Source organism: Rhodovulum viride, assembly GCF_003265965.1.
GTDB classification, from domain to species: domain Bacteria; phylum Pseudomonadota; class Alphaproteobacteria; order Rhodobacterales; family Rhodobacteraceae; genus Rhodovulum; species Rhodovulum kholense.
In genome coordinates this window covers 1-57671 of the sequence record NZ_MUAV01000019.1, presented here as the reverse complement: position 1 = coordinate 57671, position 57671 = coordinate 1, and the positions used below count along the sequence as shown (strand labels likewise).

49 protein-coding genes (1 of these 49 running past the window's edge) are annotated in these 57671 nt (G+C 63.1%); 22 read left to right on the top strand and 27 right to left on the bottom strand.

What is annotated here, in order from left to right; translation table 11 throughout:
• The 6 genes from BYZ73_RS15325 to trxB all read right to left on the bottom strand — a co-directional run.
• Nucleotides 1-329: the start of an O-acetylhomoserine aminocarboxypropyltransferase/cysteine synthase family protein gene (locus BYZ73_RS15325; protein ID WP_112316612.1), read on the bottom strand. Its footprint begins 958 nt before the window's first position; 329 of the gene's 1287 nt are visible here — the first part of the coding sequence; the start codon lies at nt 327-329; its stop codon lies beyond the left edge, outside the window.
• Nucleotides 330-515: 186 nt separating this feature from the next.
• Nucleotides 516-1274, bottom strand: a complete 759-nt coding sequence (locus BYZ73_RS15320; RefSeq protein WP_245943177.1) for a dihydrodipicolinate synthase family protein — start codon at nt 1272-1274, stop codon at nt 516-518.
• Nucleotides 1275-1409: 135 nt separating this feature from the next.
• Nucleotides 1410-2408, bottom strand: coding sequence for a hypothetical protein (locus tag BYZ73_RS15315; protein WP_112316611.1), 999 nt, complete (start codon nt 2406-2408; stop codon nt 1410-1412).
• Between the two features lie 104 nt (nt 2409-2512).
• Nucleotides 2513-4222, bottom strand: a complete 1710-nt coding sequence (locus tag BYZ73_RS15310) for a bifunctional sulfate adenylyltransferase/adenylylsulfate kinase (protein ID WP_108028498.1) — start codon at nt 4220-4222, stop codon at nt 2513-2515.
• A gap of 243 nt (nt 4223-4465) precedes the next feature.
• Nucleotides 4466-4951, bottom strand: coding sequence for an RES family NAD+ phosphorylase (locus BYZ73_RS15305; RefSeq protein WP_108028497.1), 486 nt, complete (start codon nt 4949-4951; stop codon nt 4466-4468).
• Complete coding sequence (trxB, locus tag BYZ73_RS15300; protein ID WP_245943176.1) at nt 4948-5952, bottom strand: thioredoxin-disulfide reductase; 1005 nt, start codon at nt 5950-5952, stop codon at nt 4948-4950. The genes BYZ73_RS15305 and trxB overlap by 4 nt, the downstream gene beginning before the upstream one ends.
• Before the next feature lie 103 nt (nt 5953-6055).
• Here trxB and BYZ73_RS15295 point away from each other — a divergent pair, with 103 nt between their 5' ends.
• Nucleotides 6056-6436 (top strand): hypothetical protein, encoded by a 381-nt coding sequence (locus BYZ73_RS15295; protein ID WP_146746313.1) that lies wholly within the window; start codon nt 6056-6058, stop codon nt 6434-6436.
• Between the two features lie 117 nt (nt 6437-6553).
• Here the strand turns inward: BYZ73_RS15295 and BYZ73_RS15290 are convergent, their stop codons facing one another.
• Nucleotides 6554-7369: a VPLPA-CTERM sorting domain-containing protein gene (locus tag BYZ73_RS15290; RefSeq protein ID WP_108028494.1), complete on the bottom strand. Its 816-nt coding sequence runs from the start codon at nt 7367-7369 to the stop codon at nt 6554-6556.
• Nucleotides 7370-7708: 339 nt separating this feature from the next.
• Between BYZ73_RS15290 and BYZ73_RS15285 the strand changes: the two genes are divergently transcribed.
• Complete coding sequence (locus BYZ73_RS15285) at nt 7709-8209, top strand: Lrp/AsnC family transcriptional regulator (RefSeq protein ID WP_108028493.1); 501 nt, start codon at nt 7709-7711, stop codon at nt 8207-8209.
• A gap of 53 nt (nt 8210-8262) precedes the next feature.
• On the opposite strand, the gene BYZ73_RS15280 is transcribed toward BYZ73_RS15285, so the two are convergent.
• On the bottom strand, nt 8263-9027 hold the full coding sequence (locus BYZ73_RS15280; RefSeq protein WP_112316608.1) for a Hint domain-containing protein: 765 nt from the start codon (nt 9025-9027) through the stop codon (nt 8263-8265).
• A 165-nt stretch (nt 9028-9192) separates the two neighbouring features.
• Complete coding sequence (locus tag BYZ73_RS15275) at nt 9193-9909, bottom strand: hypothetical protein (RefSeq protein WP_108028491.1); 717 nt, start codon at nt 9907-9909, stop codon at nt 9193-9195.
• Between the two features lie 252 nt (nt 9910-10161).
• Here BYZ73_RS15275 and parA point away from each other — a divergent pair, with 252 nt between their 5' ends.
• Entirely contained in the window at nt 10162-10797 is a 636-nt protein-coding gene (parA, locus tag BYZ73_RS15270; protein ID WP_108028490.1) for a ParA family partition ATPase, read from the top strand.
• Nucleotides 10798-10800: 3 nt separating this feature from the next.
• Here parA and BYZ73_RS15265 read toward each other — a convergent pair whose 3' ends face one another.
• Nucleotides 10801-11274 carry a DUF427 domain-containing protein gene (locus tag BYZ73_RS15265; RefSeq protein WP_108028524.1) on the bottom strand — a complete coding sequence of 158 codons (474 nt, stop codon included), beginning with the start codon at nt 11272-11274 and terminating at the stop codon, nt 10801-10803.
• 102 nt (nt 11275-11376) lie between these two features.
• Between BYZ73_RS15265 and BYZ73_RS15260 the strand changes: the two genes are divergently transcribed.
• Complete coding sequence (locus BYZ73_RS15260) at nt 11377-11847, top strand: YdcF family protein (RefSeq protein ID WP_112316607.1); 471 nt, start codon at nt 11377-11379, stop codon at nt 11845-11847.
• Here BYZ73_RS15260 and BYZ73_RS15255 read toward each other — a convergent pair.
• The 4 genes from BYZ73_RS15255 to BYZ73_RS15240 all read right to left on the bottom strand — a co-directional run bounded on the left by BYZ73_RS15255 (nt 11825) and on the right by BYZ73_RS15240 (nt 14138).
• A complete protein-coding gene (locus BYZ73_RS15255) occupies nt 11825-12217 on the bottom strand; it encodes a hypothetical protein (RefSeq protein WP_112316606.1) in 393 nt (130 codons plus the stop codon). The genes BYZ73_RS15260 and BYZ73_RS15255 overlap by 23 nt on opposite strands.
• A gap of 102 nt (nt 12218-12319) precedes the next feature.
• Nucleotides 12320-12640: an antibiotic biosynthesis monooxygenase family protein gene (locus tag BYZ73_RS15250; protein WP_108028487.1), complete on the bottom strand. Its 321-nt coding sequence runs from the start codon at nt 12638-12640 to the stop codon at nt 12320-12322.
• Nucleotides 12641-12675: 35 nt separating this feature from the next.
• Nucleotides 12676-13083 (bottom strand): universal stress protein, encoded by a 408-nt coding sequence (locus BYZ73_RS15245; RefSeq protein WP_108028523.1) that lies wholly within the window; start codon nt 13081-13083, stop codon nt 12676-12678.
• A 143-nt stretch (nt 13084-13226) separates the two neighbouring features.
• Nucleotides 13227-14138: a LysR family transcriptional regulator gene (locus BYZ73_RS15240; protein WP_245943175.1), complete on the bottom strand. Its 912-nt coding sequence runs from the start codon at nt 14136-14138 to the stop codon at nt 13227-13229.
• 130 nt (nt 14139-14268) lie between these two features.
• Here BYZ73_RS15240 and BYZ73_RS15235 point away from each other — a divergent pair, with 130 nt between their 5' ends.
• Genes BYZ73_RS15235 through BYZ73_RS15200 form a run of 8 tightly spaced genes read left to right on the top strand, consistent with a single transcriptional unit; the run spans nt 14269 to nt 23309 of the window.
• On the top strand, nt 14269-15819 hold the full coding sequence (locus BYZ73_RS15235; RefSeq protein WP_112316604.1) for an ABC transporter substrate-binding protein: 1551 nt from the start codon (nt 14269-14271) through the stop codon (nt 15817-15819).
• Nucleotides 15816-16715, top strand: a complete 900-nt coding sequence (locus BYZ73_RS15230; RefSeq protein WP_112316603.1) for a dihydrodipicolinate synthase family protein — start codon at nt 15816-15818, stop codon at nt 16713-16715. The genes BYZ73_RS15235 and BYZ73_RS15230 overlap by 4 nt, the downstream gene beginning before the upstream one ends.
• A gap of 41 nt (nt 16716-16756) precedes the next feature.
• On the top strand, nt 16757-17722 hold the full coding sequence (locus BYZ73_RS15225; protein WP_112316602.1) for a nucleoside hydrolase: 966 nt from the start codon (nt 16757-16759) through the stop codon (nt 17720-17722).
• Nucleotides 17719-18702, top strand: coding sequence for a nucleoside hydrolase (locus BYZ73_RS15220; RefSeq protein ID WP_112316601.1), 984 nt, complete (start codon nt 17719-17721; stop codon nt 18700-18702). Before BYZ73_RS15225 ends, BYZ73_RS15220 begins: the two co-directional genes overlap by 4 nt.
• Complete coding sequence (locus BYZ73_RS15215) at nt 18699-19670, top strand: ABC transporter permease (RefSeq protein ID WP_112316600.1); 972 nt, start codon at nt 18699-18701, stop codon at nt 19668-19670. The genes BYZ73_RS15220 and BYZ73_RS15215 overlap by 4 nt, the downstream gene beginning before the upstream one ends.
• A 1-nt stretch (nt 19671) precedes the next feature.
• Nucleotides 19672-20604: an ABC transporter permease gene (locus BYZ73_RS15210; protein WP_108028480.1), complete on the top strand. Its 933-nt coding sequence runs from the start codon at nt 19672-19674 to the stop codon at nt 20602-20604.
• A gap of 3 nt (nt 20605-20607) precedes the next feature.
• Nucleotides 20608-22431, top strand: a complete 1824-nt coding sequence (locus BYZ73_RS15205; RefSeq protein ID WP_112316599.1) for an ABC transporter ATP-binding protein — start codon at nt 20608-20610, stop codon at nt 22429-22431.
• On the top strand, nt 22428-23309 hold the full coding sequence (locus tag BYZ73_RS15200; protein ID WP_112316598.1) for a ribokinase: 882 nt from the start codon (nt 22428-22430) through the stop codon (nt 23307-23309). The genes BYZ73_RS15205 and BYZ73_RS15200 overlap by 4 nt, the downstream gene beginning before the upstream one ends.
• 22 nt (nt 23310-23331) lie before the next feature.
• Here BYZ73_RS15200 and BYZ73_RS15195 read toward each other — a convergent pair whose 3' ends face one another.
• Entirely contained in the window at nt 23332-23766 is a 435-nt protein-coding gene (locus BYZ73_RS15195; protein WP_108028477.1) for a DUF1489 family protein, read from the bottom strand.
• A gap of 157 nt (nt 23767-23923) precedes the next feature.
• Here BYZ73_RS15195 and BYZ73_RS15190 point away from each other — a divergent pair, with 157 nt between their 5' ends.
• Nucleotides 23924-26188: an adenosylcobalamin-dependent ribonucleoside-diphosphate reductase gene (locus BYZ73_RS15190; RefSeq protein WP_112316597.1), complete on the top strand. Its 2265-nt coding sequence runs from the start codon at nt 23924-23926 to the stop codon at nt 26186-26188.
• Between the two features lie 587 nt (nt 26189-26775).
• Nucleotides 26776-28890: an AIPR family protein gene (locus BYZ73_RS15185; RefSeq protein WP_112316596.1), complete on the top strand. Its 2115-nt coding sequence runs from the start codon at nt 26776-26778 to the stop codon at nt 28888-28890.
• An 82-nt stretch (nt 28891-28972) separates the two neighbouring features.
• Here BYZ73_RS15185 and BYZ73_RS15180 read toward each other — a convergent pair whose 3' ends face one another.
• The 10 genes from BYZ73_RS15180 to BYZ73_RS15135 all read right to left on the bottom strand — a co-directional run bounded on the left by BYZ73_RS15180 (nt 28973) and on the right by BYZ73_RS15135 (nt 41592).
• Complete coding sequence (locus BYZ73_RS15180; protein ID WP_112316595.1) at nt 28973-29416, bottom strand: EcoRII N-terminal effector-binding domain-containing protein; 444 nt, start codon at nt 29414-29416, stop codon at nt 28973-28975.
• Complete coding sequence (locus BYZ73_RS15175; RefSeq protein ID WP_112316594.1) at nt 29413-31233, bottom strand: DEAD/DEAH box helicase; 1821 nt, start codon at nt 31231-31233, stop codon at nt 29413-29415. Before BYZ73_RS15175 ends, BYZ73_RS15180 begins: the two co-directional genes overlap by 4 nt.
• Nucleotides 31230-32063, bottom strand: a complete 834-nt coding sequence (locus BYZ73_RS15170) for an HNH endonuclease (RefSeq protein ID WP_112316593.1) — start codon at nt 32061-32063, stop codon at nt 31230-31232. Before BYZ73_RS15170 ends, BYZ73_RS15175 begins: the two co-directional genes overlap by 4 nt.
• A gap of 1 nt (nt 32064) precedes the next feature.
• On the bottom strand, nt 32065-33693 hold the full coding sequence (locus BYZ73_RS15165) for an ATP-binding protein (RefSeq protein WP_112316592.1): 1629 nt from the start codon (nt 33691-33693) through the stop codon (nt 32065-32067).
• Nucleotides 33690-34169 carry a very short patch repair endonuclease gene (locus BYZ73_RS15160; protein ID WP_245943173.1) on the bottom strand — a complete coding sequence of 160 codons (480 nt, stop codon included), beginning with the start codon at nt 34167-34169 and terminating at the stop codon, nt 33690-33692. Before BYZ73_RS15160 ends, BYZ73_RS15165 begins: the two co-directional genes overlap by 4 nt.
• On the bottom strand, nt 34162-35232 hold the full coding sequence (gene dcm / locus BYZ73_RS15155) for a DNA (cytosine-5-)-methyltransferase (RefSeq protein WP_281269487.1): 1071 nt from the start codon (nt 35230-35232) through the stop codon (nt 34162-34164). The genes BYZ73_RS15160 and dcm overlap by 8 nt, the downstream gene beginning before the upstream one ends.
• 321 nt (nt 35233-35553) lie before the next feature.
• Complete coding sequence (locus BYZ73_RS22425; protein WP_146746312.1) at nt 35554-37464, bottom strand: coiled-coil domain-containing protein; 1911 nt, start codon at nt 37462-37464, stop codon at nt 35554-35556.
• Complete coding sequence (locus BYZ73_RS15145; RefSeq protein ID WP_146746311.1) at nt 37461-38018, bottom strand: hypothetical protein; 558 nt, start codon at nt 38016-38018, stop codon at nt 37461-37463. The genes BYZ73_RS22425 and BYZ73_RS15145 overlap by 4 nt, the downstream gene beginning before the upstream one ends.
• The gene (locus BYZ73_RS15140) at nt 38015-39259 is read right to left on the bottom strand and encodes a dsDNA nuclease domain-containing protein (RefSeq protein ID WP_181498073.1); all 1245 of its coding nucleotides are present in this window, start codon (nt 39257-39259) and stop codon (nt 38015-38017) included. Before BYZ73_RS15140 ends, BYZ73_RS15145 begins: the two co-directional genes overlap by 4 nt.
• A 188-nt stretch (nt 39260-39447) precedes the next feature.
• Nucleotides 39448-41592 (bottom strand): AAA family ATPase, encoded by a 2145-nt coding sequence (locus BYZ73_RS15135; RefSeq protein WP_181498072.1) that lies wholly within the window; start codon nt 41590-41592, stop codon nt 39448-39450.
• Between the two features lie 742 nt (nt 41593-42334).
• On the opposite strand from BYZ73_RS15135, the gene BYZ73_RS22420 reads away from it, so the two are divergent.
• The 7 genes from BYZ73_RS22420 (at nt 42335) to BYZ73_RS15100 (ending at nt 52615) form a co-directional block, all read left to right on the top strand.
• Nucleotides 42335-43588: an AAA family ATPase gene (locus BYZ73_RS22420; protein WP_146746310.1), complete on the top strand. Its 1254-nt coding sequence runs from the start codon at nt 42335-42337 to the stop codon at nt 43586-43588.
• Nucleotides 43589-44083: 495 nt separating this feature from the next.
• Nucleotides 44084-45418 carry a hypothetical protein gene (locus BYZ73_RS22415; protein WP_146746309.1) on the top strand — a complete coding sequence of 445 codons (1335 nt, stop codon included), beginning with the start codon at nt 44084-44086 and terminating at the stop codon, nt 45416-45418.
• 215 nt (nt 45419-45633) lie between these two features.
• Nucleotides 45634-46403 (top strand): IS5 family transposase gene (locus BYZ73_RS15120; RefSeq protein ID WP_281269486.1). Its coding sequence is split into 2 segments (ribosomal slippage): nt 45634-45973 and nt 45973-46403, totalling 771 coding nucleotides; the frame shifts between segments, so codons are not numbered across the junction.
• Between the two features lie 406 nt (nt 46404-46809).
• A complete protein-coding gene (locus BYZ73_RS15115; protein WP_112316583.1) occupies nt 46810-47532 on the top strand; it encodes a hypothetical protein in 723 nt (240 codons plus the stop codon).
• Nucleotides 47533-47554: 22 nt separating this feature from the next.
• Nucleotides 47555-49762, top strand: a complete 2208-nt coding sequence (locus BYZ73_RS15110) for a Mu transposase C-terminal domain-containing protein (RefSeq protein WP_181498071.1) — start codon at nt 47555-47557, stop codon at nt 49760-49762.
• A gap of 4 nt (nt 49763-49766) precedes the next feature.
• Nucleotides 49767-50750 (top strand): TniB family NTP-binding protein, encoded by a 984-nt coding sequence (locus BYZ73_RS15105; RefSeq protein ID WP_245943171.1) that lies wholly within the window; start codon nt 49767-49769, stop codon nt 50748-50750.
• Nucleotides 50747-52615 (top strand): TniQ family protein, encoded by a 1869-nt coding sequence (locus BYZ73_RS15100; protein ID WP_112316581.1) that lies wholly within the window; start codon nt 50747-50749, stop codon nt 52613-52615. The genes BYZ73_RS15105 and BYZ73_RS15100 overlap by 4 nt, the downstream gene beginning before the upstream one ends.
• Nucleotides 52616-52653: 38 nt before the next feature.
• Here BYZ73_RS15100 and BYZ73_RS22410 read toward each other — a convergent pair whose 3' ends face one another.
• Nucleotides 52654-54540 carry a putative Ig domain-containing protein gene (locus tag BYZ73_RS22410; RefSeq protein WP_146746308.1) on the bottom strand — a complete coding sequence of 629 codons (1887 nt, stop codon included), beginning with the start codon at nt 54538-54540 and terminating at the stop codon, nt 52654-52656.
• Nucleotides 54541-55639: 1099 nt separating this feature from the next.
• Between BYZ73_RS22410 and putP the strand changes: the two genes are divergently transcribed.
• Entirely contained in the window at nt 55640-57109 is a 1470-nt protein-coding gene (gene putP / locus BYZ73_RS15075; protein ID WP_112316579.1) for a sodium/proline symporter PutP, read from the top strand.
• A gap of 274 nt (nt 57110-57383) precedes the next feature.
• On the opposite strand, the gene BYZ73_RS23585 is transcribed toward putP, so the two are convergent.
• Nucleotides 57384-57671, bottom strand: a 288-nt coding sequence (locus BYZ73_RS23585) for a hypothetical protein (protein ID WP_220086846.1), incomplete at its 5' end; no start/stop codon positions are given.

The window sequence follows — 57671 nt, the reverse complement described above, 5'->3', positions numbered from 1 at the left end:
GTCGAGGCGACCACGTTCCGCCCCGGCCCCATCAGCGGGAAGATCGCCATGATCTGCGCCGCATGGCCCGAGGAACAGCAGACCGCGCCGGCGCCGCCTTCCAGCGCCGCCACCCGTTCGGCCAGCACCTGCACCGTGGGGTTGGTCAGCCGCGAATAGATGAAGCCGACCTCTTTCAGCCCGAACAGCGCCGCCGCATGGGCGGCATCGCGAAAGACATAGGAGGTGGTCTGATAGATCGGCACCTGGCGCGCGCCGGTGGCCGGGTCGGGCCTGGCCCCGGCATGGATCTGCAACGTATCGAACCCGTACGGACGCTCTTGGCTCATCGGATCGGAACTCCCCTGTTCCCGGTTTTTCGAAGCATTAGGCCATCGCCTTGCACCGGGCAACACGAGCCGCCTGAAAAGAACACCCGTCCCGCGCGTACCCGCGCCCGGCGAACGCCCGCCTGACGGACCGTATTCCCGCGCACCCCTGTCCTTCTTCTTGGCTTAAATACCCCGACACCGTCCTTAAAACGCGCCCAGATGCCGAAGCAGTGCGCCCAACTCGTCGCTTTCGGCCGGACCGAGCGCGGCCTGTGGCGCAACCGGCGCGCCGACCTCGAACCCCTGCAAGGTCAGCCCCGCCTTGATCGCCGCGGCAAGATTGAAGCGCGCGAAAGCCTCGTTCACCGCCCAGAGCCGCCGTTGCAGCGCCATCGCCGCCTCCCAGTCCTTCGCGCGGCACAGCCGGTACAGTTCGGCGCTTTGCCGGGGCACGATGCAGGACGGTCCCGCCATCCAGCCAAGCCCGCCGATCATCATCGCCGCGACCGTGACATGCGACGAGGCCGCGAAGATCCCCAGCCGGTCCTCGACCCGGTTCAGCACCGACAGAAGCCGCCCGGTATTGGTCGAGGCATCCTTCAGATAGGCGATGCGGGGATGGTGGCTGAGCGTCTCGATGGCCGAAAGGCTGAGGTCGGAGCGCTGGAAATTCGGGTTGGTGTAGATCGTCACCGGCAGGTCGGTGGCCTCGGCCAACGCGGTGAAATAGGCGACGACCCCGGCATCGGATACCGGGAAATAGGCCTCCATCACGCCCAGGATGCCATCCGCGCCCAGCGCCGCCCAGTCCCGCGCCTGCGAGACCGCGTCGGCCGTGGCGGTCGAGGCGACGCCCGCGATCACCGGCACCCGTCCGGCCGCGGCCTCGACCACGGTTTCGACCACCGCGGCTTTCTGCGCACGCGTCAGATAGGCAAACTCGCCGGTCGACCCCAGGGGCAAAACCCGTGCACCCCAGCGTCGATCAGATGATCGCAAAGCCGCGCCAGCACCGGCCGGTTGACCTCGCCGGTCTCGGTCAACGGCGTCGGCAGATAGGGGATCACCCCGTGAAGGTCCTGTCTAATCGGGTCCTCGTCAGTCGGTCCAGAGCTTTTTTCTTTTCAGCTGGTTGCGGATCGCCTGTTCCTTTCGTGGCAGATCGGCGCGGTCGAAAAGCGCCCGCGCCTCGGCGCCCTTGCCGCGATACAGGAACCGCCGCATCGGCGGATGCGCCTTCAGCACCCGCTTGATCCGGTTGGGGGCCGCCGCCGCCTCCATCGCCGCGATCGCCCGGTCGCTTTCGCGCGCATAGAACAGCGGCAGCCGCCGCCAGTGGCAGGTGATGTCGCCGTCGAGTCCGTCAAGCTCCGGTCCGGGCCGCCCGCCGCCCTCGGCATGGATCGTCAGCGGCAGGGCGACCTGATCGAGCCAGGGATCGAGCGGCTGGCACACCAGTTCGGGCGGCGGGTCGTCGCGGATCGCGGTGGCGTAGTCCAGAAACCGCCGTCCGAAGCGGTGCGGGCAGGCGGCGAAGAACCAGCCCGCGTTGAAATAGAGATAGCGCCGCCAGTGATCGACCGGCGAACCGGGATCGAGCGAGCTGTCGAACTCGAGCCCGAAGCGCGCGTAAAGCGCCCGCCAGATCGCATCGGGGCCGGGGCCGTAAAGGGTGGGCACGGGCCAGGTGCCCTCGCGCCGCATCGAAGCCGAGGGCCGGGCAAAATCGATCTTCAGCGCCGAGAGCGCGCCCATGACCAGCGTGTCGCTGTCGAAGAACAGGAAGGGTTCACCCTGCGGAAGCGCCAGCAACGCCTCGATCTTGTTGCCGTAGGGATAGGCGGCCCCGAAGACCCGGGACTCGAAGGGCAGGATCTCGGCCCCGAGATCGGTCAGCAGGTCCCGGGCCGCCGGATCGGCGATTCCGGGATCGTCGGGCCAAAGCGGGCCGGGCTGCGGCTCGGCCACGAAAAGCCGCCCGGAGAAGTCGGGATCGGCGGCGCGCAGCGAGGCCGCGAACAGCACAGCCTCGTAGGTCAGGCGCCCGGCCTGGCCCACCACCACGATATTGACTGCGGGCGTCCTCGCCTCGGTCATGTCATCCCCGTCCTGGCGCCAGTATAGGGCGCGGCGGGGCGGGCCGAAACGCAAACGCGCCGCCCGTGACGGGGCGGCGCGCCGTTCCGGTGGGCTGTCGGGCCTCAGCGACCGGCGATCAGGCCCATCTGTTCGAGCTTGAGGATCACCTGCTGGGCGCAATTGTCGACGTCGATCCCGGTGGTGTCGACCCGGAGCTCGGGCGTCTCGGGCGCCTCATAGGGGTCCGAGATGCCGGTGAATTCCTTGATCTTGCCTTCGCGGGCCAGCTTGTAGAGCCCCTTGCGGTCGCGCGCCTCGCATTCTTCCAGGGGCGTGGCCACATGCACCTCGCAGAAGGCGCCATAGGCCTCGATCATCTCGCGCACGCCGCGCCGCGTCGCCGAATAGGGCGCGATCGGGGCGCAGATGGCGATGCCGCCGTTCTTGGTGATCTCGGAGGCGACATAGCCGATGCGGCGGATGTTGATGTCGCGATGCTCCTTCGAGAAGCCCAGTTCCGAGGACAGATGCTTGCGCACCACGTCGCCATCCAGAAGCGTCACCGGACGGCCGCCCATCTCCATCAGCTTGACCATGACCGCATTGGCGATGGTCGACTTGCCCGAGCCCGAAAGCCCGGTGAAGAAGACGGTAAAGCCCTGCTTCGACCGCGCGGGACGGGTCTTGCGCAGCTCGGCCACCACTTCGGGGAAGGAGAACCATTCCGGGATCTCCAGCCCTTCGGCCAGACGGCGGCGGAGTTCCGTGCCCGAGATGTTCAGGACGGTCACGCCCTCTTCGATCTCGTCGGCGGGCTCGTACTGGGCGCGTTCCTGCACATAGACCATGTGGCGGAAATCGACCATCTCGATGCCGATCTCGTCCTGGTACTGGCGGAACAGCTCCTGCGCGTCATAGGGGCCGTAGAAATCCTCGCCGGCCGAGTTCTTGCCGGGGCCGGCATGGTCGCGGCCGACGATGAAATGGGTGCAGCCGTGGTTCTTGCGGATCAGCCCGTGCCAGACCGCCTCGCGCGGACCGGCCATCCGCATCGCGAGGTTCAGCAGGCTCATCGTGGTGGTGGCCTGCGGGTACTTGTCCAGCACCGCCTCGTAGCAGCGGACGCGGGTGAAGTGATCGACATCGCCCGGTTTGGTCATGCCGACGACCGGATGGATCAGCAGGTTGGCCTGCGCTTCCTTGGCGGCGCGGAAGGTCAGTTCCTGGTGGGCGCGGTGCAGCGGGTTCCGGGTCTGGAACGCCACGATCCGGCGCCAGCCGAGCTTGCGGAAATAGGCGCGCAGCTCGTTCGGGGTGTCGCGGCGGGCGCGGAAATCGTAATGCACGGGCGGCTGAATGCCGGTCACCGGGCCGCCCAGATAGATCCGGCCCGCGGTGTGGTGCAGGTAATAGACCGCCGGATGCGCCAGATCGTCGGCGCCGAAGACCTTTTCGGCCTCGCGATGCTTGTCGGGCTCCCAGCGCGAGGTCACGGTCATGGTGGCGAGGATCACGCCTTCCTGGTCGCGCAGCGCGATGTCCTGCCCGATCTCGATCTTGTCGGCGAACTCGGTCGAGACGTCGAGCGTGACTGGCATCGGCCAGAGCGTGCCGTCCTCAAGCCGCATCCGCTCGACCACGCTGTCGTAATCGGCCTGATCGAGAAAGCCCTTCAGCGGGTTGAACCCGCCATTCATCAGAAGTTCCAGATCGCAGATCTGGCGCGGCGTCAGGTCCCAGCTGGGCAGGTCGCCGGCTTCGACCTTCAGTTTCTGGGCGCTTTCGTGGGAGACATAAAGTTCGGGGATCGGAGCGAGGTTTGAAATCGACATAACTGGACCTGGTGAATCATGCGGAATGCGCGGCAGGGCGGGCCGTGGGCCCGGGTCGGGTGCGGCTTATCCCGCAACCCGCGCGCGTTGCAAGCCATTGCCCCGGGAATCTCTCAAAAAGGTTAGGCGCGCCTGATTTTCGACAATATATGCGCGTTTCTTCGCAGATTGGCAGTGCCCGCGAAACAGGGTCGTGTCGGCTCCGCCCATCGTGGAACAGTCGTGCCGGGACGGTGCGGCGGTTCAGGGCTCGGTCGACAGTTCGGGCATCAGCTCGGGCCAGGGGCGGGCCTCTCCGGCGGGCGCGACCAGAGGCGGGGCCGGGTCGAACAGCACCAGATGGGTCAGCTCGGGTCGGCTGCGCGACGGGTACAGCATGCCCTGGGCGTTGCGGGCGCGCGCGGCGTCGGAAAAGGCCCAGGTGGGCGAGGGGCTGCCAAGGGCGCGGATATCCTGCCAGACGACCGAGGCCCGGGTTGGATCGGGCAGGGCGCGCAGATCGACCAGCCGCTCGGCCGAGACCGAAAGCGGCTGGATCATCCGCGCGGCGGCGCCGGGTCCAAGATAGCGGGCGATGGCCACGCCCGCGCCTTCGGGCGTGAGCGAGGCGTAAAGCACGGCCTGGCCCGAATGGTGGAACCGGCCCTCGGGGCTCTGGACCGGGGCGCAGGGCGCGGCGGCCCGCTCGGCGGGCAGGATCCGCCAGACGATACCCTTGAACGCGATCACGCCTCCTGCGGAACCTCCGCGCCATGGCCAAGCGGCAGGGTCATGTCCTTGCCCTCGTCGAGCCCGGCTTCGGCAAGGAAGCGTTCGGCCTCCAGCGCCGCCATGCAGCCCATGCCCGCCGAGGTCACGGCCTGGCGGTACTTGTGGTCGGTCAGGTCGCCCGCGGCGAAGACGCCCGGGATCGAGGTGGCGGTCGAGTCGGGCCGGGTCACCACATAGCCGCCCATATGGGTTTCAAGCTGGTCCTTCACCAGCTCGGAGGCCGGGGCGTGGCCGATGGCGATAAAGACGCCTTTGCAGGCGATCTCGCGGGTCTCGCCGGTTTCCACATGCTTGACCCGGATGCCCTCGACGCCCAGCGGCGTCTCGCTACCCAGCACCTCGTCGAGATTGTGGTCCCAGAGGACCTCGACCTTGGGATTGTTGAACAGCCGTTTCTGCAGAACCTTTTCGGCGCGCAGCGAGTCGCGACGGTGGATCAGCGTGACCTTCGAGGCGAAATTGGTCAGGAACAGCGCTTCCTCCACGGCGGCGTTGCCGCCGCCGATCACCGCGACCTCCTGGCCGCGATAGAAGAAGCCGTCGCAGGTGGCGCAGGCGGAAACGCCGAAGCCCTTGAATTTCTCTTCGGAGGGCAGGCCCAGCCATTTCGCCTGGGCGCCGGTCGCGAGGATCACCGCGTCGCAGGTATAGGTGGTGCCGCTGTCGGCAAAGGCGGTGAAGGGCCGCTTCGACAGATCGAGCCGCGAGATGTAGTCGGACACGATCTCGGCGCCCATGGCACGGGCATGGGCCTCCATCTTGACCATCAGGTCGGGGCCCTGGATCTCGGTCTCGCCGGGCCAGTTCTCGACCTCGGTGGTAATGGTCAGCTGGCCGCCGGGCTGGATGCCCTGGATCAGCACCGGGTCCAGCATCGCGCGCGAGGCATAGACGGCGGCGGTATAGCCCGCCGGGCCCGACCCGATGATCAGCACGCGGACATGTCTTTGCTTGGTCACTTGCAGATACCTTTCTGATGCCCGGACGTTTATAAATGGGGCCATGGGGGATGGCAAACGTGGCTTCGGGCCGGGCTTTGCACAAGTGGGGGAAGTATTTTCGATGGATCGAGTCATTCTGGCGGTCGCCCTGGCATTGGCCGCGGCACCTGCGGCACGGGCTCAGGACGCCGCGGGCGGGGATACCGCACAACAGACCGTTTCCGTGACGATGCCCGAGCATTGCGCGGTTCTGGACAGCTCCCGGATCATCTCGGTGGTGGTCTGCGACGGTCCGCGGGACGAGGCCACCTTTGCCGAGGCGGGCCGGGCGGCCTGCGGCGCGCGGCGGCCCTGCGGGGCCTGGATCTGGCCCTCGCGCGATGTGGCTCCGGCACAGGCACCGGCCAACCATGACGGGCTGACCCAGGCCGAGGTGGTGACGTCCTACGGCGTCTGGGTTGCCGAGCGCGAGCTTTTCGTCCGGATCGAGCGGGCCGAGTGACGGTCGCCTGCGGACCGGACCGAAGACAGGAAAGGCCCGCGCGGTGACGCGGGCCTTCCCATGTCGCGTTCAGGCCGTTCGGCCGCGCCCCGATTGCGGGACAGGCCGGCGGCTGGGTCAGGCCGCGGCGCCGCGGCGGCGGAGGAAGCCGAAGGCGCCGAGCCCGGCCAGCAGCATCGGCATCGCCGCTGGCAGCGGAACCACGCCGGTATTGCCGCCGGTATCGTCGATCACCTGACCGATCTTCGCCTCGATCGCCGCGCCATAGGCGGTGAAATTGGCGACCGGGATCACGAAGCCCGTCGTCGTCGCGTTCGGCAGGTTGTCGAGATCGGTCGCGATCACCCCGGCATCCGCATCACCGCTGGTGCCCAGCCCCGCGATCCGTGCCATGTAGCCTTGCGCGGAAGAACTGCTGACGCCGCTGCCGACCGCCTCGAAGCTGATCCCGTCGATACCCGAGGTATGCGCGGCCAGCGCGGCGGCTTCGGTAGCGGACTGCGAGTTCGGAGACCCGTCCGTGGTGATGTTGATCAGGCTGGTGGCGCCGAGCCCGCCGTCGTTGACGAAAAGATTGGTGATGTAGGTAATGGCCCCGGCGGTGTCGGTTCCGCCGTTGTCCTTGTAGGCGCTCAGCACCTGGGTCTGGATCGAGGCGATATTCGCCGCGGTCACGATCGTCGGCGGGACGGCCGTGTAGGACCCGTAGCCGTAAGAGGTCACCGCCACGCGGTACTGGTTTTCGCCGCTGGTCGGGATTTGCGACAGAGCGGCCGACAGGGCCGATGCCGCGCTGCTGAAGTCCGATGAACTCACGCTGCCCGACCCGTCCAGCACGAAGCCGAGGTCGATGACGGCAGCGCTGGAGGCCCCTGCGCCAAACAGAATGCAGACTGCCGTGGTTGCCCCCTTGAGGGCACTTTTCGTATTCATAATGATGTTCCTTCCTACAATAATGGAAGGGGCAGCAAAGATAACAATTTTCCCGAAACGGGATGTACCCCCCTAGCATACCCCTACGGCAAGCCTCGCCGAATGTTCTCGTTGCGGCAAGCGATTCGAGCCTATTCGGCCGGTTTTCGGTATTGCCGCCCGGTCCGGCTGGCGCTACGGGTGCCGATGCGCTCCCGTTGGCCCTGCCGGTCTGCAGATCGCGATCTGCGTTGCGGGCCGGGCCCGGGAAATTTATATATCTTGCGCGGCCGGGAAATATTATTGCGCGGAGGGGCGCGCAAGCATATGATCCGCGAAAAAAGAACCGAAGGAGCAGCCATGCCCGGCAGCCGACTTGACGCCATCGACCGCAAGATTCTTGCCGAACTGCAGGCGGACGGGCGGATGACCAATGTCGAACTGGCCCGACGCGTCGGGATTTCGGCTCCGCCCTGCCTGCGCCGGGTGCGCACCCTGGAAGAGGCCGGGTTCATCCGTGGCTATCACGCCGATATCAACACCCGCGAACTGGGCTTCGAGGTTCAGGTCTTCGCCATGGTCGGTCTGCAAAGCCAGGCCGAGGCCGATCTGTCCCGGTTCGAGGCGCGCTGTCGCGCCTGGCCGCTGGTCCGCGAATGTCATATGCTGAACGGCGAGGTCGATTTCATCCTGAAATGCGTGGCGCCCGACCTCTCGACCTTCCAGAGCTTCCTGACTGAGGAACTGACCGCCGCCGAGAACGTGGCCAGCGTCAAGACCTCGCTGGTGATCCGCTGCGCCAAGGATGAACCGGGCGTGCCCTTCGACGTGCTCGAGGCACGGCTGAGCAAAAGCGCCTGACCAAGGGTGCCCGGGTCGGGTCGTCGGTCGGCCCGTTCCGGTGACGGCAGGGATCAGGCGGCGTTCAGCCCGTCCAGTTCGAAGGCGGTCAGGCGCGCGACCGACATCGCGCCGAATCCGGAAAATCCGCTGACATGGGGAAAGAGCGACAGAAACCGCATCCGGTTGGCATTGTCGATCAGGATGCTGGCGTTCTCGCCGGGGTGATAGCTTTCCACCTCGACGCCATTGGCCAGCAGCACCTGCTGGCCGCTCAGCGCCAGATGGAAGACGCGGGTCGGCCGCACGACGCGCAGCGCGATCAGCGCCATGCCGTCGACGAAGCCGGTGGCCGGGGCGAAGGCGGCATCCGTTCCCGTCAGGGCGCGGCAGCCCGGATGGCGGACCAGCATCCGCGCCCGGGGCCCCAGCACGAGATCGGGCATCGGCCGCCCCAGCCCCAGGCTGTCGGCGGTGATCCGGGTCAGAACCGGGATCTCGCCGCGCCGGTCGGTCGGCGGAGTCAGAACGGTCGATCCGATCCAAAGCAGCGGCTGCCGCCCGGCTCCGGCGGTCTCGACGGTCATGCCGGGCGCCAGATCCTCGACCGCGACCGGGCCTTGCGGGGTGGCGATCAGGGTGCCGTGCGCAAAGGCGCAGAACGCCTCGTCGACATGCGGGTCGGCGGGCATGGCGCGGGCAAAATCCTGGGGTGTGCCGTCCGGGGTCATCCCGCGGACTTCGTAGCGGCGCATCGCCGGTTGCGGCGCGGCGGCAAAAGACGCGGCCAGGGCCTGCGGCGGGACAAAGCTGGAGCTGCCACCGTAGTGGGTTCCCATGCGATCGTTCCTTTCGGTCCGGTCACATCTGCCATGGCCCCCACCAAGACGCAGATAGACGATGTCAGTTTGCCAGAGCGCCGGAGGGGCGTCAAAGCCCTCGCGCAATTGCCCTTGGAGCAGGAGACAGCGACCGCCAAGGGCGCGCACTGTTGCCAGAAGCGGTCAGAATTCGATCCGGCTGCCGACCACCAGGCCGATCGACGGGTCGTTATGGACCCCGACGATTCCCCCCAGCCGCAGCCAGGTGCCCTTTCCGATCCGGCGCGAGACGGCGGGCGACAGCTTGACCGTCCGCGGTTCGGTGGCGGTGTCCTCGCCCCACAGCTCCAGCGTCAGCTGGGTCCGTGGGTTGGGCATGACGCCCAGCGTGATGTCGAGCTTGTAATCGACCAGCGCGCTTTGCGGGCGGGTATCGGTGCGGGCGTCCAGATTGATCCAGCCGCTGCCGTCGGGGGTGGTGAAACCGGTGCCCCAGCTCAGGCCCGTCCGGATCACCGGCTCGGTCAGCCCGCCCGGCGCGCCCGTCGCCCCGGCCCCGAATTCGGTCGCAAGCCGCCCCGGCAGCCAGCCGATCCCGGACCCGAACCGCAGGAACAGGATCGCCTTCCAGTCGTCGGCGTCATCGCCCTGGCCCGCGTCGAGCCCCAGCGTCAGCTTGGGCGTCAGCCCGTATTCGCCGTAAAGCGAGCCGTAGCCCCACTGGCTGCCATAGGTCCGGTCGCGATCCGCCTCGTAGGAAAAGGACAGAAGGCCTGCACCCTTTTCCTTCAGCCAAGCCCCGGCCGAGACCGGTTGCGCAAGGGCAAGAGCCGCCAGGGCCGCCGGAGCGATCCGGGCGCCGTGCGACGGACGGGACGCAGGGGGACCGCCGGGGTGCATCGCGGGCTCCTTTCGCCGAGAGCTTCGGTCAAACATGGTTAACCTAGGGTTAAGCACAAGCCTGACGCGAGCCTAGCACGGGGCGGCCGACCCCGCGCCCGGCCTGATGCCAGGGCATGCGGCGCGTCCCCCGTTGTGGCCGGGGCGGCACAGAAAGGCCCTTTCGGGCGGATCGAGCCCGCGCGGATTGGGGCTGTGCATCCTCGCGCGCTGCGGTATTCTGCGGCGCGGCATGGCAGACGGGGGGAGCACATGGCTGGCACGATCATCACCATCGCCCAGCAGAAGGGCGGGTCGGGCAAGACCACGCTTGCGGCCAATCTCGCCGTGGCCTTCCGGCGCCGGGGCATGGCCGTCGCGCTGATCGACACCGATCCTCAGGGCAGCCTCGGCCGCTGGTTCATGGCCCGGCTGGAAGGGCGCGAGGCGCCCGACATGGAATTCTCGACCGCGTCGGCCTGGGGCGTCGGCTACGAGACCGCCAAGCTGGCCCGCGCCCATGACGTGGTGCTGATCGATACGCCGCCCAAGGCCGACAGCGATCTGCGCCCGGCACTCCGTGCCGCCGATCTGGTGCTGGTGCCGGTCGCGGCCTCGCATGTCGATCTTTGGGCGACCGAGGGCGTGCTGGATCTGGCCCGGCGCGAGGACAAGCCCGCGATCGTGGTTCTGAACCGGCTGAAAGCCAATACCCGGCTTGCTGCCGAGGTGGCCGAGACGGCGGGCGGCATGGATGCGGCGCTGGCGGCTGTGCGGCTGGCCAATCGCGTGACCTATGCCGAAACGCTGGGCCGCGGCCTAGGCGTGCAGGAGGCGGGTCGCAAGGGCCCCGCCTCGGACGAGATCGACGCGCTGGCCGAAGAGGTTCTGGCCGCGCTGGCCGACTGAATCCTACCAGCCCTCGGTGCCGGGGCCGCCCTTGACGATGCCCAAAAGGTTGGGCGTGACCCAGCCGCCATAGAACCCGCCCGGCTGCGGTGTCGCGGCGACGCCGCCGACGCGGCAGGCCTCGACCTTCCCGGCATAGAAGGCGACATGGTCCCTCAGCGCCGCGAAGGCGGGGGTCGGGTCCGGATAGCTCCAGCCCGCGCCCGGCGCGGTGCGCCCGCCCGCGGTCAGGTCGAAATAGGCCGCCCGGCCCTTCCATTCGCAGAAGCTTCGCCCCGCGCCCGGCCGCAGCACCCCGGGCGCCACGTCCTCGGGCGGAAAGTAATAGGTCGGGGCGTGGTGGGTTTCGAGCACGCGCAGACCGCGCCGGGTCCGCGCGACAAGCGCGCCGCCGAACACGACCTCAAGCGTCTCGCCAACGGGTTCGAGCGCGGGCGGACGGGGATAGGCGCGGACATCTTCGGGCAGCAGGACCATGGTCGGCAAATAGCCCGGCGCGCCGGGGCCGCAAGCCGTCTGGCCCGGCCCGGGGCCGGCGCGCGAATTGACGGCGCCGCCCGGGCGCGGCAGGCTCGGGGCATGACCAGAGCCTTTCTCGTTCTCGGGGCGGCGATGCGGGCGCCCGGCCAGCCGGGTCCGGCGCTGATCCGCCGGGCCGAGCATGCGGCGGCCCTGTGGCGCGCGGCCCCCGAGGCGTTGATCCTGGCCTCGGGCGCGGGCGGCGAGGCCGAGGCGATCGTGGCGATCTGCCGGGCTGCGGGCGTGCCGCCCGACCGGCTGATCTGCGAGAGCCGGGCGCGGAGCACCGCCGAGAACCTGGCTTTCTGCCGCCCGATCCTCGCGGCGCGGGGCATCGCGCGGGTGACGCTGGTCACCGATGGCTATCACGCGCCCCGGGCGCTGTTTCTGGCGCGGCGGGCCGGGATCGAGGCCGATGCCGACAGCCCCGCGCGCCCGGCGGGGCCACCCGGCCGTCACGCCATGCGATTGCTGCGCGAGGCAGCGGCGGTCGCCAAGGCGCTGGCGCTCAGCGCGACACGCCGACCGTGACGCGGTCGCCGCGCCCGTTCTGACCCCAGATCCGGACCACCACGGTGGCGCCTCCGGCCATCAGGTCGCGCGCGGCGGCCGGGTCGATGCTGCCGCGCATCACCATCTGTTCCATGGCACCGCGGTTCTCGGCGCTGGCGAAGAAGCGGTCGCCCCGGTCGCCGGGGTCGCGCCGCCCGAAGCGGTGGAAATTGGCGCGGTCCTGACGCAGCACCTGCCAGGGCGCGGTCAGCCGCGCCCCCTTGGAATTGTAGAGATCCTTAGGGCCGATAGTGGCCACGTATTCTTCCAGAAGATCATCAGCCTTGGCCGCGCCCGATGACAGGCACAGCGCCAGAGCCGCCGCAGCGGCGGGAAGGACGGGTGTCATGGCAACATCCCCCTTTTGCCTCATTCGTTGATGCACGCTTCCGGCCTCAGGCTTGGCTCCAAGGCGTTAGCGAAAGGTTGACCGCCCGGTGACGCCGCCGCGTCAGTCGAAGCTGGCGGCGACCTCGTACATCACCGGCTCGAAGCTCTTGCACAGGTCGGCAAAGCGCCGGGTGCGCACCCGCATCTCGTCGCTGCGCAGCATCGCCTGGAAATCCTCGCGCCGCCGCCATTGCGAATAGTTTGCGATCCGGGTCTGGGCGTCGTTCACATGCAGCGCCGCGCCGATGAAGCCGGGTTGCTTCGAGATGAACTCGGCCAGCGCCGTCTGCAACTCGTCCAGCAGGTCCTGGCAGGTGCCGGGCGTCACCTCGAAGGTGGTGATGATGGTCTGCAGGTCTGCCTGGGGGGTGATCTGGGGCATGGTGGTCTCCGATCTGTCCTGGGTCGGGTTGGTGCTCAGCGCACGACGTGAACGGCGCAAGGGGCGTGGCGCACCACGCGGGCGGCGGTCGAGCCGAGGAAATAGTCCTTCAGTTCGGGCCGGTGCGAATGCATGACGATGCAGTCGACGCCATGGCGTTCGGCATAGTCGACGATGGTCATCCCGGCATGGCCGGTCACCACCCGGATCTCGACATCGCCGACACCCGCCAGCGCGCCGGTCAGTTCCGCCCTGATCGTCGCGCGGGTCTCTGCTTCCTGCCCTTCGGGAAGATATTGCGCCATGTAGGGCGGGATCGCCTCGGCCACGGTCAAGACCGTGATCGTCCCGTCCGCGGCACGCAGCCGCCGCGCGATCTCCAGCACATCGGCCAGATCGGGCGCATGGTCCACCGCCACGGGAACAAGAATATTGGCATACATCGCTTCGGCACCTCCCCGCCTGACGCCGAGCATCGCAGCGCTTCGGCCCGCGATCCTTGACGCAAATCATGTGCTTGCAGCCTAGAGATGTCGGAAGGCGGTGGGAACCGGTTTCGCGCGACCCCGCCCCCCAGTCTGTGCCGTCAGTCTTTGGCGGGTACGGCCAGCTGGCCCTGCACATGCTGCACGATGGCGTCGAGAATGGCGATGCGATGCGCCCCGGGCGGACGGATCGCGTAATAGCCGACGCCGATTCCCGGCAGGAAAGGAATGCCGACCAGGGCGACTCCGGCCGCGCGGATCGAGATTTCGTCGACGATCGCGATCCCCATCCCGTCAGCCGCGAAATGGCAGCAGTTCAGCATCGAGCTTTCGACGAGGCTGGCGGGCGCGGCGGTGGCCTGCGCCAGCGCGGTGTCGAGCGCGAGCCGGACCGGCGAGTTCCGTCCCGGGATCAGCAGCCTCTCGCCTGCGAGATCGTCGGGGGTACAGACCGCGCGTCCGGCCAGCGGATGGCCGGGCGGCACTGCGGCGACCGCCGTCATCTGGCGCAGGCGCTGGGCGCGGGCATCCATGCGCTGGCGGCGATAGACGAAGCCGATGTCGTATTGCGCATTCTCGACCATGTCCCAGATGTGGCGGCTGTTTTCGACATCGATCACCAGCGGCACGTCGCGGCGGTCGCCGATCACCTCTCGGATGGCGCGTTGCAGATAGGGGCGCACCAGGGAGGTGACGGTGCCGATCCGGATCACGACGTTCTTGTGATCGCGGATGTCCTCGGCGGCCTGGGCGATCTGGTCGAGCCCGAGATAAAGCCGTTCGACCTCGCGATAAAGCAGCGTCGCCTCGGGCGTCGGATCGAGCCGGGCGCCGCGCCGCTGAAACAGCGACAGCCCGATGGTGTCCTCGAGGTCGCGGATCAGACGACTCACCGCGGGCTGGGTGACGTGCATGGCAGCAGCGGCCGAGGTGATGCCGCCGGTCATCATCACGCTTCGAAACGCCTCGATCTGCCGGTGGCGCAACCGCATGATCTTATTCCTGTATAACATTCAGGCATGATGCAGACACTAAATACAATTTCATGCCGATTCCCGAAATGGCTAATTTTTGATCGGCCCTGCGCGGAAGACACGGGTCGCCCTTGTGAGCCGCGCCCCTGTGATACGGAGGACTATCCGGATGAAACACGTTGCCTCGGCGGCCATCCTCGCGGCCTTCGCCGCCCTTGCGCCCAGCCTCGTGTCGGCGCAGGCGCTGACCATCGGTCTGGCGGCCTCGACCACCTCGATGGACCCGCAATTCTATGTCGTCGGCCCGAACAGCGCGATGGCGCGCAACATCTTCGACGGGCTGGTCAACCAGGACGACAAGCAGCAGATCCAGCCGGCGCTGGCCGTCTCCTGGAGCGTGATCGACGACACCACCTGGGAATTCAAACTGCGCGAGGGCGTCAAGTTCCACGACGGCAGCGATTTCACCGCCGAGGATGTGGTGGCCAGCCTCAACCGGGTTCCGCTGGCCTCGAAGAACAGCCCCAGTTCCTTCATGCCCTATGTCAAGGCGATCACCTCGGTCGAGGCGGTGGATCCGCTGACCGTGCGGATCACCACGGCCGAGCCGACGCCGCTTTTGCCGAACGATCTCAGCCGGATCGCGATCCTGCCCGCCGAGGATGCCGAGGTCACGACCGAAGAGATGAACGCGGGCAAGGGTGTGATCGGCACCGGGCCGTTCAGGTTCGTGTCCTGGGTGCCGGACAGCGAGGTCAAGGTCGCCCGCAACGACGCGTACTGGGCCGGTCCCGCCGCCTGGGAAGACGTGACCTTCAAGATCTTCAAGAACAACAGCGCCCGGGTCGCGGCGATGCTGTCGGGCGATGTCGACATGATCGAGAGCATCCCGACCGCCGATACCCGCCGCCTGAAATCTTCCGACGATCTCAAGGTGGTCTCGGTCGCGGGCAACCGGGTGATGTATCTGCACATGGATCAGGGCCGCGAGGTGTCGCCCTTCGCCACCGGGCCTGACGGCAAGAACCCGCTGCGCGACGCACGGGTCCGCCGGGCGCTGTCGCTGTCGCTGAACCGCGAGGCCATCGTCGACCGGATCATGGACGGCCAGGGCGTGCCCGCGGGCCAGCTCGTGCCCGAAGGCTATTTCGGCTACGACCCGTCGATCAAGGTCGATCCCTACGATCCGGCGAAGGCCAAGGAACTGCTGGCCGAGGCGGGCTATCCGGACGGGTTCAAGCTGACCTTCCACGCCTCGAACGACCGCTATCCCAATGACAGTCGCGTGGCCCAGGCCATCGGCCAGTTCTTCAGCCGGATCGGCATCGACACCTCGGTCGAGACCCTGCCCGCCAGCGTCTATTTCTCGCGCGCCTCGAACCTCGAATTCAGCTTCATCATGGGTGGGGCCGCGGTCGAGACCGGCGAGGCCTCGGGCGTGCTGGGGCCGCTTCTGGAAACCTATGGCGACAGCGCCGGGCGCGGCAACCGCGGGCGCTATTCCAACCCCGAGTTCGACGCGACCCTGCAGCAGGCGCGCCAGACCCTCGACGATGCGACCCGCCGCGAGCTGCTGCAAAAGGCCACCCGCATCGCGATGACCGACCTTGGCGTGATCCCGGTCTTTTACCTCGCCAATACCTGGGCGCTCGAGGACGGGATCGACTATCCGGGCCGGTCCGACGGCTACACGCTGGCCTATGAGGTCCGCCCGGAATGAGCGCGGATGCGGGCCCGGCCTTTCGCGGCGTCTTTCCCTATCTGGTCTCCCCGCTCGACGCGTCGGGCGGGGTCCGGGAGGACGTTCTGGCCGCGCTTGTCGAGCGGCTGATCGCGGCGGGGGTTCACGGGCTCGCGCCGCTCGGCAGCACCGGCGAATTCGCCTATCTCTCGAACGATCAGCGGCTTGCCGTCGCGACGGCCACGATCCGCGCGGCGAAGGGACGGGTGCCGGTGGTGCCGGGCGTCGCCTCCACCTCGACGGCAGATGCGGTGGCGCAGACGCGCGCCATGGTCGCCGCCGGGGCCGACGGCATCCTCGCGATCCTCGAGGCCTATTTCCCGGTCGGCGAGGCGGGCGTCGAGGCCTATTTCACCGCCATCGCCGAGGCCGCCGAGGGCCTGCCGGTGGTGCTTTACACCAATCCGAACTTCCAGCGCTCGGACCTGACGCTGCCGGTGATCGACCGGCTGAGCCGGGTGCCGAACATCCGCTACATCAAGGATGCCTCGTCCAATACCGGGCGGCTTCTGTCGATCCTGAACCGCTGCGGCGACCGGATCGAGGTCTTCGCCGCTTCGGCCCATATCCCGGCCTGCGTGATGCTGATCGGCGGCGTCGGCTGGATGGCGGGTCCGGCCTGCATCGTCCCCGAGCAGAGCATCGCGCTGTACGACGCGGCCCGCGCGGGCGACTGGGCGCGGGCGATGGAGGTGCAGCGTTCGCTCTGGCGCATCAACGAGCTTTTCGCCCGCCATTCGCTGGCGGCCTGCATCAAGGCCGCGCTCGAGTTGCAGGGCTTCGACGTGGGCGACCCGGTCGCCCCGCAGGTCCCGCTCGACGCGGCGGCCCGCGACGAACTTGCCGAGGCGCTTGGCGCCATCGGCGCCCTGTGACCGGCCCCGCCGGGTTCACCTCTTCGATGGACGGCACTCCCATGACGGCTTCTCTTCCTGTCATCTTCGACTGCGATCCCGGAATCGACGACAGCATTGCGCTTTTGGGCGCCTTCGTCGCGCCCGAGCTCGATATCCGGGCGATCCTGCCGGTCTGCGGCAACCAGCCGCTGGACCGGACGCTGCGCAATGCGCTGCAGATCTGCGAACTGGGCGGCCGGAACGACATTCCGGTGCATCCGGGCGCCGCAAGGCCGCTCTGCCGCGATCCAATCCACGGGCTTTTCCATGGCGAGACCGGGCTTGGCGCGGCGCGGCTTCCCGAGCCGCAGAAGCGGCCCGAGCCGACCGGCGCGGTCGAGGCGCTGATCGATCATCTGGGCCGCGCGGTGCGGGAGGAGGGGCCCAAGATCACGCTGTGCTGTCTGGGGCCGCTGACCAATCTGGCACTGGCGCTTCGGATCGCGCCCGACATCGCCGGGGGCATCGAGCGGGTCGTGATGATGGGCGGGGCGTTCCATGCGCCCGGCAACCGGTCGCTGACCTCCGAATTCAACATGCTGGCCGATCCGCATGCGGCCGCGGTCGTGTTTGCCGCCGGGCTGCCGATGACCGTGCTTGGGCTGGATGCCACCCATCAGGTGATCCTGCGCCCCGAACATGTGGCCCGGTTCGTGGGGGCCAGCGGACGGATTTCGGCGGCGATGGCCGGGCTGATGGCGTCCTGGGACCGCAACGACCCGAAGCGTTACGGCACGCGCGGGGGGCCGCTGCACGACCCTCTGGTCACCGCCTTCCTGCTGCGTCCCGACCTGTTCGAGACGCGGCCTGCCCGGATCTTCGTCGAAACCGAAAGCCCGCTTTGCCTCGGCCAGACCGTGGCCGACTGGTACGGCCAGTCGGGCGCGCCCGCCAATGCCGATATCGTCCTCAAGGTCGATGCCGAGGGCGTCATCGATCTCTATCTCGGGCTTCTGACACAGTACGAGATGCGTGGCGCCGCATGAGCCCCACCCGGATCATCATCGACTGCGATCCGGGCGTCGATGACGCGGCGGCGATCCTGATGGCGCTGGGCTCGCCCGAACTCGATGTTCTTGGGGTCACGACGGTTGCGGGGAATGTCACGCTGTCGGCGACGCTGACCAATGCCTGCCGGATCGTCGGGCTGGCGAGGCGCCCGGATGTGCCGGTGATGGCCGGGGCGCGGGCGCCGCTTCTGCGCGATCAGATCTTCGGCAAATATGCCGAGATAGGCGCCTTTCCGGCGCAGCTGGTCGGGATGGGCCGGGTCGAGCCCGCGGCCGAGAATGCCGTGCGCTTCATTGCGCGCATGGCCCGGGCGGCGGCGCGGATCCAGTCCCCGCTGACGATCTGTGCCATCGGGCCGCTGACCAATATCGCGCTGGCGCTGCGGCTGCATCCGGAAGTGGCGCGCGGCATCCGCCGGATCGTCTGCATGGGGGGAACCTTTCACGCGTCCGGCCATCGCAGCCCCTGGGCCGAGTTCAACATGCTTGCCGACCCCCATGCGGCCGCCATCGTCTTCGGGTCGGGCGTGCCTCTGGTGCTGTTCCCCCTGGACGTGACCACGAAGGCGCTTTTTACCGAAAGCCATGTCGCGGCCTTCCGCGCCAGCGGCTGCGAGGGGGGGCGGGCGCTGGCCAACCTCTTGACCGAATACGACCGCAGCGACCCGGCCCGATACGGCCGTCTGGGCGGGCCGCTGCACGACGCGATGACCGTGGCCTGGCTGCTGCGGCCGGGGCTGTTCACCGGGCGTCCGGCCCGGGTCGAGGTTCAGCTGACCGGTCCGACGATCGGTCAGACCTTTGCCGATTTCGCCGCGCCGTCGCCGCGCGCGGCGGTCATGACCGGGGTGGACGAGCCGGGCTATATCGCGCTGGTATCCGAGAGGATCGCCGCGTCGGGCCGGGCTGGACATCGCGGGCCGGGCGCGGGGACGCAGAAAGGGAAGGCGGAATGAGCGGATATCTCTTCAGCCGGTTGGTGCAGACGCTGGTGACGCTGTTCGTCATGTCGGTGCTGGTCTTCGGCGGGCTGCACATGGTCGGCAACCCGGTCGACGTGCTGCTGAGCCCGACCGCGACCCCGGCCGAGCGGCTGGAGGTGATCCGGTCCTTCGGGCTCGATCAGCCGGTCTGGGTGCAATACGGGATTTTCCTCAAGAACGCGCTGTCGGGCGATCTGGGTAATTCCTTCGTCTACAACCAGCCCGCGCTGCACCTGATCCTGCAGCGCATGCCCGCGACGCTGGAACTGGCGGCAGCGGCCCTTGTCATGGCGCTGGCGCTTGGGCTGCCACTGGGGGTCTATGCCGGGCTCAGGCCGAACGGCATATTGGCGAAGTCGATCATGGCCTTCTCGATCCTGGGCTTCTCGCTGCCGACCTTCTGGATCGGGCTTGTGATGATCATGGTCTTCGCGGTCCAGCTGGGCTGGCTGCCCTCGTCGGGACGCGGCGACACTGTCGATGTGTTCGGCGTGTCGCTGAGCCTGTTCACCCTCGACGGGCTCGCGCATATCGCGCTGCCGGCCTTCAACCTGGCGCTGTTCAAGATCTCGCTGGTGATCCGCATCACCCGGGCGGGCGTGCTCGAGACGATGCAGCTCGACTTCGTGCGCTTCGCCCGCGCCAAGGGTCTGCCCGAGGGGCGCATCGTGGTCGTCCATGTGCTGAAGAACACGCTCATTCCGCTGATCACCGTGATCGGGCTGGAACTCGGCTCGCTGATCGCCTTCGCTGTGGTGACCGAGACGATCTTCGCCTGGCCCGGCATGGGCAAGCTGATCATCGATTCCATCGCCGTGCTCGACCGGCCGGTGATCCTGGCCTACCTGATGATCACGGTCGTGATGTTCAGCCTCATCAACCTTACCGTCGACATCCTGTATTCCATCGTCGATCCGCGCGTCCGGCTGGAGGGCAACTGAGATGGCCGCCCCGTCCGAAACCGCCCGTTCCGTCCATGCGGATGCCGCCGCGGCGTCCGCTTCGGTCTCGCCCTTCCGCCAGACGCTGGGCAAGCTTCTGCGCGACCCGCTGGCGCTGATCGGCCTTCTGGTCGTCACGCTGCTGGTGATCGGCGCGGTCTTCGCGCCGCTGATCGCGCCGCAGGACCCCTACGATCTTGCCCAGCTTGACATCATGGATGGCCGTCTGGCCCCCGGATCGCAAAGCATGACCGGCATGATCTACCTGCTGGGGACCGACGATCAGGGCCGCGACCTGTTCAGCGCGATCCTGTTCGGGCTGAGGACCAGCCTTCTGGTGGGGATCGCCAGTGCCGCCATCGCGCTGGCCATCGGTGCCTCGGTGGGGCTGTTCAGCGCCTATGCCGGCGGGCGGACCGACGCCTTCCTGATGCGGATCGTCGATATCCAGCTGAGCTTTCCGGCGATCCTGATCGCGCTGATCTTCCTCGCGATCCTCGGGCAGGGGGTCGACAAGATCATCCTCGCGCTGGTGGTCACCCAATGGGCCTATTACGCGCGCACCGTCCGGGGCTCGGCGCTGGTCGAACGCAAGCGCGCCTATGTCGATGCCGCGCGCTCGATGGCGCTGCCCGACCGGCGCATCCTCTTCCGTCACATCCTGCCGAACTGCCTGCCGCCGCTGATCGTCGTCGCCACCATGCGCGTGGCCTATGCGATCATGCTGGAAGCCACGCTGAGCTTTCTCGGGATCGGCCTGCCGGTGACCGAGCCCTCGCTGGGGCTGCTGGTCTCGAACGGCTACGAATACCTGCTGTCGGGCGATTACTGGATCAGCTTTTACCCGGGCCTCGCGCTTCTTGTGCTGATCGTCTCGATCAACCTCATCGGCGACTCGCTGCGCGACATCCTCAATCCCCGCAGGGAGGGCTGACTCATGGCGGACCCCGTTCTTTCGGTTCAGGACCTGACCACCTCCTTCCGCGTCGATGGCCAGTGGCGGAGCGTCGTTCGCGATGTCAGCTTCGATATCGGCCCGCAGGAGACCGTCGCCGTGGTGGGCGAGTCCGGCTCTGGCAAAAGCGTGACCGCGATGTCGATCATGCGCCTGCTGCCGCCCGGCAATGCGCGCAGCAGCGGCCGGATCGAGTTCGAGGGCGAGGACCTGCTGGCCCGGCCGCTCGACCGGATGCAGGCGATCCGGGGCAACCGGATCGGCATGATCTTCCAGGAGCCGATGACCTCGCTGAACCCGGTGCTCAAGATCGGCAACCAGATCACCGAGGTGCTGCGCCAGCATCGCGGGCTTGACGGCGCCGAGGCCGAGGCCGAGGCGGTGCGGCTTCTGGACCGGGTGCGCATCCCCTCGGCGGCGGCGCGGCTGGGCGAGTATCCGATGAACTTCTCGGGTGGGATGCGTCAGCGCGTGGTGATCGCTATCGCGCTGGCCTGCGCCCCCCGTCTGTTGATCGCCGACGAGCCGACCACCGCGCTCGACGTCACGATCCAGGCGCAGATCCTCGAGCTGATCAAGACCTTGCAGGAGGAAGAGGGCATGTCGGTCCTCTTCATCACCCATGACATGGGGGTGGTGGCCGAGATCTCGGACCGGACCGTCGTGATGTATCGCGGCGAGGTGGTCGAGAGGGCCACGACCGAGGCGATCTTCCGCGAGGCGAGACACCCCTATTCCCGGGCGCTGCTGTCGGCGGTGCCGCAGCTTGGCGCCATGGCGGGGCAGGACCGGCCGCTGCGCTTTCCGCGGGTCGACATGGCGACGGGCGAGATCGCGCCGCCGCCGCCCACCGCCGATACCGTGCGCGTGAATGACCCCCCGGTGCTGAAGGTCGACAATCTCGTCACCCGCTTTCCGGTCCGCAAGGGCATCCTGCGCCGGGTCGTGGGCCGGATCCATGCGGTCGAGGACATCTCGTTCGAGCTGCGCCAGGGCGAGACGCTGTCGCTGGTCGGCGAAAGCGGCTGCGGCAAGTCGACCACCGGCCGGTCGCTGATCCGGCTGGAAGAGCCGTCAGGCGGCACTGTCGGGATGGACGGGCATGACGTGCGCGGGGCCGGGCATTCGGAGCTGACGAAGATCCGCCGCGACGTGCAGATGATCTTTCAGGACCCGTTCGAAAGCCTAAATCCGCGCATCCGCATCGGCGAGGCCATCGCCGAACCGATGATCGTGCACGGGCTCGTGTCCCGTCGCGAGGCGCCCGCGCGGGTGGCCGGCCTGCTGGAGCGGGTCGGGCTGTCGGGCGAGATGATGCAGCGTTTCCCGCATGAATTCTCGGGCGGGCAGCGTCAGCGGATCTGCATCGCCCGGGCGCTGGCGCTGGAGCCCAAGCTGATCGTCGCCGACGAATCCGTCTCGGCGCTGGACGTGTCGGTGAAGGCGCAGGTCATCAACCTGATGCTGGATCTGCAGGAACGCTACGGGCTTGGTTATCTCTTCATCAGCCATGACATGGCTGTGGTCGAACGCATCAGCCACCGGGTCGCGGTGATGTATCTGGGCGAGATCGTCGAGATCGGGCCGCGCGCCGCCGTCTTCGAGACCCCTCAGCACCCCTATACCCGCAAGCTGATCGCCGCGGTGCCGGTCGCCGACCCGTCGCGCCGCAGCCGCCGGGTGGTGGCGGGCGACGAGATCCGCAGCCCCTATCGCCCGGCCGGTTACGTGGCGCCGAAACGGCTTTACCGCGAGGTCGGAGAGGGGCATTTCGTTCAGATTCATGAAAGCGAGGCCGTCGCATGATCGTCACCTTCGGTTCTCTGAATGCCGACCTGATCTTTGCGGTCGAGACGCTGCCGCAGCCCGGCCAGACCCTGATGGCGCAGGGCTTCACCACCGAGGCGGGCGGCAAGGGCGCCAATCAGGCGCTGGCCGCCGCGCTTGACGGCGCCGAGGTGGCGATGGCTGGGGCTGTCGGACAGGACGCGTTGGCCGAGGTCGCGCTGGCCGGACTGACGGGCCGGGTCGATCTGACGCGCGTGGCCCGGCTGGAGGCGCCCACCGGCTGTGCCGCGATCCATCGCGATCCCGAAGGCCGGAACGAGATCGTGGTCGCGGGCGGGGCCAATCTGGCAGCATCGTCGGACAGCGTCGAGGACGCGCTGCTGGACCGGGCCTCGCTCCTGCTGTTGCAGATGGAGAACGACCCGGCCGAGATCGCCCGGCTGATCCGGCGCTGCCGCCCGGCGCGGGCGCTGTCGATCCTGAACCTCGCCCCGGCCTACCGGCTCGACCCCGAAGTGCTGGGGCTTTGCGATCTGATCGTCGTCAACGAGGACGAGGCGGCGGCGATGGCGGGCTGGCTGGGTTGCGCGCCTGATCCGCGTGCGCTGGCCGACGCCTCGGGCGCGGGCATCCTGCGCACGCTGGGCGGCGAGGGGGCCGAACTGTGCTGGCAGGGACAGGAGATTTCGATCCCGGCGGTCGCCTGCACACCCAAGGACACCACCGCCGCCGGGGACTGTTTCGTCGGCGTCTTTGCCGCCGCGCTTGACCGGGGAGAGACGCCCGAGGCGGCGCTGCGCCGCGCGGCGGCGGCCGCCGCCATCGCCTGCACCCGGATCGGCAGCCAGTCGAGCCTGCCAGAGGCCCGCGATACCGATGCGTTGCTGGCGCGCTGATCGCGCAGGCCCCGGGCCGACCTTACCGCACGCCGATTTCGGCCAGCGCCGCCATCAGCTGCGGCGGCAAATCGTCCTCGTCGGGACGCGCGGCGGGCAGGTCGCGCGGCGCGTCGTCGGCCTCGAGATAGCGCCAGCCCTGGAACGGGCGGCGCGGCACCGCCTCGGTGCGGATCACCTCGGGGTCGAGCACGATGGCACAGCGCGACACCCCGTCCTCGCCAATGACCTCGTCGAGCCTGAGAACGCGCTGGCGGGCGAGGATCGCGCCCTTGAAGACCCAGTAAAGCGAACCGCCGTCGAGCAGGTCGGCCGCGCGTTTCGGCCACATCCGGGTGACGTGCCGCGGCAGGCCGTCGGGCAGGGCGGCACGGCGTGCGGTCTGCCAGTCGATCAGGTCCTCGACCCGGTCCGCACCGACGCAGAGCTTCACCAGATTGACATGGCCCCCGGCCATCCTGTTCCCACCAGATTCTGTTGACGAAAACCCAACCTAAGCTAGCCGTAGCGGAGTTCAAGCGGTTCCGGCGCATATACGGGCAGTGGAGCGGTTGCACTGCCGGGGCTCAGCCCCTATGCTGGTCTACCTCTCCGCGCACCCGAGGATTCCCCGCATGAGCCGTTTCGCAGCCCCCATCGCCGAGCAGATCTGGGACATGAAGTACCGCCTGAAGGACGCCGAGGGCGCACCAGCCGATGGGACGGTCGAAGACACCTGGCGCCGGATCGCCCGCGCCCTGGCCCAGGCCGAAGCCGACCCCGCGAAATGGGAAGAGGTGTTCTTCGAAGCGCTGGAGGATTTCAAGTTCCTGCCTGCGGGCCGGATCACTGCGGGCGCCGGGACCGGCCGGGCAGTGACGCTGTTCAACTGCTTCGTGATGGGCACGATCCCCGACAGCATGGCCGGCATCTTCGACATGCTGAAAGAGGCCGCGCTGACCATGCAGCAGGGTGGCGGCATCGGCTATGATTTCTCGACGATCCGCCCCAAGGGCGCGGATGTGAAGGGTGTGGCCGCCGATGCCTCGGGGCCGTTGTCCTTCATGGATGTCTGGGACGCGATGTGCCGCACGATCATGTCGGCAGGCTCGCGCCGGGGCGCGATGATGGCCACCATGCGCTGCGACCACCCCGATATCGAGCAGTTCATCACCGCCAAGCAGGACCCGGCCCGGCTGAGAAACTTCAACCTCTCGGTGTTGGTGACCGACGCCTTCATGGAGGCGGTGAAGGCGGGCGGCACCTGGGAGCTGCAATTCGATGGCAAGGTCTATCACACCGTCGAGGCGCGCGATCTGTGGAACAAGATCATGCGCGCGACCTATGACTATGCCGAGCCGGGCGTGATCTTCATCGACCGCATCAACCAGATGAACAACCTCGCCTATTGCGAGACCATCGCGGCGACGAACCCCTGCGGCGAGCAGCCCCTGCCGCCCTATGGCGCCTGCCTGCTGGGCTCGATCAACCTCGCGCGGCTGGTGGCGGAGCCCTTCGAGGCGGGGGCCGCGCTGGACGAGGCGGCGCTTGAGACGCTGGTTGCGACCGCGGTCCGGATGATGGACAACGTGGTCGACATCTCGCGCTTTGCGCTCGACGCGCAGCGCCACGAGGCGCAGGCCAAGCGGCGGATCGGGCTGGGCGTGACCGGGCTTGCGGATGCGCTGCTGATGGTGGGCCTCCGCTACGGGTCCGAGGAGGCGGCGCGTCAGACCTCGCGCTGGTTGCACCGGATCGCCCGCGCCGCGTATCTGGCCTCGGTGCAATTGGCGAAGGAGAAGGGCGCCTTCCCGCTGCTCGATACCGAGAAATACCTGGAGAGCGGGGCCTTGGCGCATATGGATGCCGATGTCCGTGCCGCGATCGCCGAGCACGGCATCCGCAACGCCCTGCTGACCTCCATCGCGCCGACCGGCACCATCAGCCTTTATGCCGGCAACGTGTCCTCGGGGATCGAGCCGGTCTTTGCCTACAGCTACAAGCGCAAGGTCCTGCAGCGCGACGGCAGCCGGACCGAGGAAGAGGTCGTGGACTATGCCGTCCAGCTCTGGCGCGACAAGTTCGGCGCGGCCGAGTTGCCCGATTATTTCGTGAATGCCCAGACGCTGTCGCCCTCCGAACATGTGCGGATGCAGGCGGCGGCCCAGAGCTGGGTGGATTCCTCGATCTCGAAGACCATCAACTGCCCCGAGGATATCGCCTTCGACGCCTTCAAGGACGTCTACATGCAGGCCTACGAATCCGGCTGCAAGGGCTGCACCACCTACCGTCCGAACGACGTGACGGGCTCGGTCCTGACGGTCTCGGAAAGCTCGGACGAGACGCCCGAGGCCGAAACCGGCGCCGATGTGGTCTATCTGTCGGACCCGCTGGACCGGCCGCACGCGCTGGAGGGCAACACCTACAAGCTGAAATGGCCCGACAGCGAGCACGCGATCTACATCACCATCAACGACATCGTCATCGCCGGGCGCCGCCGTCCCTTCGAGGTCTTCATCAACTCGAAGAACATGGAGCATTTCGCCTGGACGGTGGCGCTGACGCGGATGATCTCGGCGGTGTTCCGGCGCGGCGGAGATGTGAGTTTCGTTGTCGAGGAGCTGAAGGCCGTGTTCGATCCTCGCGGCGGGGCCTGGATGCAGGGCAAGTACATCCCCTCGATCCTGGCGGCGATCGGCGGCGTGATCGAGCGGCACCTGGTTGCCATCGGCTTCATCGAGGCCGAGGGCAAGGGGCTGAAGGCCGATCCCAAGTATCAGGCGATGGCGGTCGGCGACACCGCCCGCGGCCCGTCCTGCCCCAGCTGCGGGACCTTCGGAATGCACATGGTCGAGGGCTGCATGACCTGCGTGAGCTGCGGGTATTCGAAATGCGGCTAAAGCGCTTTCTCTGCTGATCTCGCGGTTCAGATAAATTGTCCATTTTGCCGGAAAGCGGCGTGATATGAGACAAAAGCGACCAACGGGCCCTCTTCGGAGGGCCCTTTCCTCACCTGGGAGGCTGCCTCCTGACTTTCTGGCCCTTGAACCTGCCAAACCGAAGGTTCCGCAAGTTCGACTTGCAGCTTATCCGAATAGAAGGGTTGCTCTGTCGGCATGACTTGGAGAGACGCGACGAGTAGGACAACAGAGTGTTTCAATGATCCGGCAGTGGCGGAGGTGTTTTGCACAGGATCTCGTGATGCGCTTGATCAGGATTGGAGCAGATGCAAGACTGATCTCCAACGCGGGTCGTTGTGGGTGTTTCCAGGGGGGTGAACGAAGCTGATTGTGGCCCATGCCAAGACTTTCCGCTCCCATGGCCGGAATCTGCAGTTTCCAAGTGATTTAGGGATGATCCAATATCGTTATCCACATGTATAAGAAGTGGCATTTGAGTTCGGAATTGGCGGCATCAAAGAACTTCCGTATTTTATGGGCTGCGGATGATGTCCGTGAAACCATTGTGCTTCTGAGATGGGGTATGCATGGACGACCTTCTTGAATTCCACGTAGACCTTCTCGCTGAAATCAGAGATGAGGCCGAGGCAACTGGTGGCACGATCGGGGATGCGGCATTCGAGCGGCTCTGTTCAACGCTGGAAGCGGAAGGCGAAATCGAAACCTCCGACCGGTTCAATTTTCGCGGATCAGCGTCCGGGAAGACCCTTCGAATTGATGGGCTTGGCGGGGACCCCCGCGATACGGACGGCGTCCTGAGCGTGATAGTCTGCGAGGTCTTCGAAGAAGAAACTCCTCCGACACTGAATGCCGCAGATGCAAAGAAACTGTTCGGGCATCTGGTCAACTTCGTGACCGCGGCCCGACGCCGTGAATTCAGGGATGACCTTAAACTCGGGGCCCCGGAGTTCGGTGCCGCCACGCTCATCTCGGACGCTTGGCCGGCCTTGGCGAAGATCAAGCTGATACTCGTCACGAATGGCATCTACAGCGCCCGCACGGATGCCGTCCTGGCGGGAACGATCGCGGGAATCCCGGTTACCTACAACATCTGGGATCTGAGCCGACTGCACCGTGTCGAGACGACGGGCTCGAAGGAGAAGATCGTTGTGAACTTCGCCGAGGATTTCGGGAGCGCCCTGCCGGCTCTGGCCGCCTCGGGACCTGAAACAGCCTTCCCGTCCTACCTTGCGGTAATCAATGGCCGACAGCTCGCCGATATCTATGACAAATGGGGCGCGCGAGTTCTGGAGTCGAACATCCGAAGCTTCATCCAGGCCCGCCGAAAATCCGTGAACGAGGGCATCCGGGATACCATCAAGAGCGAACCCGAGATGTTCTTCAGTTACAACAACGGCCTCTCCGCAACAGCCGACAGCATCCAGACCGAGGCGGACGGTGCCGGAATCCGCATCCTGTCCGCGAGAAACCTGCAGATCGTGAACGGGGGGCAGACGACGGCGTCGCTCCATGCTGCACTGAAACAGAGCCCCGAAACCCTGGACCGGATCCATGTCCAGATGAAACTGACGGTCGTGCCGGCGGACACCTCGGAACAGGTGGTGCCCAACATCTCGAAATACGCGAACAGCCAGAACAAGGTCAGCGCCGCCGATTTCTTCTCGAACCACCCGTTCCACATGCGGATGGAGGGGTATTCGCGGCGGGTCTATGCGCCGCCGGCTCAGGGCGCCAGCCGGCAGACCCGTTGGTTCTATGAACGGGCCCGAGGCCAGTACCTTGTTGAACGGAACAAGCTCCCGCCTGCCGATCGGAAGCGGTTCGACAATGAACATCCAAAGTCCCAGCTCTTCGCCAAAACCGATCTTGCGAAGGTCGAAATGTCTTTCAGACAGAGACCCGACACGGTCAGCAAGGGTGCGCAGAAGAACTTCGCCGCCTTCGCCGCGGAGATCGGGGCCTCATGGTCGGCAAGCGACAGAAAATACGATGAAGTCTGGTTTAAGCGCCTGGTCGCGAAGATCATCATTTTCAAAGCTTTGGAGAGAGCCACCCCCAGACAGGAATGGTATCCCGGTGGCTACCGGGCGAACATCGTCACCTACGGAATTGCCAAGCTTGTCCTCGATGTTGACTCAAGGGACCGGGTACTCGACCTCGACGCTGTGTGGAATTCACAATCAGTTCCGGAAGCGATGATGTCAGCCCTGCTTTCAGCCTGTCGGGTGGCGGCAGGCATCATCACCTCACCGGAAAGCGGCATCCGCAACATCACTGAATGGGCCAAGAAACAAGCTTGCCAAGCCGCCGTCATGAGGGCGTCAGTCGAGTATGGAGACGACCTCGAAGACTATCTCATCGAGCCGGAGGATGCACAGGCCGCGCAGCGGGATGGCCGCCGTGAGGAGGCCATGGTGTCCGGTATCGAGGCACAGGCGCAGGTCATCTCGCTCGGTGGAGCGTTCTGGGATCGGCTTCGGCAATGGGCGGCTCCGAACCGGCTGTTCTCCATGAAGGATGATGGGATCCTGAAGGCCTGCGCCCAGCAGGACCGGAGGCTTCCGTCAGAGCGGCAATGTGTTCTGGCCGTGGAAATCCTCGGACGCGCGCGGGACGAGGGATATGTCGATGAGGACGAGACTCCGAGGATCAGGATCTCCACCGCGGCGAGGGCTCACTGAGGCGTCCGAAAGACTATCCTTGATCTGGATATCCCCTTTCCTCGCTAAAGCTCCCGACATTGAATGGGACGAGGCCCGCAGGTCAATGCACGCGTCGCCACCCGGTGGCCAGTTTGATCCTGACCGGTCCATCGTCGTCGTCCAAGGCTTGTTCCGCCATTTCGCGGGTAATCACGCGGATACTGTAGTGATCGGCGTCATTGTCCTTCGTTATCTCGAATGTATCGCCTTCCTTGGCACCGGCATCCCGAAGAAATTTGGTCAGATAGGTAATCCGGTATTCGTTCCGGGTGCCTTTCGGTGCGTGAAGCCGGTTGTTATAATATACGAACCGGAGCCGAAGGATATCTCCCTCGGGCGTCTTGCAGTCGATCCACGCGCACGGGTTCAACACCGATGGGTCAAGTTTCGGCAGGAAGGCGAGCAGTTCGCCGTCGCCTTTTGGCACGAGTATGCCACCCATGTGGCCGCCGGTGGTTCCGACGTCGTTCGCGCTGAGGGTCTTGATGAATGTCTGGCTGCTCATGATTTCACCGGGCTTATCTCGAGTGCCCGTTTAAGATCCTCCACATCGCGGCTGGAAACGGGCACGGTCTCGTTTGCAAGATCACTCTTCCACGCGGAGCGGTCGATCATCACTTCCTCGACCGTGTCCTTGTAGAACAACCGGTAGATCGTGACAGGTTCGGTCTGCCCGCGGCGATGCGCGCGGGCGCTGGCCTGCGCCTCGAGCGCAGGGTTCCAAACGGGAGTGAAATGGATGACCACCGTCGCAGCGGTTATGTTCAGCCCCGCGCCTGCGGCCTTGGGGTTCAGGACGAGGCAGGCGGCGCCCTCGAAAGCGGAGAATCTGTCGACGATCGGCTGCCGGTCTTGCTGCGGGGTCGAGCCGTTGATCGCGTCCCAGTGGACGCCGATGAAGTCCCTGCAAGCACGTCGCAGAAGGTCGCCGATACGGTTGAACAGTGCAAAGACTATGATCTTGTGCCCGTTCAGGAAAGCTTCGCGCAAAAGGTCGATCACCCGTTCCATCTTGGGGGTGATCAGAGGCAGTCCCGCATCATCCGTTATGCCCGCATCGTCCCATTCCGACGCTCCTTCATCGGGAGCCCGCAGCCAAGGATGGGCGCAGACAAGCTGAAGCTGAAGCGTGGCCACGAGCGGGCCGGCAACGGGATATTTCCGCAGCGTCTCGTCACGCACGTTTTCATAATGCCGCGCCAGCTGTTCATCGAGTTCGATTGGCAGATCGATGTCGATCCGCTCAGGCAGATCCGTGGCGACATCACGAACGCGACGCTTCAGGATCACCGGGTCCGTCAGCGTCCCGAGTTTCTGACCCGCCTCGACCGTATCCGGGAACTCGACCTCGAAAACACTGCGGTCACCGAGCATGCCCGGAATGGCGAAATCCGCCAGCGACCAGAGATCGAGCAGCGTGTTCTCGACGGGCGTACCGGTCATCGGGATCGAGCGCCGGCGCGGTATGGTGACAATTGCCTTTCGGCGGTTGGAGTGCGGGTTCTTGATCGCCTGTGCCTCGTCGCAGATCACCCATGACCACTCGAAGGAGGACATGATCGAGATGTCGTTGACCATTGTCTCGTAGGTGGTGATCACCACGTTCGCCACCTGAAGGTCACGGTAAATGCCAGCCCTGTGCGCCCCTCGATGCACCATTACACTGATACCGGGCGCGAATTTTGCGAACTCCCGGACCCAGTTCGCAATCAAGCTGGTCGGACAGACGATCAACGCGGGAGAAGATGGTTGCGGTGGATCCATCACCAGGAGCGCAATGATCTGAAGGGTCTTTCCCAGGCCCATCTCATCAGCAAGGATGAGGCCCCCGGTCCGGTTTACGGTTTCCCACATCCACTGCACGCCACGCGCCTGATAGGGGAAGAGATCGGCATGGAGACCGGGAATGTCGATCTCCGCTTCGAGCCGTTCAGCGGCCACGTTCCCCGCATGCATGACATCAGGCGCTGCGTGGACACCCATCTCGTCGGAGGAGGACCGAAGCAGTCGGATCGCAGTCGGATAGGTGATGTTGTCCGGGGAGTCTCCGCCCAGTAACCGCGCCATCAGTTCCGGCGCATCTGTCGGAAGGGGACGGATGGTCCCGCCATCGATGACCCACGCATGCAAAGGCGACGGAGCCGGAAACAGAAACTGCTGCCCCTTAACCACCCGCCGACCACCAAGGTTTGCAATGATCCGACCGTCGGCTCGTTCAATGAGAATGACAGGCTCGAGAACGCGCTCCGAAATCGCGAAACCTTCGGGTTTCGCAATGGCAAGGTCAGCAAAGGCGATTGGCAGAACTGCGGGATCCATCATCCGGTGGCCTCCTCGCCGCCGTCCAAGCCCATCATTTTCCTCAGTTCCTTCAGCGTGAAGGGATGAGGCCGGCGGGTATGGACAGCCCGATGGCAATTCGGGCAGAGCGGAGCCAGATCCTTCGCAGGATCATACCGGCGTGGCGCCGACAAGGTTGAAAGCGCTTCCAGGTGATGCACTTCGATGATCCCGCCGGCGTCACCGTAGGTTTCACGCGGTTCAAGGCCGCAGCAGGCGCATTTTTCGCCATGCAACCGGATGCAGAGCAGGCGGTTACGGGGATTGCGTTCACGACGCCGGATGGTCGACATCAGGATGGCGCCCTCATATTCGGCGCCGGTGGTTTCGTCGTCCTCAATGACATCATAGCCGATCAACTCGGCCATGGCAGCCATGAGAGGCACGATCACGTCCTTGCAGACCTTGGTCACCGCGGTATCCGCATCGGCGGGCAGGTTTCGTGCGGTAGCGATGATCCGGGATGTCCCCGAGAGTATCCGCCAGGTGGCGACATCCTGTCCGTCCAGATCGAGATCGACGCCTGGATCGATCGACCCGACCAAGGCGCGCGCAAGGCCGATATCTTCTTCACTCGCAGACTGGATCTGCCGCACCACTTCGCCCGCGTACGTCCCGAAGCCGAGGGTCAGCCGATAGCCTTTCAGGCCGTACGGACGCAATTCTGCGATCGGCCCGTGGCGCTCATCGAGATCGGCAAACCAGATACGGAGACCGGTACGTAGACCACCGGGATCGACCGCCATACCGATCGCCGCGCCGGTGCCGGTCTCGAGTTCGATCCGGATGAGCTCCTGCCGCGCCGATAGCATTTCAGTCCTCGTCGGGCTCGGTCAGTTCGGCTGGCTCAGGATCCGGCACATTCCGCAGAAGCTTCCGCAGGTTGGTCGAGATTTCATCTCGGATGTCCTCGAAGACAGGCTCGAGTTCCGGATCCGTGTTGTTCTGCTCAGCCATCGCAAACGCGTAAAGCAGAAGGTCCATGCCCTCCACAGCATAGCCGTTGGCGGCGGCCCGCTGATAGATCTTTTGGTAGAAATCGTGATGCTTGTTCAGCAGGACCCCTGGCACGTGCTCCGAACTTCCCGGGCTGCGGTAAGCTGGTTCCCACAGATGACCGTTCGTGATCGTGGTAACAGCCTCGATATGAATCGAATCCGGACTGACGTCGTTCTGGATTGGCGCCTTGATCCGGATCTTGACGCCGCGGTTGTTGTTCACCTCGGCGGTCTGGGTCGCGGCATCCACGCCGGTCACCAATGGTTTCGCGGTGTTCGGCGTGTTGGAGATGTTCTTGTTCGCGCTGCTGTGGTCGACGGTCCTCTTTTGATTGGCGTCATCCCGCGATTCACGCCGATATCTGGCGCCCGCTTCCCGGTAGACAGGCTGGAGCAACTTCCTGAGCCCGTCCTCGAGATCAGGATGGAACAGGATCCTCGACTTCTTCACGTCGATCCTGAACGCCTCGTCCAGTTCATGGCAGAAGTCAAATTCGATGCGGAGAAGCGACGTGTGGGGCTCCGGCGCACCGAAAACATCCATCCAGCCACCGTCCTGGATCAGCCGCCCCTCACGGTAAACATAAAAGCCCTGCGCACGGTTGGAGATTCGGGCAAACTGTGCCTCCTCCTCCTTCTCCATGTCCCTGCGGTGCGGCAGGATCCACGCCTTGATCTCCGCGGTTTCCTCGCTGCCGTCGGGAAGCTCAACGATCAGTTTCTGCTTGTTCGGGGCAAGCACCTGCTCGGATCTCTGGGGGTAGAACGGATTCCAAGGGGGGACAGGGACATCATTGATGCGGATCGTGACGTTTCTTTCCCGATCATCATTCTCATCGAGAAAACGATGAAAAACCAATGATATATGCTTGGCCAGTGCCTCGGACATCCTCTTGATGGCCGCCTGTTCCTTCGTCCCCGGGGCATAGTCCTTGGACAGGATGCGGTCGCAGTGTTCCCATACCACCAAAGCGCCCGAAGGCCCGCAAAGCTGCTCGAACAACTCGCTTTCATCGGCAGTGACCTCGGGTCGGAGCATTTCCCAGGCATTTTGCCGCTCAACATGCTCAAGGTCCCAAGTCAGCTTTGCGAGTTCGGCGTCGGAATCCATCCGAGAGATCACGCTGTAGCGTTTGCAGACGGAACTCGAGGCGGTCTTCAGGCCAAGTCCGAACTTTCCCAGGCTTTTCGCATCCTGGCGCTTGTCGGCACCGTATCGCATCGCATTCCAGACCCCGGTGGCGTCCATGCCGTGTCCGTTGTCACCAAAACTGACGATCTTGCGGCCGTCGGCAAGGAGCTGGATGTCAATGTTGATCTCGGATGCCCCTGCCGCAATCGAGTTGTCGATGATGTCGGCAGCTGCGGTTTTGACGTTGTATCCAGTGTCCCGGAGGCCGAAAATCAGGCGCGCGGCATTGGGGTCATTGATCAGGTCATTCATCCACTCATTCCTTCTTCCGTTTGGGCCGCGGAGACAGTCTCCGGAATCTCTCCGCTTTCCGCCGACCCCAGCAGCCACTCAGCCACCACCGCAGTCAGGTCTTCGGCGTGCATCGTCCGGGTCGCACATTCCCAGACAGTAAGTACACGCCACCCAAGCTGATTAAGCGCTTGGGCCTGCTCCGCATCCCGTGCCACGTTTCGGGCGATCTTCTCTTCCCAGAACGCGGTGTTCGACTTCGGAATGCGGAAGTTCTTGCACCCGGGATGCATGTGCCAGAAGCAGCCCTGGACCCTTATGACTGCCCGGTGCCGGGGCAAGGTGATGTCCGGCTTTCCCGGCAGGTCCTTGCGGTGCAGGCGGAAGCGGAAGCCGGCCCGGTGCAGTCCCCGCCGAAGCTTCATCTCCGGCGTGGTGTTCCTCGGGCCGATCCGGGACATCATCTCGGATCGACTCATGGGAACCTTATCACGCAAGAAGTTTCCTCCTCGGATGCAGCGCCACGGTGTTCCGGATCCAAGGCTCCATCGCTTCGGCGATGGCAATCGCCACCGGGGCCGCCACTGCATTGCCGAACTGGCGATAGGCTTGCGTGTCAGACACCACAATCTTCCAAGGCTGGTTCGATCCCGGCCGGTCGAAGCCCATCAGGCGCGCGCATTCACGCGGGGTCAGTCGCCGCGGAATGCCACCGGGCTGGGCGATGAGGATCTCGGACCCGTCCTTGTAGTAGCGGGCGCTGAGGGTGCGGGCGACGCTGTCCGGGCCGCACAGGCCGAACCCGAAGCCATTACCCGCCGCCTTGTGTTTGGCGGCATAGTTCTGGAGGTACTTCCACAGGTTCGGGGTCAGCGTGTACTTGGCGGCCACTTTCGCGTGGGGGCCGACGGTATAGGGTGGCTCCACGGTCTCGCTGCCATCCTCGGGATGGAGGATGCTCGACAGGAGGGGGTTGCCGGCGGTCGGGCGAACGATGTCGTCCAGCGAGAAGTTGGTCCCGATGTCACTCCGGAAACCCGCGATGAAAATGCGCTCGCGATGCTGCGGCACCCAGTGACGAGCGTCCACAACCTTGTAGTCGACGATGTAGCCGAGTTCATTAAGGGCGTGCAGGATCACCCGCATGGTGTTGCCGCGATCATGCGACAGAAGGTTCTTGACGTTCTCCAGCAGGAACGCCTTCGGCCGGTGCCGGGCAAGGATGCGGACAACGTCGAAGAAGAGCGTGCCCTGGGTCTCGTCCATGAACCCATGCGCCCGGCCGAGCGAGTTTTTCTTGCTTACCCCTGCAATCGAGAAGGGCTGACACGGAAAGCCGGCGAGGAGCACGTCATGCTCGGGGATGTCATCCTCGTGGATCTTCGTGATGTCGCCATGGATGGGATGGTCATCCTCGAAGTTTGCCCGGTAGGTTTGCTGCGAGAACTTGTTCCACTCGCTAGTGAACACGCAGCGGCCACCGATAGACTCGAAGCCGATCCGCAAGCCGCCGATCCCCGCGAAGAGGTCCACAAACCGGAAGGCTGTTTGATCAGTCATCTCATTCTCCTCTTCACACATCGATAGCGGCGTTCTGCAGTCAGCAGCGAAGACACCCATATCTCTCCGAAACATGACCGATGTCAGAGAAAGAATCCAGGTCGTTACTGCGTCGCCACCACTCAAGGGTGTGGATAACGGGCCTCAGATCAAAAATGTACGATGGCATCTGGCAGTCGAGATCCTGCTGCCTGCGAGATCGATCTTCTCAAACAAGCCATCCAGTTTACGCATTTCGAGTGTCAACTCCGGACTTCCACGCTCCGTCATCGCAATGGCCCGGCGGCCTTCATGGATATACGTTACCCTGAGGGACTACCTTCAAGCCAGATAGATGAAGGTCTGCTTCTGAACGTGTGCGCCGATCAGACCTGTAAAGGAAGCTCCCGTGATTATGAGCTGAGCATGCTGATACGCTTCGTCGTGCAGAAGATCGATGAAGGGCTGGACGATGAAGTTTTCTTTATCCTCGATGGCTTCGCCTGAGAATTCGCCGGGAACGTCAATAATCGAAACTCCTGGATAATGCGTCCCTCGCCGGGAACTGAGCGACAAAAGACCGTAGTGGTATGACATGAGAAAATAGAGCGAATCTGTGCCCCCGAGAGCGCCCTGCCATTTCTTTCGTCCAACCCGGAATTTGAAACTGGATTTGGAAAGGTCGACTTCAATGCGACTGTGCTTCCAAGTGTTGGGCCGCAGCTGGTTCAGGGCATCCAGATATGCGTTCATCCCTTCTTCGAGCCACTGGGCCGCCTCGTCGAAGTCGACTGCCCGCACAGCATCGTTGACTTTCTCCGAAAGCGGGGCGATTTCGTCTTCTATAGCCTTTATCTTGGCGGTAAGCTCCTTGCCCAGTTCCAGTGCAGCGGTTACCCGATCCATTTGTTTGGCACGTTCAGCAGCCTGGCCAATTGCTATGTCTACGGCGCTCACTTCGGCTTGAGCAAGTGCAGACACAGCGTTACGTGCGGGGGCCAATTCGACGTCGATCCGCCTCAGGTTTTCCTTGGCGGTTCGAGCTTCGGCAATTTGCTTCTGGACATCTCGGTGCAGAACATTGAGCAGCTCATCGGCCTCCTTCAACTCGCCCAACAGTCGTTTCTGCTCGAATTTTAGGCGAACCGCGCCCAAACCCTTTATTTCTGGATCATCCGGTAGTGCCTGATGGCAAACGAAGCAGCGCTCTGATTGATGGGACGATCTAATTGATTGGTCGCACGCTGGACAATGGGTCACACGCAAATCCGAAAGCACCTCACCGGCGTCCGCCGCACGCGCCATTCGCTCAAACTCGTCCGCCAAATCTTGCCTGTATCGGTGGATCTCGCGCAGGCGCTCTTCTGCCGCCGTCCGCTTTTCTTCTGCTGCTTCAAGGTCACTCAGAGTTTGTGCATGAGCTTGGCTGAGAGAAATCAGGCGTGATTGTTCAGCCGCTGGCACGGCACCCCGTCCTGCGTCAGCAAGAATCACAAGACGTTTCTCATGAAGTTGAGCGATGTTGTCGGCCAACCTCTTCTGGGACGCTGATATGGTAGTCTCACTAACGCCAAGGCCAATGTCTTCCGCGTCAAGGAGACCAGACGCCAGATCGTTCAGTGTCTGGCCATAATGCTCCCGACGGGCCGAGAGCCGCATTGACTCAAGTCGAAGCCGAACGAGTTCGCCATAGTCTTTGCTGAACACGTCATCGGCCAGTCCCAGGAACAGAAGCAGGCAGGCATGAATCTCTGCCTCTGACTGCTGGTCAACTAGCCCGCCCCAAAATCTTTGCTGGCGATAGATGTGCCTTAATAGGGTTCGAAAGCTGAGCTCGGGCCAGGTCTGGCCCGACATTGGATTGCCTTTAGGGAAGTTGACGACCGGAATCCCAAGCCTTTTCATGAGCCAATGCTGGAAGTCCGCTGCCAGCATCGCGGTGCCGTCGACATAAACCTTGCCCTTAGCGCCTGCTTCCTTCCAGCGCCGTTCGATCTCAAAGATTTCATCTCCGATGTGCAAGAGCACACCGGCTGCATCATATTTTTCTGAAAGTCCCTCTGTATCTGTTGACTCATATGGATTGCTTCCAGAATCTCCGAGGATGAAGTCCAGCGTTTGCAGCCATTTCGTCTTGCCCGTGTTCGGCGAACCCACCAACACGTTTACGCCCGGCTGGAACCAAAGCGACTCGCTATTTCCTGTAGCTAAACGGCGATACAGACGGGAGAAATGAAGATGTTTACGTGTCATTTGATAATGACCTGCCCCAAGGCGCGCTTTGCCACCTGTCTCTCGAAAAGTTGGTAAATCAAATCCTTGAGAGCATTGCCGGATTTGGAGCCGAACACCTTCTTAACTTCACGCTGTCGCTTGACGAGCCCCTGGAAGGAAGGTCTCTCAGCCAGAGCCTTGGCCGTTTCCCGACCAAGAGCGGAGAGTGCAATCTGATAAGACTGTTTGTGCTTTGTCACCGTGATAAGCTCCTTCGCCTCGAGGTGGCCAAGAACCTGATAATATCGCTTGTCCCATGGGCCATAGTGGTGGCGGATCATGGAGGATTCGATAGCATCGCTCGCCGGCGGTTGCGCGCTGGTCTTGTCGATGGCTGCGCATGCAATCTGAAAGAAGTCCGGATAGCGAACAAAAAAGTCGAGCTTTGCCATTTTTGTGAGACCGTCAATGCGACCGGAAGTTCCACAAATATACATCAATAGCAGCAATCGTGCTGCATGGAACTCGAGGATATCGTCGGCGGCGAGAGGAAGACTTGCGGGGCGGAAGCCTAGGCGGCTCAGCGATTTCATGTCCGCAGCCCATTGAAGCGAAGCAGACACCGATCAGCAATATCGTAAAGACATCCTTTCAGGAATGCACCCTGATCTCTCGCGCCAACAGGCCGTTCGTTGTTCAAGGCATCCAATTTTTGCAAACAGAGTGCATGAAACTGGGCGCCGCTAAGATCGAGAATGCCGGCTGCCAAGTCGGCACTTAGGGATTGAACGGTAGATTTTACTCGAGCCTGGAGATCCTCGGATTCCTCTGGCGGCATGTAAGTCGGCGTTCGAACCTTTGCGGCGTAGTCAAGGCGGAGTTCGATCGCCATAGCGAGCACTTCGCTTGGAATACTGGCATCCGCCATTTTTTCCGCAAGTGCTCCGCCGGATGCCACATTCACCTGCGCCAGTTTCGTCAGTCTGCCTCTCCACCAGTCAACCGCCTGATCCCTATGGACGATCTTTTTGGCTTTGTCCGGGTGCCACTTTGCATCGCCGGCACCTTTCACCCAAGCCCGCATTTCATTGAGCAGAACATCAACTTGCTCGATTAGAAGCGGCTGTCCAGATTTTTGAGCAAGCTCAAAAATCTGCAGTCTGTTGGCTCTTTCGACTGCGTGAAAGTCGTGACGCACATCCCAGAAGCAGTTCTCAAGCCAATACCGGGAGCCGTTCCTCTTGCGGGATTGACAACCAGGACACCGGCTATCCATTTCCATCTGAAGGGATACCATGGTCTCGCAGCTTGGGTCCCTTCCTTCCGCTCCGAATGGGTAACTTAGCGGCATCAATGCTGCCATAATGGGGCGGAGGGTCACAATTCGGAAGCTCGAAATCTCCGCATGTCTGTCACGCCCAAGTGAAATTTCGAAGATAGATGTTCCAACTTCCTTCTTCTTCCGCTGACACACGTCAGCAACCGACCAAAGTTTTTCCGGCTCCCCGGCCTTTACTTGAACGTATTCAGCGCGCAAGGTTGTGCCTGACATCGGTGACCTGACAAGAACCAGGTCGTCATGGCTTTCAAAGTGGATCTTGGTCAGCTGTTCGTCGGCGATCATCTCCAAGAGAAACCCGACGGCAATTTCGTCTTGATAGGTGAAGCCTCGGCGCGCGATCGGCCCGCCCTCTTCTACGGGAGGGACGCTGTCAACGGACGGCCACGATGTAACTTGCTGGGCTTGCGGTTCAGATTCCGTCAAGCGATACCACCCCACTCGATATTCTTCGCACCAAAGCCGCTTCAACCCCCGCGAAGACTGTAGCCGCATGATCGCGCTTCCTTCAAGGGCCGTTGAGGGTGGAAGCATTGCGGCCTGCTGTCAATGAGCATGGTCTCTCCAGCGTCCAATTGCAGCACATCGTTATACACCACTGCCGGAGGCTTGGTTGCCTTTGAGGCCCCGTGCAAGCGATTGGATCGGCTCGATCTGGGTGAACCGGGCTGTTCAGCCTGACTTTACCCGTCGCTCGAACACTCGACACCCGACAACGGCGCCAGCCAATCCGTCAGCATCTTGCCGGCCAGCAGTCGCTCGCGCACGAGGACCCGGGCCATGGCCTCCAGACGGTTCTTGTGCCCAGCGAGCAGAGCTCCGGCCCGCGCCTCCGCCGCATCGACCCTCGCGCGGACGCGATCGCGAACCTCAGGATCGCGCAGAAGCACATCCGGGCTCGCGTCGATCCAGAGGGAGCCGTATGCCCCCAAGCCGAACCGGGTGTCCAACATGACCGCCAACGCGGTGGCCTTGGCCAGATCAGAATGTTCCGGGCCGCCCGCCCCGGCAGAGACCTCACCAAAAACCACCCGTTCAGCCGCCCGGCCAGCCATGAGATAGGCCATCTCCGACTCTATTTCGGCAAGCAGGCCCTCGTCGTCGACCGGCATCCGGGTCGTGATTCCGCCTTCGGGTGTCAGCGTGAGGCGCTCGATCGAGCCGCGGCCGAAGGCGGTGGCCGCAAAGGCGTGCCCGCATTCATGTACGGCGGTGCGCCATTCGACCGCCTCTGTGACGGCGCCGGCCGGCGCAAACTCCGCGCGGATGTCCTCGATGCGAAGCGGCCGTCCTGCGCTCCGGGCAGCACTTCGGGCCTTCCGGACCGCCGCATCGACATCCGCTGCACTCCGGCCGATGGCCGACCGAGCCAGGGCGCGCATCTCCGCTTCAGGAAAATCGTTCACCAGACTGCGCCTCAGCATGCCGAGAATGGCATCGCCGTCGGGCAGAGGAACCTCGATCTTCAAATCGAACCGCCCGGCCCGCAGCACCGCCGGATCGATCCGCTCGGGAAAGTTGCAGGCCCCGATGACGATCACGCCTTCCTCCCTCGAAATCCTGTCCATCTGCTCGAGGAAACCATTGATGACCTGGTGGGAATAATTCGCGCCGTGCCGGTCGCCGCTGAGCCGGGATCCGACCGAGTCGATCTCGTCGATGAACAGGATCGAGGGCGATTTCCGGCGCGCTTCGGTGAAGCTCCTTTGCATGGCGGCCAGCATGTTGCCAAGGTGACCGGCGGCCTGCCACTCGGCGAAGCTGGTGGCGATGAAGTCGACGCCGGCGCTGGCGCCCATGGCCCGCGCAAGCCAGGTTTTGCCCGTTCCCGGCGGACCGAACATCAGCATGGATCGGCAAAGCTCATTCCATTTGATCCGGCGCTCTTTCCAGAGCCCGAGATCCTCCACCAGCCGCCGGGCTGCGGCCAGGGCCTCTCCATCTCCGGAGAGATCGTCAAGGTTTGGTCCCACTTTGGCTGCGGGACGTAGAAGATCTGCCAGTTGACGCGCCACCCCCAACGCGGAGGACGCCCGGAGTGCCGCCCTGAGGGCGAGAGGAGACAGATCGGCCAAGGCGCGATCGTCCGGCAGGGCCGCAAGGATTTCACCCGCCTCGAAGGTGCCGGGATCGCCATGGGTCAGGCGCAGAAGCGCCAGCAGGATCGCGCGGTCGGTCGGCACCAGCCTGAGCGGTGCCGGGAGAAATCGAGCGATATCGGCCGGGAGTTCTTCCACATCCGGCCAGAGGATCAGGACGGGGACGCGGGAATCGAAGGCATTCACCAGATCTTCGAGAAAAGTGCGAAGGTTGAACCGGCTGATTTCATGGCCGTCGGTCTCTGGGGCGCACAGGACCAGATCAGGCGTGATGCCGGGCGACCGCCGCGACATGGTCAGCGTCCGGGTTCCAGCAGGGAGAAGGCCGTAGTCCAGCACGTCCAACACCGGCTTGACCTCCGCAAGCCGCAGTCCGGACAACACTGTGAGAGCCTGAGGCGCGAGGCAGGAGTCGACGGCCCGGCGGCTGCCAAAGGTTTCAGCAAGGCGCAGGGCGAGCAGAAGTTGCGTGACGGTCGGGTAACATTTGTTGTCCTTGCCGTCGCCGGACGAAAAAACGACGGCATTGGCCTGCTCGACAGAGCGCAGACGCTCGACGACTTCGGCCGCAAAGGAGAGCCAGACGGGCTCCGGCAGGCCGGCTGCGGAAATCTCCGATGAAAAGGGAACTGCCCTGGACTCATTATTGGCGGTACCATGGGACCGATGGCCGCTCGTTACCGCATCGTCCGGACCGAAACTCCTGGTGCCGAAAAACTCGTGGCTCATCAGCTTTCTCCTAAATCCATCTGCATGGGTGCCGGGCATCGACTCCATCGCGGTGCTGACCGATCAGAAGAGCGGGATGGAGTCAACACGCTGTTTTTGCAATTAAATTTGAAAAACGCGGGGCGGTCCGGGAAAAATCCCGCGCTTGTACCGGTTTGGAACCGGGAAAAATCGCAATGTGCCGCAGCCGTACGCAATGGCGGCGTCAGCCCATGACCAGGGTCACGGTCTCGAGCTGCGCTCGGAAAAAAGGCCGGTGTCCGCAAGTGCCCCATCCGGTCCTTTGAAGATCGGCAAGCCAGATCGGCAAAATCCGTGAGAGACTTGCTGTAAGGTGCAAACCGGCCGCAATTTTCTGAATTAAATGATCGGCAAAGCAACCATGATCCCAAGCCGAGACCGCCCCCAGCCAGCGCCCGCGCCCCCCATTCCCCATGAACACTTCCTGGCCCCCCGCGGCTTCCTTCTTGGGAGGTGTTCCAATGCGGCCCGAGGTCACACCCAGATGAAGCCACACGCCGTGGCCAGCATCGAAAAACCCTCCCCACTTCATGCAATGCGAAGAGGAAGTCCGGTCTTAGCCATTTTTGACAGATGCTGCAGAGCGCAGCGTTTCCGGGTTCGCGTCACAGGCGATGTTGGTAACCGCTATTGATGGCTCTGCAAGGCGTGTTATCATAGAACATTGGTGGCATGAGGTCGCCGCCGGCGGAATCCAAACAAGAGAACATGAAACCAGATCATGTGTGCTGATCGCAAAGAAGCAATCCTCAAAGAGGTATCGGAGTTTTATTTTAGATCAGGTGACTTCAATGGGCTTGGCGTGTTCTCGATGACAAGCGCAGCGGATGTTGCAGCAATCAGAGAGCTGATCTCCGACGGCATTCTGGACTTAGTGCGCGGTGATTCACATCCGAATCCTCATATTAAGGCTTTTCCAGCGGATTCAGTCGAGGTCCAACTCGAAAAGATCGATGCTCTCGGACTTGAGGGGTGCCTGTACCCCACCCCGCAGCTGCTGAAGGAGCGAAAAGCTGGAGCCAACGAAACCGCACCATATACACGGGCTCTGAAAGAAGGCGCGCCACAACTCAGCTACCGCGCCTTCGATCTCCGTGCTCTTGAATGGTATCGCAATGACCCACGGTTTGACTTTGACGTCGATGACATTCACGGCCGTATTCTACAGAAGAAAGGGACTCAGGTAGCAGAACGTGCAGTGGTTCTTGATGGTCTCGAATTCTTTGAGTTCGGCTTCGCCTATGACGATGAAATGCATCGAGCATTGGCTGCCTTTATCCGATACTTGCATGACCTGCCAGAAGCACAGCAGATCGAGATGCAGAAGCATGAGTTACCGGGTTCGTATAAGCTGCATCCTGATTTTTACCGAACTCAGATCATCGGGGACTTCCCTGAGCGGATGTCGATCTATGACGCCTTCTTGCAAGAGAAGGTTGAAATAAATCAGATGTGTGAGCTTATGGGGAAACCAAAGCTGTTTCGTACTGAGTATCGCGATTCAAGGCGCCCGCGTGGATTCGGCATTTTGATAAGGCCAACCAGGAAAGAATTTCGAGACTTTGCGTTGCTACTTGATCAGCTTTTGAGCGATGACTTTAACCGAGAATTCTTTCGGGGGGATTTGGAGCTATATCGCAACCTGACCGATGAAGATGGTAACAGAGTCACACAGCCGAAAGGCACGATCCAACTCCTCGAAGAATGGATCGGCGCGAAGTTCATGCCAGCTGACCCAGCCGCATTGGCGGAACTCTTTGTTAATCTCCGAGCGGTACGCAAAGTTCGCCAGAAGCCGGCACACATTGTAGAGGATGACGAGTTCGACCAGAAATACGTCGCCGAGCAACGCGAATTAATTAGTCAAGCTTTTGATGCGGTCCGTACCTTACGAATGGTGCTGGAGAATCATCCTGCAACGCGCGGGCATGAAGTTCCCGACTATTTGCGAGAGGCGAAGGTGTGGACTATGTAGCTGCCGCCGCTCCTGCAGCCAAGCGCGTCCACGCTGAGTAGGGGATCAGCAGGATCGGCCGCTCCATCAGTGTGCCATTTCGCAGTTGGGGAAGATCTCTTGCGGGATTGATGGCTTTACTTGTCGACTTTGACAGGTCGGCGAGGGTTCGGGTGGCAATTGGCAGAGCCCGGCGGTATCGCGGATAAGATCCTCATCGCATTCACCGACCCTTAGTACATCGAATTGCCTTGTCTGGTTGCGAGGATTCCAAGGTGACGATCGACTCTCGTGCTCGTAACTCGCCGCGATTCCTTGAAGGATTCCGATCATTGATAGTTGGAGGCTCGCCTCTAAACAGTGATCATTAGGCCAATCAAGATGCAAGTTGCACGTTGTGATTAATCGTAATCCACAGTCTTAAGCTCCATTGAGAGAATCCGCGTTTCTAATTTCGGCAGATTCGCATAGAATAATTTGATGCATGGAGTTTCAGTTCCGGAAGTGGAGAATGCCATGAATAAGTTCATTTTTGTTGTTCTTGGTGCAGCTTTCTGTGCGATGCCAGCCGCTGCGAATGATAGCGATATGACGCAGATCGCATCGGGAAAAACGAAGGCGGTGATGGCGCATGGGATCTGTCGCCAGATCACCAACAACAATGCCAGCCCGGTCATGATCCCGCACAAGACGGCCAGTGAATGGTCAGTTGGAGCAAATTCTTTTTTGGCCGGGGATCGTCCTGGTTTGACCGTGCAATTTTGCCCGCCGACACAATCGACAATATTTAATTGTCCGAATCCATATGATTATATGAACTGTGGAAATGCAGTTTCGAAAGGTATTCATATTTCCAGTGATGGAAGGTATGTTTTTGTATTTGAAAATGGTTACTCAGGAAGTTACGGCACTCCGAAGATTCACATATACTCAATGGAGAATGGCGTTCCTGATCTTGTAAGGACCGTCATTCTCAAAAATAGTTATCCTATCCCAGATTCAAGTTTTGCCATCAATGGAGATGGATCTTTATTTGCTGTCTGGAATAGGCGGTATTCTGACAACTCAGATTACATTCCTGTAGTGAGTTTTTATTCATTCGATGGGGCTACGGAGAAATTTCTCTTTGAGGAACAGCCATCTTTTGGTGCTCAGTCAGGTGGAGCGTATTATGAATTTGCCATGTCAAGTGATGGAAAAACTCTTATGATATCCGAAAATCTTATCGATTTTACAGGATCAAGCATCAGTAAATCTCCTGTAACTGCAGATTTTTCCGTCGAAGGTGTTCCAGTCTGGTCAGATGCCCTGAATGGCTTTGTTCAGATTGCGGCAGGACCAAATTCCAGTATCTGGCTAGCTACAAAAAACAATAATGGAAAATGGAAAAACCGGAAAATTTTCTCTTATGAAGAAATTGGCATTACCATGTCTTTATCCCGTCTTGCTCTATCTTTCGATGGCTCGAAAGCTGCAATCATCAGAATATCAGACTCTAAGAGTGAAGGCCCTAGTCTCGATTTTTTCTCCATTGAAAACGGATCTTTTGTGTTGAAAAAAACGATGACGTTCGAAAACTGGATTAGCAACAGGAGAGATATTTACCCGGGGATAGAATTTTCGTCTGACGGGCTGAAACTTCTTATGAGGAAGGACACAGAGATTTCTGTTTTCGATGTCTCTAGGATAGCAGATGGAATCGTGGTTTCAAAACCGGGTTTCACTCTTGATCCTCTTCTTGGATCGCAATTTGCTGTATGGATGACTGCGGCCAAAAACGGCTACATTGCTTATGCTTCACCCGATGCCGGGGGACATATTGGGCGGGTAGGAATCATGCCATCGCCCTGATCAAGAATCGCGGCAGACCCCGTACTTCAGTGCGGGGAAGGAGTGCGAAAAGTCGATCAATCAAAGTTTCGCACTTTGATCGACGCTTATGGCCGCGGCAGCGCGAACAACGATCTGAAGCGGATAGCTGATCTCGGCTAGGCTCAAGACCCATTGATCTGCTTGAAACCGCTGCGGTTGAATGATTCAAGCTCGCGGACTGACGGTGGGTGATGATGAGCAACCTTTTCTGGCTGACCTACGAGCAGATGGAGCGGTTGAAGCCGTTCTTTCCGAAGAGCCATGGCAAGCCGCGGGTCGATGATCGGCGCGTGTTGAACAGAATAATCTTCATCAATCGCAGTGGGTTGCGCTGGTGCGATGCGCCTCGGGAGTATGGCCCGCCGAAGACCCTCTACAACCGCTGGAAGCGGTGGAGCGACATGGGTGTCTTCGCCCGGATGATGGAGGGGCTGGCCTCCGAAGGCGGCGAGGAAAAGGTTGTCATGATCGACGCGACGTATCTGAAAGCGCACCGCACGGCTTCGAGCCTGCGGGCGAAAAAGGGGGGCCCGTCGATCAGCGCGGGCGCCTGATCGGGCGCACGAAGGGTGGATTGAACACGAAGCTGCACGCCGTCACGGACGCCAGGGGGCGCCCGCTGCGGTTCTTCATGACGGCGGGCCAGGTCAGCGATTACACCGGTGCCGCGGCCCTGCTGGACAGCCTGCCTGCCGCAGAACGGCTGATCGCCGATCGGGGCTACGACGCCGACTGGTTCCGAGAATCGTTGAAAGACAAGGGGATACGCCCCTGCATCCCGGGCCGGAAGTCGCGCGGAAAGGCAGTTCGCTACGACAGGCGCCGATACAAGCAGCGCAACCGGATCGAGATCATGTTCGGCAGACTGAAGGACTGGCGCCGCATCGCGACCCGCTATGACAGATGCGCAAAGACATTCCTCTCCGCCATAGCCCTCGCCGCAACCGTCATCTTCTGGCTTTGACGATCAATGAGTCTGGAGCCTAGGACGCGCCCAGTTCGCGACACTTTATCCAACTTCGCAATTCCGCTTGCGTTGCGGGTTCGTACAGTCTAACGAACGGCGGCACCGAAGCGCCATCCGTGGTGCTTCCCGCCTCCTCTTGATCCGAGCCCAGCCCCCCGCGGCTGGTGCTCTGGCGTTTTGACGAGGCAACAATGATCCCCTGTCTGACCTATTGCGCTCCCGGCAAGCCGGCCTTCATCGCAAAGGCTGCGCCTGTTCCTGAGGGCCGCTGACCGCATTCCCATCTCTCCGTTCCCGCGACCTCGACCCTCCATCCTGAGGGCGCGGCCCGCTGAACAGCATCTTGGCGTCCGGTCCCGGCAGATGGTCTGCCGGGGACGAACCGTCGCCATGCGAGGTTCACATGCAGATCCTGCCTAACGGGGACATCCAACTTCCCGCCCTCAGTATCGCCGATCGCGACGTCCCGCTCGCGTCGAAGGGTCATTTCTCCGGCCATGTCGTCATCGGCGGCGGCGCCGGCCGTATCACCCAGACCGAAAGCCACCTCGAGATGAACGGCATTCTGTGCCTGCACTATCGCCCGGATGTTCGCGAAATCCGCGAACAGGTGCGGTTCGACTGGTTCGACGAGAACGGTGAGGTCTTCTCCCACTACTTCGACTGCGTCGCTGTTCACCAGGACGGGACGAAGACCGCCTTTGCCTTCAAGGCCGCGCGCTTCGCCACCCCGAAATTCCTCCGGAAACTCGGCATCATCCGGGCGCAGGCGGTGGCCCTGAAAGTCATCGACGACGTCCGCGTGGTTACCGAACAGGACCTCGATCCGACGGAGGTCCACAATGCCTGGCTCCTGCACGGCATGCGCCATCCGGATCCCGAAGCCGATGCCCGGGCCGCCGAAGTCGTCGAGGATATCCGCGGCATCAAGGGGCTGGACCAACTCAGCCGGGAAATCGGCCTTGGTGCGCGAGGAACGCGCGCCCTGTTCCGGCTGATTGCCGCTGGCCGACTGCAACAGGCCGAGCTCGGCCGGCTGTCGCCGGAGATCCGTGTCACCTGCAGCGCCGCGCCCGCGAATGATCCGGTCCTGCTGGAGGATCCGACAATCGAGTTCGCCGCCTGATCCCAACATTCAAGGACAAGATATGACCCTTCAATTGAACTCCGAGGGACGGCGCCTTGCGCTGTCCACCCACGACCGCGTGACGATCAACGGCGTCGAATGGCGGCCGGCTTACAGCAACGACACCGGCTATGCCCTGGAGCGGGCCGACGGGACCGGCGTTGCGGAAACCTTCAGTCACCGGCAGCTCAGCCGGCTCGCCAGCGAAGGCAAGCTCCGGCACGAACCCGACTGGTTCTTGCCCGAAACGGCCGTCAAGCGGCTGGAGGTGCCGGCCGTCATGACGTCGGCCCTCGCCGCTTCGGTGCGGCAGCGGATGACCGACCGGGAGGCCTTCGTCCTGGCCTTCCTCGACATGTGGAACGCGAAGGCGATCGTGAAGACCGACGCCTCGATCGAAGCCAACATGCCGGCCCTGCGCCGGAAGGCGATGGAATACCTGCAGGGTCCGGACGATGCCGGGCCGGGCAGGTTCGGGACCATTGAGCGGAGCATCAACCCGCCGTCCGCCCGCAGCCTGCGCCGCTGGCTGAAGAGTTACGAAGGCCACGGCGTCTCCGGCCTCGTCGATGCCATGGCGAAACGCGGGCATCGTGGCTGCTCCTTCCGTATCGAGGAGATGGCGCTGCTGATGGCCGCCGCGCGGAAATACCTGAACATCAATCGCCCGACGATCCAGGTCGTGTATGAGGAGATGGTCAACGCCTTCGCGGATCGGAACGCGGACCGTGCGCGTAAGGGCCTTTCCCGCCTCATCGTGCCCTCCAAGGCCACGCTGCGCCGCACGATCCATGGCTTCGGCCCCTTCGTGATCGTGGCGGCGCGCTACGGTGAAGACGCGGCGCGCAAGCGATTCCGGCCGGTCACCAACGGACTTCCCCTGACCCGCCCGCTGCAACGGGTGGAGATGGACGAGTGGACGATCGACATCATGGCGATCCTCACCTCCACGGGTCTCTGGGATGTTCTGACCCATGATGAAAAGCAGATGCTCGGCCTCGACGGCAGCATCGGCCGGTGGAAACTGACGGTCGCCATCTGCGCCACCACGCGCTGCATCGTCGGCTTCGCCATTTCCGCCGAGGCGAAGGGCAGTGCCGCCCTCCAGGTTCTGCACATGATCACCCGCGACAAGGGGGGCTGGGCCGATGCGGTTGGCGCCCTGTCGCTCTGGGACATGATGGGCCTTCCCGAGCACATCGTCACCGACGGCGGTTCGGCCTTCCGATCCGCCCTGTTCCGGCATGCCTGCGCCAATCTGGGTATCACCACCGAACGCGCGATTGCCGGGGTGCCGGAATTGCGGGCCCGGATCGAGCGGCTGTTCCGGACGATGTCGATCTCGCTGATGGCCCGCCTGACCGGCCGCACCTTTGGCTCGGTGGTCGAGAAAGGCGATGCCGATCCGACGAAGACCGCCGCCCTGACCATCGAGGACCTGCTGTTCGCCATCACCCGCTGGACGGTCGACTACTACCACAACGCCCCGCACCGCGGGCTGAACTACAGAAGTCCGCGCGAGGTCTGGCATGAGCTGGAAGCGAAGTGGGGTGTCCGTCCGGCGCCGGACATGACGACGCGCCGGCTCGTCTTCGGCAACACGACGGTGCGGAAGCTGAGCAAGGAAGGTATCCGCCTGTTCGGGATTCACTACCACAGCGAGGATCTCGCCGAATCCCTTTGCCAGAACCCGATCCGCGACATGGAGATCCGGTGGCTGCCTGAGGACATCGGCGCGATCATGGTCTGCGTCGGCGGCGTCTGGAAGGAAGTCCCGGCCACGCGGCCCGGGCTGGACGGCGTCAGCATCCAGGTCTGGATGGCCGCCTGGCGCAATGTCCGGGCTGCGGATCCCCGCAGTCGATCGCATGACTGGTCGATCATGCTGGCTGCTGTCCGGGCGATCGATGAGCGCGTCGCCCAGGCCCGGCTCGCGGCCGACATGATGGTGATGGAGTGGACGGAGAAGCGGGAACAGGACGTCGAGGACAACCTGTTCCGTCACGTCTCCTTCAACGATGCCAGCCCCCGGCCGGTGAAAACGGACGGTCAACTGGGGCTGTCCGTGCCCGAGGTGCCGATCACCGTTTCGCCCGTCGGCGCACCGTCGGCCGTCGAACGTCCGACCTCTGCCGTGACCGTGCCTGCCACCAACACCGAAAATCCCGCGACGCCGGACACCGTTGCGGCGCCCGTCCCTACGAAATCTTCCTGGATCATCGAGGAGTAACCCCATGAACGCCATGACTCGCACCCCGGCGGAAATCTCCGCCACCACCGAAACCCTCCGCTCGATCTATTTCCGGACCGAGCGCGACCAGATGTTCCGCGAACATCTCGACCGGCTTCTGCAGAGGGATGAAGAGGGCAACCTCCTCCCCCAGGCCGTCCGCCATTCCGGCAACGAGGAAACCCGCGGCGTGATCGTGACGGGCGGTCCCGGCAGCGGCAAATCGACGGTGATCAGGCGCAACCTCGCGAACCATCCGGCGCTGAGCGCCGCGGCGGGAGCAGAGCAGGACCACTACCTGTTCCTGAACTTCCCCAGCCCGGCCACCTTCAAGAGTGTCGGTTTCGAGGTGCTGCGTGCGACGGGCTATCCGGAGATCTCTAGCCGCCGGGAGGCCTGGAGCATCTGGTCCCTCTGCCGTTACCGGATGTTCGACCAGGGGATCAAGGTGCTCTGCCTCGACGAGGCGCACGACCTGTTCTGCAACGACCGGCGGCTCATCCTGCGCGGGCTGAAATCGCTGATGCAGGGCGATGACGCCCTGATCGTGATCCTGTCCGGCACCGACGAACTGCGGGATCTGATCCGCACCGACCCGCAGGTGCAGCGGCGCTTCTCGACGCTGGTGCTGCCTTCCGTCACGCCGGCGCTGAACGGCCCGGACATTGCCTCGGTGATCGCGCATTACTGCCGCAAGGCGGGACTCGAGCCGCCGAGGGAGGCCGATCTGGTGGACCGGCTGATGCATGCCAGCCGCTACCGGTTCGGACGCACGCTCGAGACGGCGATCAAGGCCATCGAATGGGCCATGAAACACGGCGCGACGCGGCTCAACGTGCAGCATTTCGCCGAGGCATGGGCGTTCGATGAGGGCTGCCCCCTCGAGCGCAACGTTTTTCTCAGCCCGAACTGGGGCTCCATCGATCCTGACCAGCCGTCCGCGTTGATCGCCCCCACCCGAAAGACCCGCAAGGGGAAAGCGCAATGACCGAACTTCTGAGACCGTTCCTGCCGTTTGATCCGGCAGAGACGCTGCTCTCCTGGGCCGCCCGTCTGGCGGCCCTCCACACCGGCGATCGCTTCGTGCCGTTCCTGCGGGACTTCGGAATCGAACCGAAAAGTATCGTTCTCAACTCGGAAGATGCGGTAGAGAGGCTCTGCGAGGTGACCGGCCAGGATCCGGCCGTTGTTGCGCAGAACCGCCTGAAACGCGCTGGCGTTCGGCGATTTGCCCTGCGCGACGAAGTCTTTCCGCTCGAATTCACCAAGGGTGCGATGACCGCCTTCTGCCCGGCCTGTTTGGCCGAAGACGACCGGGCGGGCGGAAACATGCATGCCCATCGACGGGGGAAGCTGATCTGGACGCTGCGCCATGTGCTCACCTGCCCGGTTCACGGCTTGCCGCTCGTGGAACGGCGACGGGAGTCCTGGGATTCGATCTATCACGAACTGTCGCTGCTGGTGCCGGAAGAGGGGGAATCCCTTGCCGCCTTGGCTGAAGGGTTGGAACGGCGGGCACCGTCGGGGCTGCAGGACTATCTGATCTCACGGCTGGAGGGAGGGACCGGGCCAGCCTGGCTCGACGGACAAGGGATCGAACAGGCAGCGCGCACCACCGAAGTGCTGGGCACCTTGCTTGAGTTCGGTCGGGACCGCGTGACGAGCGATCTCACGCTGGCGGAACGGGACGAGGCCTGCCGCACCGGTTGGCACTACACCAGCCGCGGCGCGGAAGGGGTCCGTGAAGCGCTGCAGACGGTGCAGGATGCGTTCAGGGACCGAAACGGGAAAGTGGGACCGCAAAAGGTTTTCGGACAGATGTTCAAGTGGCTGGCTTACGGCACGAACCAAAAGGACGTCGGCCCGATCCGGGATCTCCTTCGGGAGCACATCTTCGACACGATGGCCGTGGTGCCGGGGGATGAAGTCCTGGGCGAGGTTCTGCCGGTGCGGCGGCGCCACAGTGTTCTGTCCCTGGCCGAGCACATCAAGGTCCATCCGAAGACGTTGCGGAACTTCCTAAAAGCCTGCGGCGCCGTCGCCCCCGACTGCGAGGAGCAGCCGGATACCCTCGTCACGCTCGATGTCGCGGAGGGCGAGCGACTGGCTGAACTGCTGAAGAACGCCGTTCCTGTTTCCAAACTGCCGAAGCTCATGAACTGCACGAGGTCGCAAGCGCAATTGATGGTTGACTGCGGCATTCTCAAGCCCATCGGGCGTGGGGGCATCGAGATCGGAAACAGTCGTTGCGCCATCGACCGGCGGGAGGTGGAAGAGCTGATGGCGGATCTGAAACGCCGCCTGCCGGTCATTCGGAGAGAACCGGAGGGGCGTCACGGACTCGCCCGCACGGCCGAACTCTCGCGGGTTACGCTGGATGTGATCCTCCCGGCGCTGTTCGACGGCAAACTGACGAGCGCCGCGCGGCTGGCCGGACAGAACGGGTTGGCGGCGGTGCGCCTTGACCCTGTCGAACTGGCTCGGTTTGCGACGGTTCGGCCGCTTGGCTATGGTCCGAGCGAGGCTTTCAAGATCCTGAAGGTGTCGCTCCGTGTCGGCCGAGCGCTGCTTGCCGAACGGCCCGGGGGGCCGCTGCTGCGCTCGCGAAGGGTCCCGGTTTCGGCATTTGCCAGGGCCGGGATCTGGCTGATGCCGCAGGATCTTGCGGACTTTCAGTGCGAATATGCGACCCACGGCAACCTCTGCATGGAGACTGGGCTGCATCACATGGAACTGAGCCACGCCCTGAAGAAGATGGGCGTCGAGCCGGTGGTGGACCCGGAGGAAATCGGCGTCAGGGTTTACCGTTGGGCCGATATTCGAGCGGCGCCCGTCGACATCTGGTTGACATGAAGAGGGCACCCGAAGGCGCCCCTGGTTTTGTCTCACAATCAGTATGTGATATCCACCGGCGAACTTTTTTGAACCCCGGTCCCATCACCGACGCTTCCCTGAATGTTATAACCCCAGCATTTTGTTCCGCCGGAGATCATCAAGGCACAAGTATTTTTTGAACCGGCGGAAACACTTGCGACGTTTGATGAAAGACCAAGAACAATGGCCGGAATATTGCCGGGGTTACTTTGGGTGCCTCCATTCCCGAGGTCGCCGCTGCTATTGGTACCCCAACATTTCAAACCAGAGTTTTGAACTGCGCAAACATGCCATTGACCAGCAGAAATCGATGTCACGCCGGAGGACAGTCCAACAGCATCAACTGGAACAAAGGAGTTGTTGGTTCCACCATTGCCAAGCAATCCGGAATCATTCCTTCCCCAGCATTTGACGCTTCCGTTTTCAAGAAGGGCACAAGAGCTTCGATCTGTAACGGCAACTGATCGGACTTTCCCTCCCAGGTTCGTCATCGTATAAGGGGAATAAACAAAATCTGTATTTCCATTTCCAATTTGTCCATAAGTGTTGGGCCCCCAGCATTTTGCTTCCCCGCCGTTCGTCGCAATACATGTGTGGCTGCCCTGCGACGAGATCGAGATGGACTTGACGACTTCAGCAATGCCGGAAACCGATGTCGGGATATGTCGACTGCTGGGGGTGCCATCTCCAATTCTTCCACCTGCGCCCCAGCATTTGACACCTCCCGATTTTAAAGTGGCGCAAGTATGTGTCGAGCCGGCAACAATCTGATCAACATCTGTGAGGCCAGTCAACGTAACAGGAACGAAGCTTGTCGTTGTTGTTCCGTTTCCAAGTTGACCAAACGCGTTGGATCCCCAACACTTCACCGTATTGTCCTTAAGGACGGCACAGGTGTGATCGCCCCCGGCAGAAACCTGACGAACGTTTTTTCCGAGCGTCGCTACATCCGCCGGAGCAAAGATATCATTTTCCGATCCTTGGCCCGTCTTGCCTTTATACCCGTCTCCCCAGCATTTGACGCCTCCATCCGTCATGACAGCGCAAGCGTAAATATTTCCCACTGAAATCTGGACAGCTTCCAGAACCACGCCGGCAACATCGATCCGGTATACCCGTCGTCCATCTGCATCCAGATAGTTTCCAACAACTTCAAAAGATGTTGATTCTTTTTTGGTTGGTGTTCCTGAGAGGATGCCGGTCGATGCATCAAGCGAAAGCCATTGGGGCAGGGCGCTTCCCGCATCTCCGATCGACCAGGACAGTTTGGATGGATTGGCCGGGTCGGCTTTTGGTCCACCCGTTACGGTGGCAAACGCCTTCAGGTCGAGACTGAATGGCTCATTTTGTGTCGCGGAGATTTCCTCGACATCAGCAAGCGAAATCGAGACAGGCTGAATTCCCGTTTTGACAATGAAAGGCTTGGAGATTTCCCCCACTTTGACAGTAGCGGCATATGTACTCTCCCAATCCGGTGGAACCAGGCTGACAGTCAGCTTTTCACCGTTCGAGATCGATCCCCCTGAAACAAGACCACTATCGGCAATCCGAAGCTTCGGATTGCCGACTCCGGTGATGGATGCCTGCGTGGGGGTCGTGATCCCGGTAATGGTCGTCTCCGCTGATGCAGCAAGACCGGCTTCCCAGTTGATTATCTCCGGAAAGGAAAACTCGTCCGGGATGTCATCATTGATGTCGGCGCCATTTCCATTGCCGCCACCCGCTGCGTCGAACCCGCTTGCGGTTGCGGAAAGATGGAAATCAAAAGGTTCTGCCCGCGCCAGCGTCGTGGTAGCGGCCAAGAAGATCATGCAAGCGGTCAGAGCTTTGGCTTTCATCTTTAATCTCTCTTGAATGACATGGGACACGCAGCTTTTCGGGCGGTGGGGCAGGGGCAGTGTCATTTTAACGGAATTCCAATTATGGAAAAACGAAATTTCGCTTCAGAGATGATCAGGGATGTGGATAACCAGAAATGGCAAATTGCAGGTTATGTAAAGATCGATTTGGCTCAATATTCCTGTCCATCAATCCTGATGGACAAGAAATTCGACGCCAATGGACAAAGTGGATTGCTTGTGCTTTGCTAAGCGTTAAGCGAAATCAACGGCTTGCGGGAATGGACAAAGGACAATTACCTTGCACTTCGAGAGCTGATGTTGTAGGACCCACTAAAACCTGTCCATTTCCGGGGTAATTTGTCCATTCCGGCACAGGATTAATGACCACCGGCTGCGCTGCAGTCGGTGGTTTCTTTTTATATCAGTGGCTTGCGCGTCTGGCGGATTTGCGGCCTTCGATGCTCCGTCGGAGCGCTCCGTCCTGGTGCGCGGCGTTGACGGCCAGCCGCGCTTTCGGCATCCCTCAGGGCAAATCCGGCCGGGTTCTTTTCAACATCCCCCTCCAGCAGAAGCTCTGCCCGAGGGCGTGGCGCAATGCGCCAGAAAGGACCTCCAGGCATCCAGAGCGCCGCCGACATCGCCGCCGAGCGGACGGCCGAGGCGGAGGCCGCCCTGCCGGAGCCCGAACCCGACGACGCCCTGCCGCCACCGGAGGAGCCGGAACCCGAGGCGTCTCCCGCCGCGGATCCACCCGCCGGCCGGGGACGCAAGCCCGCCGCAAAACCCCACCGGCCGGCCGCGTCCCGCCCTGCGGCACTGCTGCATCTTTCCGCCCCTGGCGAATTGCATGCCGGCCAGCGGGCGGCTGGCGGCCCTTTGAAGGTGGCGGCTCTCGGTGCCGCGTCCCAAGCTGCGCCCACAAGACAACCACACCCGGGACATTCGCCGCGACCGCACCAGCATCGCAGATGCCGATCTTGGCCCTGCAAGACTCGTGCATCGCCAAACCGGCCCTCGACCCTGCCGCGATCTGCGCGGGACAAGAGATCGAGCCAGCCGTGACGGTCCTCGCATTCGTGGTCAGGCGCCACGACCCGTATTGCCTGTGTGTGGCAGGATCGGATAGGGCCCGAAGATTGCATGAACAGGAATCGGAGAACACGTGTCCACAGGAGCTATCATTAGTCTGGCTGCCTATTTCCTCCTGATGATCGGGATCGGGATCTACGCTTACAGGAAATCGACAGCCACGTCCGAGGATTACATTCTTGGCGGACGAAATCTGTCCCCCGCCGTCGCCGCACTTTCCGCCGGGGCGTCCGACATGTCTGGCTGGCTGCTGCTGGGCTTGCCCGGAGCCCTCTATGCCTCTGGTCTGGTCGAAGCCTGGATCGGCATCGGCCTCTTTCTGGGGGCGCTCGTCAACTGGATGGTCGTCGCGCCGCGCCTGAGAGAACAGACCGAGCGCTATGACAACGCGCTGACCATCCCGGCCTTCCTGGCCAATCGCTTCCCGTCGCGGGGCGTCACGCTGCGCATGGTTTCAGCGGTGATCATCGTGGTCTTCTTCGCCGTCTACACCGCCTCGGGCCTCGTCGCGGGGGGCAAGCTCTTCCAGAGCGCCTTTGACGGCAGCTACCAGTTCGGCGTCTGGCTGACCCTCGGCGTCGTGCTGGCCTACACTGTGGTCGGCGGTTTTCTGGCCGTGTCCCTCACGGATTTCTGCCAGGGGCTGATCATGATGCTGGCGCTGATCATCATGCCCGCGATCGTGCTCTATTCCGGTAAGGGCGCCGGCTTCTCCCAGGCCCAGGAGACGCTCTCCGGGGTCGAGGGGTTCACCTTGAAGCTCTGGTCCCCCGACATGACGCTCATCGGGTTCATCTCGCTGCTCGCCTGGGGCCTTGGCTATTTCGGCCAGCCGCACATCATCGTCCGCTTCATGGCGGTGAAGAGCGTCGCCGCAGTCGCGACCGCACGCAATATCGGCATGGCATGGATGGGCATCGCGCTGATCGGTGCGGTGGGCGTCGGCATCTTCGGCCGCGCCTATGTCGAGCGCAACGGCGTGGTGATCGAGGATAGCGAGACGATTTTCATCTATCTCGCCGACACCCTGTTTCCCGGATTGATCACGGGCTTCTTTCTGGCAGCTCTTCTGGCCGCGATCATGTCGACGGTCTCGAGCCAGCTTCTGGTCTCGTCCTCTTCGCTGGCCGAGGATTTCTACAAGCTCGTGCTCAACAGGGGCGCCTCCGAGAAGACCCTCGTGGCCATCGGGCGCATCTCCGTGATTGCCGTCGGTGCCGTCGCCGCCCTGATTGCAGGCGATCCGGAAAGCGAGGTCCTGGGGCTGGTCGCCAACGCCTGGGCGGGCTTCGGAGCGGCATTCGGTCCCCTGGTCATCCTGTCCCTGACCTGGCCGCGCATGAACGGTTCCGGCGCCGTGGCGGGCCTGGTGGTGGGCGCGGCGACCGTCGGGCTCTGGATCTTCACCGGTCTGAAAGCGGTCACCGGCCTTTATGAGATGATCCCCGGCTTTGTGCTCGCATGGCTCGCGATCTACCTCGTCAGCCTTGCGACCGAGGATCGGGGCGAGTTCCGGTCGACGATAGCCACACCGGATGAATGAGACCTGTAGGCAGAGGCCGAAAGCGGGCCTCTGCATTTGCCCACGCTGCCGCCATGGGGACTCTCGGCCGCGGGAGTGCTGGCACGAATGAGCTTGCAGATCCACCTTGAGGGGGACGATCGATGATCCGCCGTCGCAAGGCCGCGAAGGGGGGGCGCCTTCGGCCGGTCCACCGTCACGCCGCGCGTTGGCGGGCGAAACTTGCTCGTTCGCTGCCGATTGCCGGCGTTGAGCATCCCGGCCCCAGCTGCCTGCGGAATCCGAAAGCGGTCGTTCATTGCGGTTGCGGCACGCCCTGGGGCTGCAACGGTCCGCCGACGGCAGATACCGTTGCGAAACTCGCTTGAGCGTCTGCAGGATGGCGTATTTTGGGAAACAGTGAACCGAAATCACTCTCAACGGCATTCGTATCGAGGTAAACGGTTCTGAAAACGTATCGATCAAAGCGCCTAACTGTTCCATCCCGGATGATCACATAGACCCTCGCCGGTCTGCCCTGTTCATGTGTGCCCTGCTCCCCAACCTTGGACCGCCGGAAGTTGGATTTTTCCGGCTGCCTCAC

What these genes read in the sequence shown, in the direction of transcription:
- BYZ73_RS15315 (WP_112316611.1), bottom strand. Translation starts at nt 2,408, where the DNA reads ATGACCGAGGCGAGGACGCCCGCAGTCAATATCGTGGTGGTGGGCCAG.
- BYZ73_RS15310 (WP_108028498.1), bottom strand. Translation starts at nt 4,222, where the DNA reads ATGTCGATTTCAAACCTCGCTCCGATCCCCGAACTTTATGTCTCCCAC.
- BYZ73_RS15295 (WP_146746313.1), top strand. Translation starts at nt 6,056, where the DNA reads ATGGATCGAGTCATTCTGGCGGTCGCCCTGGCATTGGCCGCGGCACCT.
- BYZ73_RS15290 (WP_108028494.1), bottom strand. Translation starts at nt 7,369, where the DNA reads ATGAATACGAAAAGTGCCCTCAAGGGGGCAACCACGGCAGTCTGCATT.
- BYZ73_RS15285 (WP_108028493.1), top strand. Translation starts at nt 7,709, where the DNA reads ATGCCCGGCAGCCGACTTGACGCCATCGACCGCAAGATTCTTGCCGAA.
- BYZ73_RS15280 (WP_112316608.1), bottom strand. Translation starts at nt 9,027, where the DNA reads ATGGGAACCCACTACGGTGGCAGCTCCAGCTTTGTCCCGCCGCAGGCC.
- BYZ73_RS15275 (WP_108028491.1), bottom strand. Translation starts at nt 9,909, where the DNA reads ATGCACCCCGGCGGTCCCCCTGCGTCCCGTCCGTCGCACGGCGCCCGG.
- parA (WP_108028490.1), top strand. Translation starts at nt 10,162, where the DNA reads ATGGCTGGCACGATCATCACCATCGCCCAGCAGAAGGGCGGGTCGGGC.
- BYZ73_RS15265 (WP_108028524.1), bottom strand. Translation starts at nt 11,274, where the DNA reads ATGGTCCTGCTGCCCGAAGATGTCCGCGCCTATCCCCGTCCGCCCGCG.
- BYZ73_RS15260 (WP_112316607.1), top strand. Translation starts at nt 11,377, where the DNA reads ATGACCAGAGCCTTTCTCGTTCTCGGGGCGGCGATGCGGGCGCCCGGC.
- BYZ73_RS15255 (WP_112316606.1), bottom strand. Translation starts at nt 12,217, where the DNA reads ATGACACCCGTCCTTCCCGCCGCTGCGGCGGCTCTGGCGCTGTGCCTG.
- BYZ73_RS15250 (WP_108028487.1), bottom strand. Translation starts at nt 12,640, where the DNA reads ATGCCCCAGATCACCCCCCAGGCAGACCTGCAGACCATCATCACCACC.
- BYZ73_RS15245 (WP_108028523.1), bottom strand. Translation starts at nt 13,083, where the DNA reads ATGTATGCCAATATTCTTGTTCCCGTGGCGGTGGACCATGCGCCCGAT.
- BYZ73_RS15240 (WP_245943175.1), bottom strand. Translation starts at nt 14,138, where the DNA reads ATGTTATACAGGAATAAGATCATGCGGTTGCGCCACCGGCAGATCGAG.
- BYZ73_RS15235 (WP_112316604.1), top strand. Translation starts at nt 14,269, where the DNA reads ATGAAACACGTTGCCTCGGCGGCCATCCTCGCGGCCTTCGCCGCCCTT.
- BYZ73_RS15230 (WP_112316603.1), top strand. Translation starts at nt 15,816, where the DNA reads ATGAGCGCGGATGCGGGCCCGGCCTTTCGCGGCGTCTTTCCCTATCTG.
- BYZ73_RS15225 (WP_112316602.1), top strand. Translation starts at nt 16,757, where the DNA reads ATGACGGCTTCTCTTCCTGTCATCTTCGACTGCGATCCCGGAATCGAC.
- BYZ73_RS15220 (WP_112316601.1), top strand. Translation starts at nt 17,719, where the DNA reads ATGAGCCCCACCCGGATCATCATCGACTGCGATCCGGGCGTCGATGAC.
- BYZ73_RS15215 (WP_112316600.1), top strand. Translation starts at nt 18,699, where the DNA reads ATGAGCGGATATCTCTTCAGCCGGTTGGTGCAGACGCTGGTGACGCTG.
- BYZ73_RS15210 (WP_108028480.1), top strand. Translation starts at nt 19,672, where the DNA reads ATGGCCGCCCCGTCCGAAACCGCCCGTTCCGTCCATGCGGATGCCGCC.
- BYZ73_RS15205 (WP_112316599.1), top strand. Translation starts at nt 20,608, where the DNA reads ATGGCGGACCCCGTTCTTTCGGTTCAGGACCTGACCACCTCCTTCCGC.
- BYZ73_RS15200 (WP_112316598.1), top strand. Translation starts at nt 22,428, where the DNA reads ATGATCGTCACCTTCGGTTCTCTGAATGCCGACCTGATCTTTGCGGTC.
- BYZ73_RS15195 (WP_108028477.1), bottom strand. Translation starts at nt 23,766, where the DNA reads ATGGCCGGGGGCCATGTCAATCTGGTGAAGCTCTGCGTCGGTGCGGAC.
- BYZ73_RS15190 (WP_112316597.1), top strand. Translation starts at nt 23,924, where the DNA reads ATGAGCCGTTTCGCAGCCCCCATCGCCGAGCAGATCTGGGACATGAAG.
- BYZ73_RS15185 (WP_112316596.1), top strand. Translation starts at nt 26,776, where the DNA reads ATGGACGACCTTCTTGAATTCCACGTAGACCTTCTCGCTGAAATCAGA.
- BYZ73_RS15180 (WP_112316595.1), bottom strand. Translation starts at nt 29,416, where the DNA reads ATGAGCAGCCAGACATTCATCAAGACCCTCAGCGCGAACGACGTCGGA.
- BYZ73_RS15175 (WP_112316594.1), bottom strand. Translation starts at nt 31,233, where the DNA reads ATGATGGATCCCGCAGTTCTGCCAATCGCCTTTGCTGACCTTGCCATT.
- BYZ73_RS15170 (WP_112316593.1), bottom strand. Translation starts at nt 32,063, where the DNA reads ATGCTATCGGCGCGGCAGGAGCTCATCCGGATCGAACTCGAGACCGGC.
- BYZ73_RS15165 (WP_112316592.1), bottom strand. Translation starts at nt 33,693, where the DNA reads ATGAATGACCTGATCAATGACCCCAATGCCGCGCGCCTGATTTTCGGC.
- dcm (WP_281269487.1), bottom strand. Translation starts at nt 35,232, where the DNA reads ATGACTGATCAAACAGCCTTCCGGTTTGTGGACCTCTTCGCGGGGATC.
- BYZ73_RS22425 (WP_146746312.1), bottom strand. Translation starts at nt 37,464, where the DNA reads ATGACACGTAAACATCTTCATTTCTCCCGTCTGTATCGCCGTTTAGCT.
- BYZ73_RS15145 (WP_146746311.1), bottom strand. Translation starts at nt 38,018, where the DNA reads ATGAAATCGCTGAGCCGCCTAGGCTTCCGCCCCGCAAGTCTTCCTCTC.
- BYZ73_RS15140 (WP_181498073.1), bottom strand. Translation starts at nt 39,259, where the DNA reads ATGCGGCTACAGTCTTCGCGGGGGTTGAAGCGGCTTTGGTGCGAAGAA.
- BYZ73_RS15135 (WP_181498072.1), bottom strand. Translation starts at nt 41,592, where the DNA reads ATGAGCCACGAGTTTTTCGGCACCAGGAGTTTCGGTCCGGACGATGCG.
- BYZ73_RS22420 (WP_146746310.1), top strand. Translation starts at nt 42,335, where the DNA reads ATGTGTGCTGATCGCAAAGAAGCAATCCTCAAAGAGGTATCGGAGTTT.
- BYZ73_RS22415 (WP_146746309.1), top strand. Translation starts at nt 44,084, where the DNA reads ATGAATAAGTTCATTTTTGTTGTTCTTGGTGCAGCTTTCTGTGCGATG.
- BYZ73_RS15115 (WP_112316583.1), top strand. Translation starts at nt 46,810, where the DNA reads ATGCAGATCCTGCCTAACGGGGACATCCAACTTCCCGCCCTCAGTATC.
- BYZ73_RS15110 (WP_181498071.1), top strand. Translation starts at nt 47,555, where the DNA reads ATGACCCTTCAATTGAACTCCGAGGGACGGCGCCTTGCGCTGTCCACC.
- BYZ73_RS15105 (WP_245943171.1), top strand. Translation starts at nt 49,767, where the DNA reads ATGAACGCCATGACTCGCACCCCGGCGGAAATCTCCGCCACCACCGAA.
- BYZ73_RS15100 (WP_112316581.1), top strand. Translation starts at nt 50,747, where the DNA reads ATGACCGAACTTCTGAGACCGTTCCTGCCGTTTGATCCGGCAGAGACG.
- BYZ73_RS22410 (WP_146746308.1), bottom strand. Translation starts at nt 54,540, where the DNA reads ATGACACTGCCCCTGCCCCACCGCCCGAAAAGCTGCGTGTCCCATGTC.